Origin of the sequence: Bacillus sp. AFS017336 (assembly GCF_002555445.1) — a bacterium.
Taxonomy (GTDB): Bacteria; Bacillota; Bacilli; order Bacillales; family Bacillaceae_G; genus Gottfriedia.
The window spans coordinates 115343-173013 of the sequence record NZ_NUCO01000015.1 but is presented as its reverse complement, the minus strand read 5'-3'; the positions used below and the strand labels follow the sequence as shown (position 1 = coordinate 173013).

Below are 57671 nucleotides of genomic sequence, written 5' to 3'. Positions count from 1 at the left end.
TCGCCATTTAAAAGTAAGTTTTCAATTTCGCCTTCTAAACCTGGAGTAATTGCGATTACTCCGCTACTATATGCTGATAACCATTTTTTAGGAATTCCTTGTGGTGATTTTGTTCCGATAATACTTGTCAGTTTTAAAAGATTTTGATAACCAGTCAAATCTTTAGCTAGTAAAATCAACGGATAAGACTGCTGTTCATCCATTAAAATCGAAAGCTTCACCCCAACAATAGGTTTAATTCCTGCTTTTTGACACGCATGATAAAAAGGAATTACACCGTACATGACATTTTCATCTGCAATTGCAAGCGCAGGATGTCCTTCTTTTACAGCAGCGTTTATTAATTCATCTATTTTACATGCGCTTTGTAATAAGCTATAAGAACTTTGAACTTGCAAATGAACAAAACTCATCTACATCCTCCTTACCATCTTTAGTTAGATTCTTACTTATACTTATTTAGCAACGATTTATTCGAAACCAACAGTTTAATATAATCTATTCTATCACAAAATGCGAACTTACATTCTATTTTCGTTCGTAAAAATTAAAACAAATCTTTTCTTAATAAACTTACTTTAATACTCATCATACACATCACACTTTGTCCATATATATTATTGAAGGAGTGAGGACAAGTGGAGCTTAAGTTGCCTTTTATACCGGCGTTAATTTCAATGTACTTTATTTCACTAGGAATAATAATCGGTGGATCCATAATTGGTTCAATTGGATACTATGTGATCGGTCAGCCACCGCTTAGTAGCATGTATGACTTATCAATGAAACTACGAATTTGGGCAATTGTTGGGGCGATTGGTGGAACATTTGACACTTTTTATAGTTTTGAAAAAGGACTATTTGAGGGTGAAACAATTGAATTCATTAAACAAATTTTCATGATTATCGCTGCTATGGGAGGCACTCATACTGGTACAATTCTTATCCAATGGTTTACTGGAGAACATGTTTAATGAAAGCTCCTCCAGAACGACTTTCACATGCTTGGGCAAAGTTTTTTGTAGGCATATTTTTCGGATTTATTATTAGTTGGCTTGTCTTTATCTATATGTATGGTGTTACAGAAGAAGAGCAGGTTAAACAAATATCTGAATTGAAAATGCTCAATAATGAATATTTAAGAGATAAAAATATATTAATTGAAAATACGGAACGGTTGAACAAAGAAAACAAACGAAATTTAACAGTACAAGAAATCAAAGTTACAATATTAAATTCCAAACAATACAATTTAAATTTATTCACACAAAATCAGATTATTAGTGATGTAAAAAATGACCTAAGTCATTTACTCACACAAGACATAAAAAGTGTTTCTCAAAATCGAGAATTATTAAGGCGAGCAATCGAAAACAAAGTTTATATTAAAGACGATCGGCGATTTAAACTTGAAATCGATACGATATACTTTGATACTGTGTTAGAAATTACATTAAAAATAAAAAGTACAAAATAAATGAGAGGCTATTCATTACGATAAGCCTCTCATTTTATTTTTTAATCTTACTTCTCTTCTTTACAAACCTTTTTAAGTTCTTCAACAACTTTTTCTGTTTCTTCCCACGAGAAGACTTTTGCTCCAGATGCAAGCGGGTGCCCACCACCATTAAACATAGCAGCTACTCCATTTATAACTGGACCTTTAGAACGAAGACGTACTCGAATTAAATCATCTTCCTCTAAAAATATTACCCAAGCTTTTACGCCCTTTATATGGCCAAGCGAACTTACTGCTAATGAAGCTTGCTCAGAGGTTACATTATATTCTTCCATTAGAGCCTTCGTCATATTTATATGACCGACACCTTCTTCTGTAAGTTTGAAATTTTGAAGAACATATCCATTTAAATGAGCCATCTCAATTGATGTTTCGTACATATTGTCATAAATTTCGTTTATTGAGAAATCCTTCTTAATTAAATTGCTAGCGGCATGAAAAGTTCTTTCTGTCGTACTTGGAAATAGAAATCTGCCTGTATCTCCAATGATTCCTGCATAAATTAATCTTGCAACTTGGTCTGTAATGACTAATTGCTCATTACTACTCTCAGCAAGTTCAAATATCAACTCACTTGTTGAGCTAGCAGTTGTATCAACATGCATAATATCACCATATGGATCCACATTCGGATGATGATCAATTTTAATAAGTTTCTTTCCATTAGTATACCTAGCATCATCTACTCGCTCAGTATTCGCTGTGTCGCACACAATAACAAGAGCATCATCATATACTTCGTCTGCAATTACATCCATTTTATGTAAATACTCTAGCGATTGTGGTAATTCTCCTACTACATATACTTTTTTTGCAGGATAACTTGCTTTAATCATCTCTGCTAAACCGCACTGTGAACCAATTGCATCTGGGTCTGGACGAACATGACGATGGATAATGATCGTATCAAATGAATGTATATCTTTTAATATTTGTTCTTTCAATGTTAAACTCTCCTTTATATGAAAACTTTTGAAATATAGTTTCTATGACTGTAAAATAGAATTATGTATTAGTTATTGAAAGGTGGAAGCTAAGTGGATAGCATCGCAACAGTCTTAATTATATCTTTTCTATTCTTCTTATTTTACGTTACCAAATTTTTCTTTACAAGCGAACTACTTACAAAAAAAATTGCTGGCTCGCGTGCAAGAATTACTTTTGGTTTATTCCTATTACTTTATGGTGTAAATCAAATGGTTAACAAGCTTGAGTTATTAACAATTTGCATTGGAATTGTGTTCATCATATTTGGTGCGGCAAATCTATATCGTGGATATTTACAAAATAAGCACTATAAAGCAATTGAAAATAAACAAACTGCTTAAAATTAAGTGCAATCAAACGACCAAGAGTGTAAACAATTACACGGGAAATCACAAGAAATACAAAGACTTTAAGATAATAAAAGAAATCTAGAAGGTGCGAAAACAACATGATGACAGAAGAACTATTTTCATCGAAATTTGATGAACTTGTAGAATTATCACATTCTAGTACCAAGCTTCAAAAGCTACTTTCTTTTGCGGAAGAATTAGAAAACCAAGAGGAATGGGGCTATCTATATTATGTCAATATGGAATTAGCAGAAACCGCTTTCTCTATCGGTGAAATAGATTTGTTTATTGATACCTTTTTGTGGTGCTTAGATTTATATGATCAAAATGAAGAACGCATAGAGCAAGAACAAATCTTATGGTATTACAAATGGCTATTAGAAATTTTACCACATTCTCTCAGATTCTCTTTAGAAGATATTCAACAGTATTTCGAGGACTTTAAGAATCGTTTAGTGATTGCAAACTATTCTTTAAGACCTTATTTTCAGGCTTTATATGTAATGAACTTATATTTAAATAAAATTGATCTTGCAGAGCAAAACTATCAACTATTTAAAAAATCTCCAAGAGATGATTTAAGTAATTGTGAAAAATGTGAATTGTATGGTGATATGATTTATTTTCTAAAAACTAAAAATCTTCAAGAAGCGTTAACGATCCAAAATCAAATAATGAATAGCACAGTTGATTGTGACGAAGCAATTCATAAATCCTACTCAAAATTACTTCTGCCATTATTAGAAGTAAACAAAAAAGAAGAAGCACTACTCATTCAACAAAAAGCTTATTTTGTAACCTATAATCGTTCAAAGTACATCCCTGAATTAAGTGAGCAAATTATCTTTTTAACTCATTGTGATCCTGACAGAGCGATCGAAATGTTCTATAAACATGTAGATTTATGTGACAATCTTTCAAATCTAGCATATAAATTTGAATTTTGGCTTGCAGCATTATTTATGGCGAAAAAATTAAAATTAAATGAGCAAGATTTTATTTATGATTTAGAAAAGCTAGAAAAAATTGTCTATGACCTAGCAAAGGATTTTGATACTAGAAACGAAAACAATGAATTTGTTAATAGAGTTAACAAACTACTTTCAAACTTAAAATAAAAGATGATTAGGCAGGGGCCAGTTAGTTCCCTGCCTTTTTCTAGTTTAGAAATACGAACAAAATGTGTACTTTGTTTATAGAGTTGTGAACTTTGTTCATAAAAGGACGGGTTTTGTGCATAAAGCTCAGACTTTTGTGCGTATTGTGCGTGGTTTTGTTCATAAACCTCCGACTTTTGTGCGTATTTTCCCTGGTTTTGTTCATATACTCCGACTTTCATGCGTATTGTGTGTGCGTTGCTATGTTCATATGCTCAGTTTTATCGTGCGTATTGAGGTTTCGTTCATAAAAGGATGATTTCCCAAAAAAAACACTAGGAAACCTTACTTCCTAGTGTTTTTCAAATCTATTTAAAACAGCCTCGATATTATCGATCTAATAATTGCATCATCATTAATGCTTTGCCTACTAATATTCCTTGTTGAAATACTTCAACGTCTACCTTTCCAAATTTACGACCTAGTTCTAGAACTTTTGGTTTTATTTCAATTACGTCATCAATTTGAACTGGCTGAACGAAGTAAATTGTAATATTTTCAACGATTAAGTCCCCTTTTTTCATATCGCGAACAGCACGTTTGCCCGCCTCGGTTACAATCGTCGTAAATACGCCATGTGACAGTGTTCCGATTACATTTGTCATTTGCGGAGTTACATTACATCTTATAGTGAAGTCGTCATTTTTTTGTTCTTTATTATTATGGAATTGACTAGTAACAATATCATCAATTGTTTCGCCAACTTGAGGCTGACGTTGTAATTGTTGAAGTGCTTCAAGTACATCTTGACGACTTATTATACCGATTAAGTTATTCGATGAATTGACAACTGGCAGAAGCTCGATTCCTTCCCAAACCATCATTCTAGCTGCTGCTGCTACTGACATCTTTTCGTTAACACTAATCGGTTGTCTAGTCATTACTTTATCAATTCTTTGGGTACGTTGTTCGTTAATGATATCTTTTGAGGTTACGATTCCAATTAATTTACCTCGATCATCGACTACAGGATATCTTCCATGCCCAGTATCTCTATTATGCTCATACCATTTTTCTACTTCATCTGTTGGAGATAATGTAGCTGTTTTTTCAGTTGGAATCAAAATATCCTCTACTAATACTATATCCTTTTTAATTAATTGATCATAAATTGCTCTATTTATTAATGTCGCGACAGTAAAAGTGTCATAACTTGAAGAAATGATTGGCATTTTCATTTCATCTGCCAGACGCTTAACACTTTCATCCGTATCAAATCCACCTGTCACTAAAACCGCTGACCCTTCTTTTAGTGCTAGTTCATGCGCTTTCACTCGGTTTCCGACGATCAATAAATTATTTGCACTAATATATCGCATCATTGCATCAAGTTGCATAGCACCAATAACAAACTTATTCAGTGTTTTATGTAAGCCTTCTTTACCACCTAAAACTTGTCCATCAACAATATTAACAACTTCGGCAAAAGTTAATTTTTCAATATTTTCTTTTCGTTTCGTTTCAATTCGAATCGTACCTACGCGTTCGATCGTACTAACAAATCCTTTGTTTTCCGCATCTTTAATTGCTCTATACGCAGTACCTTCGCTTACACTTAAATCTTTCGCAATTTGTCTTACTGATATTTTATGACCGACTGGCAGTTGTTCAATATGTTCTAGTATTTGATCGTGCTTTGTAGTCAATTACCTCACCAAGCTTTCAATGGTTGTATTAATATTTTTATTAACTATTATATAACAATTCATACCATGAAAAAAAGCACGTTTCAACGTGCTTTAAAAACTGTACTATAAATTTCTATATAATTTGTATTACACTATTGAAATTTTTGTATTTGCCTCGTGAATGAAACCATTTTTCTTCGGTAATTTTTCTAGGAATTCATTTGGATCTACTTGGATTGGTGGGAACGTATTATAATGCATTGGAATTACTTGCTCTGCGTTAATCCACTCTGCAGCAATTACTGCATCGTCGATTCCCATTGTAAAGTGATTTCCTATTGGTAAATATGCTAGATCAATCTTTTCATATTCACCTAAAGTTTTCATACCTCTATAAAGCGCAGTATCTCCTGCATGATAAATCGTTTTTCCAGCAATTTTTAGTAAAACGCCAGATGGCGGACCAACATTAATGATTTGTTTATTTTCTTCATCAACTATGCTTGAACCATGAATTGCTTCAACTAATTTTAATTTTCCAAAAGAAAATTCTTTTTCTCCACCAATATGCATAGGAACAACTTTCACTCCTTGCCAAGAGATCCAAGTTGCTAATTCAACTGGAGCAATAACAGTCGCATCATTTTGTTTAGCGAGTTCAACCGTATCACCTAAATGATCACCGTGACCATGTGTTACATAGATATAATTCACTTTAAGCTCGTTTACTTTCACATTAGTATGTGGATTTCCGTTAATAAATGGGTCAATAATAATTGAATCTTGACCTTGCTCTACTAAAATAACACTGTGCCCAAAATATGTAATTTTCAAATTAAGTCGCTCCTTTATAAAAAATTAGTCTCTACCACATTTTAACAGATTATTTTCCATTACAAAAATAAGAAAAAAGTTAACTATTTTACGAAATTCGATAAAAAATGGTAAAATACTACTGATAAGAACTGTAAAGACTTTTTTTGTTTATTGCAGTAATTTTTGTTTTTTTAAGAAAGGATGTTACAAATGGAACACCGTATACAAAATCTATCAACTTGGTTAAAAGAGCAAGATATTCAACTAGGATTTATTACATCTACTGAGAACGTATTTTATTTAACAAATTTCCATTGTAATCCACATGAGCGTCTTTTAGCTTGTCTAGTATTTCCAAATCATGAGCCTATCCTTGTTTGTCCACAAATGGAAGTTGGACATGTACAAAATGCTGGTTGGAAATATGATGTAATCGGCTTTAATGACAGCCAAGATCCTTGGGCTATGATTCAAGAATCATTAGCCAAACGTAACATTACAGTAAATCGTATGGCAATCGAAAAAGAACATCTTCTTGTTGGTCGCTATGAAAGATTAGTACAACTTTTCCCTGGAGTTCAATTCCTTGCGGCTGAAGAAAAATTACATGACTTACGCTTAATTAAAGATAGTGAAGAAATTCGTCGTATGCAAGTTGCAGCTGAAGCAGCAGACATGGCTTGCCAAATTATTGTTGATCGTATTGCTGAAGGCAAAACAGAAATGGATCTAATTGCTGAAATGGAATACGAAATGAAGAAAAATGGTATTTCTAAAACTTCATTTAGTACGTTAATTTTAACTGGTGCAAACTCAGCGCTACCTCACGGAAATCCTGGTACTAACCCTATTAAAAAAGGTGATTTCGTACTAATGGACTTAGGCTTTATCGTTGATGGTTATTGCTCTGATATTACTCGTACAGTAATGTTTGGTCAACCAAATGATCAACAACGTGAAATATATGAGACTGTATTAAAGGGTCAACTTGCTGCAATTGAAGCAAGTAAACCAGGTGAAGTATTAGGTAATGTTGACCGTGCTGCTCGCCAAATTATCTCTGACGCTGGTTATGGTGAATATTTCGTGCACCGAATTGGACATGGTTTAGGAATTGGTATCCACGATTATCCATCAGTAAATGACTCAAATACTGATATTATTAAACCTGGCATGTCTTATACAATTGAACCAGGAATTTATGTTCCAAATGTTGGTGGAGTACGTATTGAGGATGATATCGTTATTACAGAAACAGGTGCAATTACGTTAACGAAGTTCCCTAAAGAATTAATCATTCTATAATATGAATCAAAACCAATTAATAAAAATTAGGCAAGTCCTTCCTTCTGACGTTCCTATTATGCATAAGTGGGAATGTGATGATGAGCTTGGTAAGCTTGTAGGTATCGAAAAACCTCGTTCTTTAGAGGAAGTAGTAAAAGGTTACGAAAAGTACTTTAACGGACTTAAACCAAATCTTCATTTGTTTACAATCGAATACAATGGGGTTTGCGTTGGAAGAATTGAGTTAGGAAATCTAGATCAAGAGAATAATCACGCTGCTTTTGGAATTGTAATTGGCGATCAATCAATGCATAACAAAGGACTTGGATCATTCGCTTTAAATTACCTACTACATTATTCTTTTAATGAACTAAAACTCGTAAAAGTATATGGTGAAGTATATGACTTTAATATTGCTTCACAAAACTTCCTTACAAAATTAGGCTTTCATTTAGATGGTATATTGCGTAAGCATGAGTATTTTAAAGGTGCTCATCGTGATATGTATCAATATAGCATTTTGAAGGAAGAATTTAATTCTTGTACAGAATAAATACAATCAGAAAACCCCATCTTCATTTTATTGAAAATGGGGTTTTCTTTACCTCTTTTGCTCATTAAAAAATCCCTTTACCAAAATTGATAAAGGGATTTAACGATTTATTAGTTTGTAGAAACAGACGTACCTTGTAATAAAGTAGTTGCTTCTTTATATTCTAAACCATGTGCTTCAGCTACTGCTTCGTAAGTTACATACCCATCAAGAGTATTAATACCTTTGAATAAAGCAGAGTTATCTAAGCAAGCTTTTTGGTAGCCTTTATTAGCAATTTGCACTGCATAAGGAACAGTAACATTTGTTAACGCCATAGTTGAAGTACGAGGTACAGCACCAGGCATATTTGCTACAGCATAGTGTACTACTCCGTGTTTCTCATATGTTGGGAAATCATGAGTTGTAATGCGATCTGTCGTTTCGAAAATACCACCTTGGTCAATTGCAATATCAACTACAACTGAACCTGGTTCCATTGATTCGATCATTTCTTTTGTTACAAGTTTTGGAGCTTTTGCACCTGGAATTAATACTGCACCGATTACAAGATCCGATTCTTTAACCGCTTCAGCAATATTGTAAGGGTTTGACATTAAAGTCGTAATTTGATGACCAAAAATATCATCTAATTGACGTAAACGATCTGGGTTTAAGTCAATCATCGTTACGTGAGCACCAAGACCAACAGCTACTTTAGCAGCATTTGTTCCAGCTACACCTCCACCGATGATTGTAACTTTTCCACGACGTACTCCCGGTACTCCACCTAATAAAATACCTTTTCCGCCTTTGTTTTTTTCTAAGAATTGAGCACCGATTTGAGCAGACATACGTCCAGCTACTTCGCTCATTGGAGTTAATAATGGTAATGTGTTACCAACTTGTACAGTTTCGTATGCAATACCAACTACTTTATTATCAATTAAAGCCTTCGTTAATTCAGGCTCTGGAGCTAAGTGTAAATATGTGAATAAAATTAATCCTTCACGGAAATATCCATACTCACTTGGAATTGGTTCTTTAACTTTCATAACCATTTCATTATTCCAAGCCTCTTGCGCTGTTTCAACAATTGTTGCGCCAGCTTTTACGTATTCTTCATCAGTAAAACCTGAACCAAGTCCAGCACTTGTTTCAATGAAAACTGTGTGACCATGTCCAACTAAGTTCATTACTCCAGCTGGTGTCATTGCTACACGATTTTCGTTATTTTTTATTTCTTTTGGTACACCAATACGCATGTTATTTCCCCCTGAAATATAATTGATTCGTGCCTCTTTGATGAGCTCTATTTATTAAATAAATAATACATTTTTATATTAACACAAAACATAAAGACAGAAAATGAAAACGCTTAATTTCTTATAATAAATATTAATTCAGAATCTTTCTTACTATAAATTATGCTTAAATTATGGAATTGTCCCATCAAACTCATCATAATGGATTATGTCTATATTTGTTAATTACATCTAAACCACCTGTAATTTCAAATATATCTCCTGTTATAAAATCAGATTCTTCCTTACATAAAAACTGCACCATTCTAGCAATGTCTTCTCCAGTACCAGACCTACCTACCGGTGCTAGCCCTTTTCCATCTCTACTTGCTTCATCTCGATTTACTTCTTTCATATCGCCAAAAATATCACCTGGACAGATCATATTAGATGTTATTCCGTTTTCTGCTTCTTCATAAGCAACAGTTTTAGTTAATGAAACTAGCCCTACTTTTGCTGCGCTGAAAGCAGATCGATAAATCCATCCCGAAGCCGAATTAGCACCTTGAAAACCATAGTTAATAATTCGCCCATATTTTTGGTTTCTCATTATTGGAATAATTTGCTTTAAAAGATAAAACACACTGTGCAAATTTCCATACATCAAGTATTCCCACTCTTCATCTGTGTAGTCAGCCAGTTTTTTACGGTTAAATAAATATGGTCCAGCATTATTAATTAAACAATCAACCCTACCGAATTTCTCCATCGTTTTTGAGACAATCTCTTTAATAAATACTTTATCGGAAATATCACCTTTTATAAAAAGAATGTTATTTAAATAGTCCTTCCATTCTTCTTTACGTTGTATGACGGCCTGCTCATCCGAAAAGTATGTAACAGTGACTGAATATCCTTCTTTTAAAAATGATTCAGTTACTTTCTTCCCTAACCCCTTCGTTCCTGCCGTTATAACAGCATGTCTCATAAAACTCTTCCTTTCAAATCTAAATAATTTTATATATGTGAAAATCATCTAGATAACTCAATCAATTGTATGTATAAGCAAGGTCATAAACTTTCATTCTAAATTTTAGTAAAACCTTTAACACAAAGTCGTTCCTTAAAAATCCTGTCATTATCTTATACAAAAAAACTGTAATTTAGTAAGATTATTTTATTAAATGATAACTATGATTTCTATTATTTTGAATTATTTTCCTTTTATTTTAATTATTTTTATTTTTAGTTTTTTGCTCTTTTCACTAAATCCGAAATCTAAATTATAAAATTTTACAATTCAATTTGTTTCACTTATTTTTTTCAATGTATAATATACTCGAGGGGAGGAGTAAAAAATGTTACAAGATTATTTTTCATACGATGAACGATTAGGTATTTTTCTACCCAGCTTAAAGTTAGATTGGGAAGATTACTCTTTCGATCAACAACAAATGATTCTTACAGAATGGGAATATATCCGTGGTGAAATACCTGATCTAATTAAACGCTTAGAGTTTTCAATTAATGATAAGCAAGAAAAATTAAATCATGAGTCTGATTTTGTTTTGAGCTGTAAACTAAATTCTGACATTGCAGATTTAGCTTCTATCATTAATGATCTTTGGATTTGGTTTAGAAGTAACCAACAAATGTCGAATGATACAAAAATACATGGTTAAAAAGCCAACATCTAGTTTGTTGGCTTTTTTCACGTGTTGAAAAAAGCACTTTTCAATCAATCAACAATATCTTCAATGTAAAGGAAGTTGTACGTGGTTGATTTCCACTCTAACAAGAGCCATTACTAAAAATTTGATGTATTACACAAACAAATAATCTAAAAAACAAAGAAATAATATCATCAAAAGAAATTCATTAAATAGTTAATTTAATAACATTTTAACTATGGACTATGGATTTTTTTATTCTTCTAAAGCAATTCGTTTTGATAATATTCGATATTGATAAAATTGTTTCGTATACTCTAATACATTTTTGGTAAACGATTCATTCCATTTAGATCCTACCGTGACGCCTAATAATGGAATACCACCAAATAGCTTTTTCCTCAATGAATGTATGACGAATAACTTACTCATTTGTAATAGGAGCGTATAGTAGAAACCTTCTCCTTTAAATTCATTTTCCCAAGTCGCAAATACATCATCATCTTCATGCTTTTGAATATCTGTCATTAAATGATTCCATATAACATATTTCTCAGGTGACGGGAGAATTGCACCTTGAAGTACTTTTAAGCTACACTCCATCTCTTTTGGAATACTAACATCATATCCATAACAAAGTGCTATTTCTTGTACCGATTTCAGATTAATTAATAATATTGCAGGCAGGTCTCCAAATAAGGCTAGTTTTGAACTCGTTCCGCTGATCCCACCTTGAACACATGAAATGATTAATGCTTTTGATATTTCTTGCTCAGCTAAAAAATTTAGTTGTCTTAATGGTAATTTTCTTAAATCACTAATTATCTTAATATCACTTTTCAAAATTTGAGCTCGATTTAGAATATCTAGTTTCTTTTCTTGAAAATGTTTTGATGATTGTAATAATGACTGTGTGTGGAAAAAAGCAGTTGAAAAAAAATCATTAAAGGCATTCGAATAGTCTTGAGGAATTTTCTGAAGGAGAAGATTAGAAGCTTTTTGATAGATCTGCTCAAATTTATTTAAATTTTGATGCTGTTGTTTCTTTTCAATTAAATCGTTCAGTTCAATCCATAATTTAATTTCCGTCAACTGATCCATATTATCACCTCGAATATAAAAAAACGTAGAGCAAAAATGTGATCTCATTTAAAGAATATGAGGTCAACTATTTTTGTATGCTCTACGTTCATTATTCAAATGGAATTATTACATTCCAACACGCATTACGTCTCTTGCGATCATAACTTCTTCATTTGTAGGAATAACGATAACTTTAACTGGTGAGTGATCAAAGCTAATGAAAGCTTCTTTTCCTCTAAAGTTGTTTTTACTTGGGTCAAAATAAACTCCCATAAATTCAAGACCTTCTAAAACGGCTTGACGAATTTCCGGACCATTTTCACCAATACCAGCAGTGAAAATAATTGCATCTACGCCCTTCATACGAGCAGCGTATGAACCTAAATATTTGTGGATACGGTTTACGAAAACACTTTGAGCGATTTTCGCACGTTTATTACCTTCTTCAGCAGCAGTCTCAATATCACGAAGGTCACTTGAGAATCCAGAGATTCCAAGCATTCCGCTTTGTTTGTTTAATACATCAAGTACTTCCTCAGCTGTTTTGCCTGTTTTCTCCATAATAAATGGAATTAAAGCAGGGTCTAAGTTACCTGAACGAGTCCCCATAGTTACACCTGCAAGTGGAGTGAATCCCATTGAAGTATCAATTGATTTTCCACCATCAACTGCAGCAATACTTGCACCATTTCCTAAGTGACATGAAATGAATCTTAACTCTTCAAGAGGTTTACCAATCATTTCAGCCGCTCTCTCAGTTACATACTTATGAGATGTACCGTGGAATCCGTATTTACGAATACCAAATTGTTTATAGTACTCGTAAGGTAAGCTATAAAGATAAGATTCTTCAGGCATTGTTTGATGGAATGCAGTATCAAACACTGCTACTGCAGGAACATTCGGTAATAGTTCTTTAAACGCACGAATACCAACTAAGTTAGCTGGATTATGAAGTGGAGCTAAATCAGAAAGTTCGTCAATTTGCTTCTCAACTTCTTCAGTAATTACTACAGAATCAGTAAATAATTCTCCACCATGAACTACACGATGTCCAACACCATTAATTTCATCATATGAAGAAATTACGCCTAAACCTGTTAGCTTTTCAAGAAGCATTTTAACTGCTACAGAATGATCTGCGATATCAGTAACTTCTTTAATTTTTTCACCATTTACTGTAATTACAAATACGCTATCCTTTAAACCGATACGCTCTACTAAACCAATTGTAAGTACTTTTTCACTAGGCATTTCAATTAACTGGAACTTTAGTGACGATGAGCCTGCATTAATCGCAAGAATATTTGCCATTCTTCTACATCTCCTTTAAACATGAAACTGTTATATTTTATTTATCGAAATCATTATAACACAAATTAGTTTACGTGTTTAAAAGTTCAATTATTGTAAATTTTCTTTAAACCATTCATTCATTTGAATCATGATATTTTCAATTGCCTTCATATTAGTTAACTTAGGGAAATCAACTAATAAAGCCTGTTTTGGCTTGTTCATATTTTCTGCATTTTTTCGGATTATTAATATACTTTTTTGATGTCTTTCATCTTTAAAGGCAGATACTGGCAACTGTATCAATCCTTGAATGACGCCTGTTTCATTAATATAGCTCTGTAACTGTGCTGATTGTTCAGACGTAAATAGATGATTTGGAACTAATGAAATGAAAAATCCACCAGATTTTAAGTAGTTCATACTTTGCTCAATAAATAAATGATGAGCAAACGACATACCTTCTTTTGCTTTTAGAGCAAAATCTTTTGAACGCTCAGCGTTTGGATAAAAACCAATAGGCAAGTCACAAACAACAAGATCAACTGGATCAACAAATAACGGTGCCAAACTATCTTGATTAAATAATTCAACTTCGTGTCCTAACAAATTGCCAATAACAAACGCGATCTTAACTAAAACGTCATCCACATCAATCCCAACAGAAGCAGTAAATTTATCCTTTAAAGAATTTAAAATTGTTAATAAAAGATTACCCGTACCAATTGCCGGATCTAATATCGTTAAATTTTGTTTTCCTTCTGTCAGCTTTCCAACTAAGTAAGACATAATAAAAGCAATGCCATCAGGAGTCATTTCATGGTTTGTTTGCACCCCTTGTTTCATACCTTTTAAAATTGCTAATTGAAAAGCTCTTCGAATGCTTTCATTATCCTTTGATGCTGACGAAAATTCATTAATTGTTTTCATAAGCTTTTCTTTTTGTAAGTCATTAATCTCTTCTTGTAACACTTCGCGCTCAAAGAAATTTTCCCCAGTTTCAATTAATGCCTCTAAATAGGATATTTCTAAATTATCTTTTAAACATTCTGTCGATTCATCTATGTAATTAAATAAAAACTCTACTGAATTCTCTTTTACCATTTTGTATTCCTCACCTTCATAATTGAACAGTCATTGTTTCTCATTATACTTATGCATTTAAAGCGTGTCCACTTTATAGAAATGGCAGACCTATTATGATGTAACTCTCAAGTAGAAGGGATGAAAAAATATTCTATAGATTAATCTTAATACAAAATTAACGTTGGATATATTTAACATTGTGAATATTTAATGACTTTCAAAGTATTTTTTAATTTTTCTAATATAATAAACAAGAATTATTATGAATTGAAAGGAGGAGTGAGAGCAAATCAATATTAGATCAGTAATGCATTTATATAGGAAAACGGGGTTATTATATGTCGAATTACTATAAATTAGCTCTTTTTTGGATTTTACAGGTTATTTGTTGCTTACTTTATTTACATTTTTCACCAAGTATTCAACAAGCCATTTTTTTAACAATAGCTTTTATTATTAGCGCTATTGTATTTACTTTCACTTCTACAATACTTTCATTTACTTATTATGTAGCAATAACACTTCTATCCTCTTTTTTTTATATGTATTTGGCATTATCACAATCGTGGACACCTATTGATCAAAGAGATCATATTATAGCTCACTTTATCTCGATCGCTTCTTTATTTATTTTATTTATTTCTAGCTATCATTTTAAAAAGATCGCTAAAGAAAATATTGCCTTATCAAAAAAACTAAAGGAACTTGAAGGGTATATCTTAAATACGAAAGTATTGTCACAAAGAGAATTTGAAAATCGTGCAGAAATTGTTATGAATGCAATGAAACGTAGAAATGAAAATGGTTATTTAATAACGATTAATTTAGCTAAATTGAAAAAGAATATAAGAAAAAGTATATTTTATGATTTGTCGGATGCCGCTTTAATTTCTGTCAGAAATCAATTTGATTTAGTAGGTCAGTTTGAAACTGGAGAGGTTAAAATACTTGTTCAAAATACAAATAAAGATGGAGTCGACATTGTATTAAATAGACTATTTGCTAATTTTAATAAAAAGATTGACTCAAATATAAATAATCAACTAATTATTAATACAACTTTGATTTAATTGAGGTGAAATGAAGTGCGTGTTTTTTTTGTTATATTTAGTTTCATTTTACTATGTATAGGTATAATTGCTGTTTCTTTCTTTTATGGCATTAAAGTGATTTTACTTTTTTCAACTTTTTTATTTATCACACTATTATTATATTATTCCCTTTTAACTGTAGCTGGCCTTTATTTCCGTTCAAAATCGCATAAGGAATATCAGGTTAAAGAACCAATTACTAATTATCCAAGTGTAGATATATTAATCCCCGCTCATAATGAAGGGGTTGTTATAAAAAATACTTTGGCTGCTATGGCAAAAATTAAATATCCTGGATTGCTGACAATTTATTTACTAGATGATAATTCGCAAGACGAGACTGGTGAAATTGCAAAGGAATTTGCTGATGCATATAGTCATATTCAACATATTAAAGTTCCTTCTGGAGAACCAAAAGGCAAATCACGAGTTCTAAATTATGGATTAAGCATCTCAAAAGGAGAATACTTTTGTGTTTATGATGCAGACAATCAGCCTGAACCAACTGCATTAAAAAAATTAGTTGAAGCAGCACTTGTTACAAAAAATTCAGCAGGAGCGGTCGGTTACGTTAAAACAATAAACGAATCAACGAATTGGTTAACCCGAATGATCTCGATTGAATTTCAAGTTTTTCAATTATTGATGCAATCTGGTAGGTGGCAATTGTTTAAAACTGGTTCTCTTACCGGAACAAATATGTTAGTTAAAAGAGCTGTCATAAATGAACTCGGCGGATACGACCCATATGCGATCGCGGAGGATGCTGAATTAACTTTAAGGATCACACAAGCAGGATACTTTCTTCCAATCGTTCCAAATTCAGTTACATGGGAGCAAGAGCCTGAGACAATTAAAGTATATATAAAACAAAGAACTAGATGGTTACAAGGAAATTTATATATTCTTGAGAGAGTTTTTACTACACCAGGCTATTGGAATGGTCGATTAATTATTCACTCATTACACCAGTTATTAGTCTATGTAGTATTTTGGATATTTTTAGTCATATCCTATAGTTGGTTTATACTAGGTGTACTTGGTTTATTTTCAATTCACTATACAATCCCACTACTCTTTATTTGGTATCTTTCATATTTAGTTTATACGGCCCAATTGTTCAGTGCACAAATTGCAGAAAAAACGTTAAGTCCAATTAATATTTTCTGTTCATTTATCATGTACTTTACCTATGCGCAGCTATTTACGTATTTATTTATAAGAAGTCTTGTATTGTATATTAAAGCAAAAATAAATAAAAAAACAATCGGTTGGGATAAAACTACTCGTTTTACACATCAAAAAAACTTATTTTAAACTAGATAAACAAAAAACCTCTATTTTAGAGGTTTTTTAACTTATTTTCACCTTTTTGAGGATTGGTTTTTTTAATCTAGTTATATAATTTAAGTTTTTTTGTCCGTGGACAAGAAGGTACAAAGATGTAATGACCGACATTAAAGTATACGGCTTATAAGCTAAGTACTTTGACTCCCATTTGTTCGCAAATTTACTTTTAAACGTCAATAATCCTTTAAAGTTATAAATTGAGTTACCATACTTAAAAATGATCTTTGCGAATTTTTCAATATAAGATGCACCTGAATCTAATCCGACATTCGCTAGCGGAGCCATTCCAAGGCTGCAGCTTTTAAACCCATTTTCTTTAGCCCAAAACATAATAGAAACAAAAAGCATATCCATCGTTCCATATGGTAATTCTTTTAAATATCTCATTAAATCAATCGTTATATTATCACCTTGTATCGGCAATGTTGTAAAAGCAATGACTTGACCATTTATATTTCTTAAAATTCCTACAGGAAAATTTGAAACATAATCAAAATGGAATGATCCTACTGAAAAAGACAATTCTTCCCTACCATTTAACCATTCATCCGAAACCTCTTTTAATTCTTGAAGTAGTTCAATCGAATGACCAGGCATATTTACTTCAAATTGATAGCCTTGTCGAATAAATTTATTCCTTTTTGTTCTTAGTTTTGCTCCTTTTTTGCCTGTAATTTCAAACTGTTCAAGTTCAACAATTGCTTCTTCACCTAATTTTAACAACCGATAACCGGCTTTTTCATATAATATTTTTGATTTTTCATCTATTTGATAAAAGCTTGGAATACATTTAATACTTTTACAATAATTTTCAAACTCCATTAACTTTTCAAAAGAAACCTCTCCAATTGGATCGCATAAAACAACTAATTTGTTACTTTGTTTACGATAAATAAATGCAGACTTTTGATCTTCTGAAAGAAATACTTTTTTATCACCAAGTAATCCCAGATGAGTTAATGATGTCCCACCATATGTATCAATAAGTTGTTGAATGATCTCAATTGTAGTTTTATGATTTGATTCTTTTAAAATTGCTTTCATAATACCCCCTAAATATAGAGTCATATTTCTCAATCTTTATTTTACAAAAAATAATTCTAAGTGTGTATCCAATTCATCGAAATATTTTAATAATGTATTATTTGGTAATATTAAACCCCTCCTGTATAATTCAATTTATTAAACTTATTGGATGTGAAAATGTATGAATAAGAAGATTGGTTTTATTGGATGCGGAAAAATGGCCCAAGCCATGATTGGTGGGTTGATCGATTCAAATGTGATTGGAAAAAATCAGATTTATGTAAGTGCAAGGTCAAATGAGACGCTTGAAAAAGTTAAAAATTTATACGGGGTTTTAACTTTAAAAAGTAATATCGAGTTAGCTCAACAAGTTGATTATTTGTTTTTAGCTGTGAAACCTGATTTATATCCAACAATCATTGAAGAAATTAAAGAAGTAGTTTCACATAACACTGTCATCATTACAATTGCTGCTGGCATTACTTTAGAAGGTGTAGAAAAGTCATTTGGTAAAGAAGTTAAAATTGTAAGAACAATGCCAAATACACCATCTTTAGTTAGGGAAGGTATGAGCGCTCTTTGTCATAATCATATTGTTACTGAAAATGAACTAAATGAAGTTATGGAGATTTTTAATAGCTTTGGAAAATGCGAAATAGTTAATGAGAAATTAATGGATGCAATTCCTGCTATAAGCGGCTCGTCACCTGCATATGTTTACTTAATGATAGAAGCATTAGCGGATGGGGCTGTTTTACAAGGAATTCAAAGAAACCAAGCATATAAGCTAGCTGCTCAAGCAGTTTTAGGAGCTGCAAAAATGGTACTTGAAACTGAATTACATCCTGGCGAATTAAAAGACCAAGTATGTACACCAGGTGGTGCAACAATCGAAGCAATTGCTGAATTAGAAAAGCAAGGCTTCCGTTCATCAATTATTTCGGCAATGGAGCGTTGCACTGAGAAATCAAAGTCATTAGGAAATTAAATTATCAAAGCGTTGGCTAACCGTAATAATTAGTTTTAATCAGATTCACACTCACATTTAAATGTGGGTGTTTTTTTATCACGAAATATAAAAAAACTGCCGAGATTTACTCGACAGCCTTTTAACTCTTAATTGAGTTATTTTAAATTATTTAGCAGCTTTTACAGCTTCGATTGCTGCTTCATAGTTTGGATGTGTTGTACCTTCAGCTACGTACTCAACGTAAGTAACAACATCATTTGAGTCTACTACGAATACTGCACGAGCTAATAAACGTAATTCTTGCATTAATACACCAAATGCTTCACCAAAAGATGCATCACGGTGATCAGATAAAGTATGTACATTTTCTAAACCACTAGCAGCACACCATCTTTTTTGTGCGAATGGTAAGTCCATAGAAATTGTTAAAACTTCTACGTTTTCTACGTTTGATAATTCTTCGTTAAAACGACGAGTTTGTGCATCACAAATACCAGTGTCTACAGAAGGTACTGCGCTAATTAAGCGAACTTTACCAGCTGAAGCTTCTAAAGTTACTGGGCTTAAATCATTTGCTAAAACAGTAAAGCTTGGAGCTTTTTCTCCTACTTTTACTTCTTGTCCAACAAGAGTTACTGGATTGTTTTTAAATGTTACAGATGCCATGTTATTTCCTCCCAAAATTACAAAATGTTCACAACATTTATCTTACTGGAAGGACACCTTGATTGCAATTAACTTTACTTAAATTTTATATTTAATCTAAATCTGTATCAAAATCTTCTTCAGGTTTATCTGAATCATCTTTTTTCTTCATGTATTTTTTTACTTTTTCTAAAGCTTGTGGTGTTAAGTCCATTAGCTTTTCAATTAAATGCGTATTTTGATCTAAGTGAAGTAATTTAACTCCATCTTTGCTTACAATTAAAAAGGCAATTGGAGTGATTGATGCTCCACCACCAGTACCACCTCCAAATGGATGTGGACTTCTTACTTCAGCCTGCTTTACACCATCTACAAGATGATAATTTCGAAATTCACTTCCACCTGCTGCGAAGCCAACTCCCACTTTTGATACAGTTAAAATTAAGCTTCCATCAGGTGTTGAAATAGGATCACCAATAATCGTATTAACATTAATCATTGCTGATAAGTTTTCCATTGCTGCGTGCATTAAGTCTCCAATAGGATGTTGACTCATTGTTAATCACCTCTAATTAGTTTCGATTGGATGTGTTGCTTTAAATTCTTTTCTAGTTTTCAAATATGCTTTTAAAAATAATAATCCCGCAAATACTGCCTTTCGTACCGAAAATGAAAACCTGATTTTACCAGTCGTTTCCATTATATTTGTATAATAGTTCGGTGTAATATCGATCGTTGGAGGATGATGTAAAACCGTAAATTTGCTCAATAAGTTTTCTAAAATACCGATTGCACTATAAGCCGTTCCGATCGATATCCCTGTTAAAGCAGAGTTTCCAACACCAAAATGAATATGGTAAGTTAAATTGTAAATTTGTACAGACCTTAGAAATTTCGTAATGATAGTATGTCCATTCGAATATAGATTTATGAAAAAATCAATTTGTTGAAAGACAGAGATATCCCTTTTCTTCTCTAAATCCGACACATCTTCCTTAACTTCTTTTGGTCTTTTTAAAGGAACTGTAAAGTTAAAATGTATTAAGTTTTTCAAAATAGAAAGTTTAACATTCATAAACCGTTCTTCTTTTGTATAGACACTGTTAATAACTACTTTCATATTAATAAAAAGTACAAAGAGTATTAACAGAAACACTATGAATGCAATAAAAATTAGAATAGAGTATATATAAAGCAAAAAACCACCCTTTTTTGTAACAGTATAGGCAAACCAGTAACTGGATAAACAAAAAAAGAACGGTAAATTTAAATACCATTCTTTTAGAGTGTTGAACTATTGAGTTGTATTCGAACGATTTGTGAAATTTGTTGATAAAAACAATTTTTATTGATAAATTATTTGCTTAAGTTGATGTAGTTACGATGTTTAATGATTGATCATCCAGCCTTTACTATCGCTCCTCTGTCTTTCTATAAACAGTATTTCCTCGGCAAATAGTTTCACTACATTTTACAGATAGTAGACTGTCTGGATCTAACTCAAAGGGATCTTCATCAAACAGAATAAAATCAGCGAAATACCCTTCTTTTATTAATCCTCTTTTGTCATCTTGACCGAATGATGCCGCACTATCAACTGTATAAAGTTTAATTGCTTCGTACAAGCTAATTGCTTCTTGAATATTATAGACTTCTCCGTTTTTTGCTTTTCGAGTAACCGCTGTATAAATTCCTTGCCATGGATTAACTGTATCAATCGGTGTATCTGACCCGTTCGCTAAAGCAATTGATTCATTTAGTAAAGATTTCATCAAGAATGCATAGTGGTTTCTACTATTTCCGATTCGATCTACTAACCATGGGTAATCAGCATATAAAAATGACGTTTGTACATCAACTACGATATTTAGTTTTTTCATTTCCTCAATTAGCTTAGGTGATAAAAGAGCACAATGAATAAATCGATCTGGTAGTTTACCTTCATTAAGATACTTTTTAACTGCATCAATACCCTGCTTTACAGCTAAGTCACCAATCATATGAAATGCAATTGGCAAATTATTTTCTCGTGCTTTTTTCGTAATTACTTCTAATTTTTCTGGGGAAGTCACCTGTAATCCAGTTATCCTATTGTCGTCTTCGTAAGGTTTTTCAAGCAGGGCTGTTCTACCACCAAATGAACCATCAATAAATGCTTTTACGCCTCCGAAAGATACATTTTTATTTCCGCTATGTAATCTATCTTTAACCTCATCTAAAGTTGTGTGATGAATTAAGACATGAGTATGGAATGGAACTTCATTTAAAAGTTGTTCATATAAATCAATGACTAAATTGGCATTACCATAGTAAGATAAATCCTCCGTAACGGCACCAACAATACCATGTTGATAACAATCTTTTATTGCGGAAATAATTGCTTTTGACAAATATAGATCATCAGGTGCCGGCATTGCTTTAAGGACTAAATTGACAGCTTCATCATACAATAAACCGTTTAACTGCCCATCCTCGGAGAATCCAATTTGTCCACCTTCAATCTGCATATCGTCATTTATACTTGCTTTATTAAGTGCAAGAGAATTGACAAAATAGACATGTCGACAAGTCCTTTTTAACACAATCGGATTTGTATTCGATAATCGATTTAAATCGTCGATACTAAAAGTTGGTATTGAATCCCATTCATTTTCGTTCCATCCCTCACCTATAATCCATTCATTAGAACCTGATTCACTAACTGCTTTTTTCATACGCTCTAGCATTTCACTATATGTACTACATTTAGTCAAGTCGACGCGATTTTTCGCTTCACCATGTCCAATTAAATGTAAATGACTATCAATAAATCCAGGAAAACCAGTTTTCCCATTACAATCAATCTTCTCAAATTGTTCGCCATCTAAATAAGATAATAGCGAATTATATGTCCCAGTTTTTACAATTCGGTCATCTTCCGTAATAATTGACTCTACCTTTTCCCCTTCACTTTCCATCGTATAAAATAAACCATTATACCAAAGCTTTTTCATCTAAAAACCACCATCCCTTTGCTAATTCGTTATTTTTTCCAAACAAAAATAAAGAAAACTCGCCGGTTAGCGAGCCCTTAGGCGTATAAACTTAAACTTTCCCTCACCTTTGTACTTTCTTAATATGAAAAAATGAGGGAATTCCCCCTCATTTTAACATAAGTATTTACTCAATTCGATTCACGTAATTGTTCCATTGCACGCAGCTCTATTCTTCGGATTTTACCAGAAGTTGTTTTCGGTAGCTCTTGAACAAATTCAATTTTACGTGGATATTTATATGGTGCAGTAATTTTTTTAACGTGCTCTTGTAGTTCTGAAATTAAATCTTCTTGATTTTGGGTATTCTCTGTCAATACAACAAATGCCTTTACAATATTTCCACGTAAAGGATCAGGACTTGCAACGACTGCACATTCCTTTACAAGCTTGTGTTGTACAAGAGCATCTTCTATTTCAAAAGGACCAATTGTATAACCTGAGCTAATGATAATATCGTCACTACGTCCATCGAACCAATAGTAACCATCTTCATCTTTTTTAGCTCGATCGCCAGTTAAGTAATACTCACCTTTTTTTTGTGCATTTGTTCGCTCCATATCATTATAATAGTGTTTAAAAAGAGCAGGAGAGCTTAAATGCACTGCAATATGTCCTACTTCATTAAATCCGACCGGATTTCCTTCATCATCCACGATTTCAACTAGGTTACCAGGTGTAGGAATTCCCATTGAACCTACCTTTGCTTTAATGTCCTTCATCGTTCCAATTAATAAAGTATTTTCAGTTTGTCCATACCCATCTCTTACATCAACATTAAAATGTTTTTTAAATGTACGGATTACCTCTTGATTTAATGGTTCACCCGCTGAAACAGCACTTCTTAATGCTGGTAATTGATATTGATCTAAATTATCAACCTTAGCCATAAATCGATATTCGGTTGGCGTACTGCAAAATACTGTTATATTTTGTTCTTTAAGTAATGTTAAGAAAGTATTTGCATCAAATTTCCCTTCATAAAAGAACCCTGTTGCCCCACTTCCTAACGTTGCTAAAAACGGGCTCCAGATCCACTTTTGCCATCCTGGACCTGCAGTCGCCCATACAGTGTCCTCCTCAGTAACATCTAACCAATTTGAAGCAACAGTTCGAATATGCGCATATCCCCAACTGTGAGTATGTACAACTCCTTTTGGATTGCCAGTCGTTCCAGATGTATACGAAATAAATGCTAAGTCATCACTTTTTGTTTCTACAGTTAATACGTGGGCTCCGCTAATCGCTTGATCATTTAATGAAGTCCACACAGTTTGTTGATTATGGATTGTAAATAATTTATATTTTCCACTTTTAGCAATTTCACTAAATGTACCTATATATTCATCATGCGATACAATCGCTTTAACATCACTATGTTCTAGACGATATTGAATATCCTTAACAGTTAACATTTCAGAACCTGGGATGACAACACATCCGATTTTTAAGATTGCTAAATAAACTACATAAGTCTCTATACATCTAGGCATCATTACAAAAAGTTTGTCCCCTTTTTCAATGCCACTATTTTTAAATGTAAAAGCATATTGATGAACTTTATTATAAAGTTCCTTATATGTTATCTGATTGGATTCACCGTTTGAATCAACCCATTTCAACGCTACTTTATCCGTTGTTGCAAATTTTTCAATTTCCCATACTAGATTATATACTTTTGGAGCTATTAAACTTGTTCCGTTCATCTTAGTTAGTCCTCCTTTTGATCATTACTAAAATTATATTTCGAATTTTGCAAAATAGAATAATAATGGTTTCGTTAATTATATCGTCAATTCCTGCTAATTATCGACTATTTTTCAGAAAATTTAAACAAAAATGCACAAAAAAAATAAACCACCTAGATAGATGGTTTCACTTCTTATGATCTAAATCTTTCTATTCAACTACCAACTGTAATACTGTAAGTACAAGTAAACGTTTCATTAGGATTTAAATTTTGAATACCTAGTTTGTTTTTCATTTCTTTTACTGGACCAATTTCATCTGCAATTCCATACCATGGTTCGATGCATAGAAATGGCGCAGTTTGTGTTGTCCATATTCCTACGTATGGAAAACCTTCGAAATTTACTTTAATCATACTACTGTGATTTTTCGAACGAATCGTCATTACATTTTTATTCAGCTTTTCAAATATTAAAGCATCATCTTTAAACAGCTCTCGAGTTAAAGGTAAATTCTTTATATTTTGAGCGATCAGTTCTCTTTTGCCATTTCGATAAGGTCCTTCTAATTTAATTGTTTCTAATTTTTCTTCTTCTTCAAATTGTAAATAATAGTCCTCAAAAGTTTCACCTTCCTTGAGAGGAATATTAAAAGCTGGATGAGCACCTATTGAAAACGGCATTGATTTCTGATCATTATTCGTTACGACATTCTTAATAAAAACAGTATTATCCTTTACTTTATAATTAATATTTAACGTAAATTGAAATGGATACTTTAAAAGGGTTTGTTCACTACTTTTTAACTCATAATTGATTTCATCTTCTTTTAGATCAGTTAATTTAAAATCCATATCTCTTGCAAAGCCATGCTGAGAAAGCTCATAAATATGATTGTCCACTTTATATTGATTATCAATTAATTTACCTACATTCGGAAATAAAACAGGTGCATGTCTCCCCCAATAAGCAGGATTAGCGTTCCATAAATAATTTAGCCCATCCTTTTTATGATAGATACCTGTTAACTCTGCTCCCCCGGATTTAGTTGTAATTCTAATAATTTCATTTTCAATGTATGACATGAACAGGTCTCTCCTTCAATTTATTCTCTCTATTATAGCAAAGATTGATCTCGATACTAAATCATCGAGAAAGAGAAAGACAAAGACAAATAGAAAAGGGGTAGGTTTGACCCTACCCCTTAATCCATAATTATTTAAATTTATTATTTTGAATATCCACCAAGGCTTTGTTCAGCCATTTGTACTAAACGTTTTGTGATTTCACCACCAACAGAACCATTCGCGCGAGAAGTAGAATCAGGGCCAAGTTGTACGCCAAACTCTGTAGCAATCTCATACTTCATTGCGTCTAATGCTGCTTGCGCACCAGGTGCTACTAATGAATTACTTGAATTATTTCTATTTGTCATGTGTTGTCACCTCCTTGTGAGTATAGAGTGTGATAAAACACATGACTTCATTCATAATTTTACTGGTAATTTTTAGTAATTATTATAAAAGTGCGTCGATATCGATTTCTTCTTCTTTCGTTGAAGATTGAGTTCGAATCATTTCGTTTTCAAAAATGATTGATTCTCTATTGCTAACGGCTTCATTAATTAGTTCTGTAAAGTCAAAACGACTTTCAAAACGAGCCACTTTGTCACGTTTTGGTTTTGTAGTTGGATTAGATGGAGTGAAGATTGTACAGCAATCCTCGTATGGTCTAATACTAATATCATACGTATCAATTTTCTTAGCGATTTCCATAATCTCTAATTTATCCATCGCTAATAGCGGTCTTAGAACTGGATAATTCGTTACTTCATTGATCGTATGCATACTTTCCAACGTCTGACTTGCTACTTGACCTAAGCTTTCACCAGTAGCTAAAGCTAGTGCTTTTCGATTCACAGAAACTTGCTCAGCAATTCGAAGCATAACTCGTCTCATGATCGTCATAGTGTAGCTTGCTGGCATTTCCTTATGAATCGCTTTTTGAATTTCAGTAAAAGGAATAACATGTAAAGTTACACGTCTACAATATCTAGTTAGTTTACTTGATAAATCCATTACTTTTTGTTTCGCACGATCACTCGTAAATGGAGGACTTTCAAAATGAATCGCTTCAATTGATACGCCTCGTTTTAACAACATATATGCTGCTACAGGACTGTCAATTCCTCCTGAAAGTAATAACATAACTTTTCCGCCAACTCCAACTGGATATCCACCTGCACCATATTCTTCTCCACAAGTAATATACGTAGCATCATCACGTACTTCTACACGAACAGCTACATCTGGATTATGTACATCAACAGTTAAATGATCTGTATTTTGAAGTATATACCCACCAAGCTCACGATTAAGCTGTGGTGTATTTAGTGGAAATTGTTTATAACTACGCTGTACATTCACTTTAAACGTTTTAACACTATCACCAAGCTCATTAACCGCTTCAAGAGCACCTACTTTAATGGCATCTAATTCAGTATCAACTTTCCTAGCAAAACTAAACGTATGAATTCCAAAAACTTCTTTTAAATTTGCAGCAACTTTTTCATGGTCTTCACCATTTAATTTTATATACATACGATCACGTGTCGTAGTAATTTTTAGTTTTTCAAAAGCTTTTAAACGTTTACTAACATTTTCTCTTAATATACTTGTAAATCTACCTCGGTTTTTCCCTTTTGTAGTCATTTCTCCATAACGAATTAAAATATATTCTACATTCATGCTGTTACCTCATTACTTTATATAAATTTTTTATTACTTCTTTAATTATGTTATTAAATTGCTCTACTTCATTCATCGTATTTTCATAAGAAAGACTAATTCTGACAGCACTACTCGCAACTTTCTCGCTTTTACCCATACTCTGTAAAACACGGCTGATTTCAAAAGTTTTCGAAGAACATGCTGATTTTGTAGAAATAAAAACATTTTCTTCAGATAGAGCATGGACAATTACTTCAGGCTTTAATCCTACAAATGAAATATTTATTATATGAGGGGCAAAATTTGATTCTGGTGAATTCATTACGGCTCCGTCAATTACCTCTAACTGTTGAATTAGCCCATTTCTCATCTTAATTAAGTGATTTTTCATCGTTTTTTGTTTTTCTAGCGTAATTCTTAAAGCTTTTGCCATCGCAACTATTCCAGCTAGATTTTCCGTCCCTGAACGAATCTCTCTTTCCTGTGAACCACCTGTCATTAAAGAAGATAATGTTACACCCTCTCTAATATATAAAATTCCCGTCCCTTTTACACTATGAAATTTATGGCCAGAAATCGTTAACAAATCGATTGCAGACTGCTTTATCGTTAACGGAACTTTTCCAATACCTTGTACAGCATCAACATGGAAAAATACTTTTGGATAATCCTTTAATAATTGTCCGATTTCATTTATGGGCTGAATTGCTCCTGTTTCATTATTTACATGAATGACAGAAACAAGTATAGTATCATCTCTTAAAGCTTCTTTTAGTTCCTCGACAGAAATAAACCCATCCTCATTTGGAGTTAAATAAGTTACTTCAAATCCAAGTTCCTCTAACTGTTTATATGCTTCATAGATTGATGGATGTTCAATTTCAGTTGTAATGAGATGTTTCCCTCTTGAACGGTGCATCATGGCAGTACCTTTAATAGCTAAATTATTACCTTCTGTTCCACCTGATGTAAAGATGATCTCTGATGGCTGAACCGATAAAAGCTCTGCAATTTGATTTCTAGCTTTTGACAGTAATTGCTCAGACCGCCCACCAAGTTTATGAATCGAAGAAGGATTTCCAAAAAACTGGTCCGAAACTGTAATATATGTATCTAACACCTCTTTATAAGGTTTAGTAGTAGCACTATTATCAAAATAAATCATAATTCTTCCGTAACCTCCATATTGCTTGAGTCCATTTTTCATTATATCTGAAAACAGACGAAACCCCTAAGATTTGCATCTATAGGGGTAGTGTGTACTTTTGTTCATTTAGTATTTCTTGTAATTTATCAATTGCACCTGGCTCAACATTTTCAATTGAGACAGCAGCTTCTTCTAGAGCTTCATTATATTGGAATTCTCTAAATAACTGTTCTGCTTTGTCCATTGACGTTGCCATTTGTACATTATTACTTCTATAGCGATTTCCATATTGTATTACTTTTTCAACGAAATATCCTTGTTCAATCATATATTTCGTTTCTTTATAACAATCATTTACAGCTGTTGCAGCTTGTTCTAATAAAGACGAAACAGTTGTCATTTTTAATGGTTTTTTCTCTAATTCTAAATAAACCCTTTGCATACTGTCATGAGCGTCTTGAATTTGTTTCATAGAAGAAACTGGCATTCCAGGCAGATTAGAAATTTGAACAAGACGTTTGACCTCTAACATTAGGCGCTTCATATCAATCAGCTGATCGCGTGCTTGCAGTTCATCTTTTCGAAGTGCTTTCAACATTTCAACATACGCTAAATGAGATTCCTTCACTTCTTCCATCTGATTTTTCAATAGATCTAACTCATTTCTTATAACTGAAAATGCAAGATCTTGTTCAGCTACTCGAATTTGTAATAGCTCGAATCGCTTTGTAATGATACTTACCTGCTTTTCAACTAATTTTTGAGCTTTAGTATCTTCATCACTTAGCTCATAAATTTGTTGAACTAATTGAGTCTCTTCTTTTGTTTTCAAATTATTTTCTCTAATTTCTAGAATTTCTTCCTGCGAAGTCCAAATTTCTTTTTCTACTACGTATTTACTCTCAACTTCTTTTTCTAATAAATCGTAGATTGCATCAACTTTTGCTTTTACTAATTCAAGCTTGTCGTTTGCTTCAGTGATTTCAAGCTTTTTAATTAGCTCAACACAGTCGATACAGATTTTTGAACATTCAATTGTTTCATTTTCTAATAACTCAAAGTCAAGCGCATATCCATCTGCTTTCATTTGCTTTAAACCATCTGAAAGATTATGTATTTGAGACGGCATTGTCGTAGTGGATTCAATATATAAATCTGGTATGATTTGCATATTTACTTTTAAAGTATTCACTTCATCACTTATATGCTTCACTAATTCTCTTGCTTCTAAATAATTACCGTTTTCAGTCGTTTCATTAAATAATTGAACTTGTTGCTTTATTTCGTCCATTTTTTCTTCTAACTGAGTTTCAGAGATAGAATATAGATGACGATGTGTTAGTAAAAGTTTTCTTTGCTCAAGATATTCTTGATTTAACTTTTCAATATCTGAATTATTTTGTTCCTCACTACCAACTAAGTCACTAACTTCATTTAGAATTAATTCTACACTTGTCTCAGCTTCATTCAAGCGCGCTTCAAGTTCCGTAATTCCAGCTTTTGCTTTCATGAAATGATACTTGTTAATTGCTTCATCAATTTCTTGGAGTGAATCAGTTACTTTCGGTATAAAAGCTGTAACTATTTCATCCCAATCAGTTCTCCATTTTTCAAAAAGCTCTTCTGTTTGTCCAGTCATATTTAATGCCTTAAGTTTTGAAAGTTCATCCGTTACGGGCTTACTCATTAACTGCATTTTCCATGCCTCTAGTTCATCGAGTCTCTTGTATAAACGTTGTCGAATTGTTAAGGCTACAATCATCAATGCGATAACAATACTAATTACGACTAAAATTACATAGAATGTCATTTCCCTGATGTACCTCCTCTACTTGCCATCTAGATCTATTTATATGTACGTCATTATTTCACTCTTTATTAAGGTCATAGTTAATAATAACATGAGACAGTTGATTTTTGGCCTAATTTTTTCAATTTTTTCATATTTTTATCAAACTATAATATACCCTGTAAAAACTTGTAGAAAATTCAAAATTTCAATCAACGAAAAACGCCTTTCCATTGTGATTGCTCATAATGAAAAAGGCGATCTATTAGGATGAAAGCTCAACATGGCTAATGATATTCTCATCCGTTTCTAGTAGTGATTCAATCCATTTCTCTACATACTCTTTATATCTTTCAAAAAAATACAAGTTATTTTGCTGAATATACAAAACTTCATTTAAATAGCCTGGAAATAAGTATGGTGTAGATAAAAATGATTTTAATTGCACAAAAAAAACTGAAAATGGCATCGTAACTTTTGAATTTGAATAACGAATTGCATCATAAATTTGAGAAAAAATATAACGCTCCCGCGTTAAATAAGTAATCATGATTTCTCGAATAAATACAGAGTCTAATGTTAATTCCCTATAAAAAATCGACGTAGATTCTTTCTTTATATAATAATAATTCAGTACATCTTCAACTAAATCTTTTAAAATTTTTTTTGCATTTTTATCATACAATAATAAACAATGTTGATCTAAAATCTTTACGTAGCCTTCTAAAAATTCTACTATGATATGTTCAAGTAATCCTTGTTTACCTTTAAAATAATATGAAATCGTTGCGATATTAACATTAGCCTTTTTAGAAATATCTCTCACTGAAGTGCCATGATATCCATTAACTTTAAATAAAGTAAGCGCTGTCTCGATGACTTTTCTTTTAGTTGCAAGTTTATCTTGCTCCACACTCGTCACCCTCTTCTACAACATCAATAGCTTAATTAATTAGAGAAATTTTGATAAATTCCTCTACAAATCGGTCGACAAAATTACCAGTATTATTTCGAAATATGCTATGATATTTCACATGAAATAGGGAAAGGGGTCTACAAATGTTTCAAAAAGTCGAATATTCAGGAACGAAAGAACAACAATACAATACTCTTACATCTCAAGTTAAAGCTCTAATCTACGATGAGCATAACTTAATTGCTAATTTAGCAAATACATCAGCTTTATTAAATCAATTTTTAGATAGAATAAATTGGGTTGGATTTTATTTAAAAGATGGCGATCGCGATGAATTAGTTTTAGGTCCATTTGTAGGACTTCCTGCATGCGTACGTATACCATACGGTAAAGGAGTTTGCGGTACATCTGCTCAAACTAAAACAGTTCAAAGAATCGATAATGTACACGATTTCCCTGGACACATTGCTTGTGATGCTGCTTCAAATTCGGAGATTGTTATTCCTGTAATGCACAACGGAGAAGTAATTGGTGTACTAGATATCGATAGCCCAGAATTCAATCGTTTTGATGAAGTTGATCAACAATATCTTCAAGCAATTGTTAATTTAATTGAGGAAACAATTCAATAAGAGCTTCAAAAAGAAATCCTGAAAATGGATTTCTTTTTTTATGTTGTTGGAAAGAGAGTTTGTCAAACAGACAGCAATATTTTCAATGTAAAAGAAGTTGTATGATGTTGATTTCCACTACAGGATTCTCGCTTTCCATAGGGAGAGACCTTAGCCTCCTCGGCAAGCCTGCGGGGTCTCAGCCTTCCCGCATCTCCCAAAGGAGTCGAGAACCCTTCCGTTCGAATCAACAACTTCAATAAAAAAAGCATATGATAAAGCAACTTATCAACCCCCTTCACTTAGAGAAAAGCTACGACCTGATATAAGTATTCTGTTTTCAGATTTGTGCTTTTTTCTTATTCATGAAAACCTTATAAGTAACATTTATTTGGATTTGTGCTTTTTTACTTACTCATGAACCCTTTATGAGTAACTATTTTTCTTTTTTCTGCCTTTTTACTTACTCATGAACCTTCTATGAGTAACTGTTTTTCGTATTTTTGCCTTTTTACTTACTCATGGACCCTCTATGAGTAACTATTTTTCTTATTTCTGCCTTTTTACTTACTTATGAACCTTCTATGAGTAACATTTTTGTAGATTTCTGACCTTTTACTTACTCATGAACCCTTTATGAGTTAATATATTTCATATTTCCTCTCTCTTTTTTAACTCATGAACCCTTTACGAGTATGTTATTACAAGATTCAACCTTATTTACTTACTCATATCCTTACATGAGTAAGTATTTTCATATTGCGGTATTATACGATTCCTCTCCCTTTCATTCGACCTTGTTTTTAAAACTGCTCTTGACTATTTTATACTATTTGGTTATAATATTTTTTGTGTAAAATAACGCAGCGTTGTAAGCACAGGCTTGATCTTTATTTTGTTCCTCTACTATTTTAGAGGTGTCATCGCGTAACTCTGGCTGCTGGAGCGAGGATACATGAAAGCAAAATAAACTGACTGGAGCTACACGAACGTTTTTATTTTACTCCAAAATAAAAACTCAAAGGAGGAGACAATCAATGTCTCGTTATACAGGATCTACTTGGAAATTATCTCGCCGTTTAGGCATTTCATTAAGCGGAACGGGTAAAGAATTAGAAAAACGCCCTTACGCTCCAGGTCAACACGGACCAAACCAACGTAAAAAATTATCAGAATACGGTTTACAATTACAAGAAAAGCAAAAACTTCGTCACATGTTCGGTGTTAATGAGCGCCAATTCCGTCGCACATTTGATATCGCTGGTAAATTAACTGGTAAACATGGTGAAAACTTCATGATCTTATTAGAAACTCGTTTAGACAACGTAGTTTACCGTATGGGTCTTGCTCGTACTCGTCGTGCTGCTCGTCAATTAGTTAACCACGGTCACATCATGGTTGATGGCAAACGTGTAGATATCCCATCTTTCCGCGTTAAAATTGGCCAAACTATCAGCTTACGTGAAAAATCACAAAACTTAGCTGTAGTTAAAGAAGCTGTTGAAGTTAACAACTTTGTACCTGAGTACATCACTTTCAACGCTGACAAATTAGAAGGTACTTTCAACCGCTTACCAGAGCGTTCTGAATTACCAGCTGAAATCAACGAAGCTCTTATCGTTGAATTCTACAACCGTTAATAATATCGCTTCTTAGAAAGCGATCAAAACTCCCTATCAATTTTGATAGGGAGTTTTATTTATATAAAAAAAGCCCCCGACTTTACTCGGAAGGGCTACTTATGCGGAAATGAGAGGTGTATTAAAATAACTTTTTTATATTATTTTAATTTCACTACCGCTAGATCATGTTGCAGTGCATTATTACCTTCTTGAGGATCAAATGCAATGTCACTAAGTCCAAATACATTTACGATAACATCACGATCTTTCGGATGAAGAATTCTTACTTCATAAGCAAATAAGTTTGGTGGAAGTTGGAAAGATCTAAATGTTCTGTATTGATTTGGCGGAATTGTTATTGTAGTTGGATCAACCATCGGAAGAATAACTGGTGAACCACTTGACCAATCAAACATAAAAACACTCACTGAACGAGAGTCATCCGGGTCAAGATTAAGAGCTTCTACTGTCAAGAACTGAGTATCAGAATGTCTTCTTAATACCCCTGTTGATAAAAATTTTGACATCAACGTCACTCCTTTCATATTATTTGGACAAGCAAATCCATATAATATAAAATGTTTCATTTAAAAAAATGAAATGGACATTGGTACAATTACTTAATAGTTTTTTTAAAAATGATAGATTGCCTATTTTTAACTCATATTTGTTTATAGTATATTGCTTTTAAAATGGATAAACATTCTCTAAAATACGCTGTTGGAATAATCACTCTTGGTGTTTTTGCCGGAAGACCAATCACATTTAAACCTTGTTTTTTAGCTAATTTTAGAGATCTAAATAAGTGATAATCATTTGATACAACGATCCCTTTTGCGTTTGCATTATTTATAAGCTTTTTGGAGTATTTCATATTTTCATAAGTATTAGTGGATAAATCTTCTTTAATAATTCGATCTTCTCCAATACCCAATTTGATTAATTCACCCTTCATACACTCTGCTTCTGATATTAATTCATCTTTTCCTTTTCCACCTGAAACAATAATTTTTGCACTAGTATTTTCTTTTGCATACTTTGCCGCTGTTTCAATCCGATAGCGTAGCGCTCTAGTAGGCTTATCTTTTTTCAAACCAGCCCCTAGTACAATAACATACTCAGCATCTTTTGGAACCTTATGCTTATATTGCAGAAAACTATTTGCACCAATGAATACGATACAAAATAAATAACCTAATATTCCAATTAATATTGTATATGTAATTAATTTAAAAAAACCCATTATATTTATCCCCTCAAATCAATTTAATATAAATTCTATTTTATCGAAAAATTAGGCGAATTTCATTAATATTTGATATGTGACATAAATCTTTAACATTCAGCTTCTAAAGAACTAGGTATATGTAACATAGAAAAATCCCTTTTAAATGAGTATCAACTCACTATAAAAGGGATTAGACTTAAATATTCTTTATAAATTATCTTGGGTACTTTAAGTCCATTGGATTTTGTTGATCCTTAGAAAGTCTCTTTTGGTGAGCTTTCGTTTTAGCATCTACATGATTTGCATCACTTGGACGATTTTTCTTTGAACCACCAGCTGCATGACTCATTCTTTTCCCTCCATTAACCAGTTCGTACAAAAACTAGTTTACGTAGAATGAATTTGTTTATGCGGCATTTCTTGAATTTTCACCTTTAATTTCTGTCTTTAAACCTTTACCCAATAGAGCAGCTACTATACTAAACAATGGAGTAATAAACAACACGAACGAAAATGGTAAATAATCAATAACCGGTACTCCTAATGTTGAAGCAAAGAATGCTCCACTTACACTCCAAGGTACGATTGGGTTAAAAAGTGTACCCCCATCTTCTAATGCACGAGATAAATTTTTAAGTGGAATATTTTTATTGATAAAAACATCTTTTAATAATTGCCCAGGAAGTAGAATTGAAAGGTATTGTTCACCTGTTAATAGGTTCACACTCATTGCAGACAATGTACTAGCAACAATAACATTTCCACTACGTTTTAAGTTAGACAACGATTGGATTAATGTTTCGAATACTCGTAACTCCTGTAATAATCCACCTAAAGCTAGAGCAATAAAAATCAATGAAACAGACCACATCATTGATTGTAATCCTCCACGGTTAACAATTGAATTAAGCATGTCATTCCCTGTATCTAATTGGAAACCATTTTGTAATGTTGAGAACACTTTAGTAAGTGTAATATCTTTTTGAATGAAAAATGATAGAACTAATGAGCTAACAATACCAGCTGTCATAGTCGGTAAAGTTGAAAAGCCTTTAAATGCCATGATAAAAACAATTAAACATGGAATTAATAATAAAGGATTAACTTCAAAGCTAGAAGAAATTGCTTTTTTCATTTCAGTTACTTGCGCCATATCTGTATTTCCATGCCCCATACCAATGATTAAAAATAAAATAACAGTAACAAATAAGGCTGGAATTGTTGTATATGCCATGTGGCGAATATGTTCATTGACCTTTATGCCTAAAATACTTGGAACGAAATTCGTTGTATCGGAAATGGGTGACATTTTATCCCCAAAACATGCTCCACTTATAATTGCACCTGCTGCAATTGCAGGAGGAATTCCCATAATATGAGCGATTCCCATTAAAGCTACCCCAACTGTAGCAATTGTTGTAAATGTGCTCCCCGTAAAACTAGCAACAATAATAGTAATAAATATGGCGCTAATCGCAAACCACTTAGCTGAAAGTACAGAAATTCCGTAAAATAATAATGTAGGAACTGTGCCACTAAGCATCCAAGAGCCAATTAATAAACCAATCATCATTAAGATTAAAGTTGGTGACAATCCATTTTGAATTCCTTTTTTCATACCACTTTCAATCTGTTCCCACTTGAATCCTTTAAATAATCCAAATATAGCTAAACTAACTACACATAATAGAAGTGGAATTTGCGGATCGGTTTTTAAAAAGACTAGACAACTAGACATAATAACGGTAAACAGTGCGATTAACGCACCTAATTCTATGTTTTTCATTTTATATACTCTCCCTACTTATACATCCATATATACGTGTTCACGAAACTTTACAAACCCTAATTTCTCATAAAAACTTCTTGCATTTTTATTATCGATCCAGTAATCTAATTCAATTCTTGATAGATTATGATCCCGTGCAAACGAGGCAATTTTATGAATTAAAAATGAACCGTAACCTTTATTTCTTTTTTCTTCGTTTATACTTATTTGATGAACATACCCTAGCCTAAAAGCTTTTTTAATAGGTCCTTCAGGAATATCTTTTACTTCAATCCAAGCATAACCAATTAGTTCTTCAACATCTTTAACGATGAAAAAATGATGCTCCGGTTTATCTACTACACTCTTAAAAAACTCAGTCATTTCAGCTAAATTGTGAACCTTAAAAAATTCTGGAAACAATTCAGCATGTAGATTTTGAACACCTTCATTGAGTTTTGCCAATATTCCGTAATCTTTTGTTGCAAATATCTCCATGATTCCTCACCTCTTAAAAAATATACAAAAAAAAAGAGGCCTCCCTATTAAATATAGGGACGACCTCAATCGCGTTACCACCCTAGTTATAAGAAATACATACTTAAAACTAGTACTTTTCCTTATCACTCGAATCTGTAACGTAGACTTACGTTCTTTCCTTCATTAGATGAACTAACTACGAAAAGAAAACTCCCGAAATGTAATTCATTTGATTGTGCAGACGAGTTTTCACCAACCACTCGCTCTCTGAACTGCTCCCAATCAAATTACTGCTTTTTCGTTCACTGTTTGTTCGATATTATAATGTCACCAAGTGGTATTTCTTTTTACCACGACGGATAATGATAAATTGTTCTTCAATTGCATCTGATTTAGATAACACTTTTGCAACGTCCTGAATACGATCTCCATTTACATAAACAGCACCGTTTTGAACATCTTCACGTGCTTGACGTTTTGACGGAGAAATTTTTGCTTCAACTAGTAAATCTACTAAGCCTTTTTCTGCATCACTTAAATTAAATGAAGGTACATCTTTAAAACCTTGTTTAATTTCAGCAGCAGTTAATTCTTTTACAGTTCCACTAAATAGTGCTTCTGTAATTTTAATTGCCTGATCAAGAGCTTCTTCTCCATGAACTAATTTAGTTACTTCAGCCGCTAATGCTTTTTGAGCAACACGTTGTTCAGGTGCTTCATTAAATTGTTTCTCAAGCTCTAAAATTTCCTCTTTTGAAAGGAAAGTAAAGTATTTCAAGTATTTAACTACATCACGGTCATCTGTATTAATCCAGAATTGGTAGAATTCGTATGGAGTTGTTTTTTCAGGATCTAACCAAACTGCTCCACCTTCAGTTTTACCAAATTTAGAACCATCAGCTTTTGTAACTAAAGGTACTGTAAGTCCAAATGCTTTTGAATCCTCTTCTGTTTTACGAATTAATTCCATACCTGCTGTAATATTACCCCATTGATCACTACCACCAATTTGTAATTTACAGTTATGGTCTTGGTATAATTTTAAGAAGTCATATGATTGTAAAATCATGTAACTAAATTCAGTAAACGAAATACCTGCTTCTAAACGAGATGCAACTGAATCCTTCGCAAGCATGTAATTTAATCCGAAGTTTTTACCGATGTCACGTAAGAAAGTAATAACATCTAGTTCGCCAGTCCAATCATAGTTATTAACTACTTTAGCAGCGTTTTCACCCTCAAAGCTTAAGAATGGTAATAGTTGTGTACGAATTCTTTCACTGAACAATTTTACTGTATCAGCAGTATTTAACGTACGCTCTGCCTTTTTACCACTTGGGTCACCGATCATCCCTGTTGCGCCACCTACTACCCCAATCGGTTTATGACCTGCAACTTGAAATCTTTTTAACATTAAAACTGGTAATAAGTGTCCAATGTGTAAGCTATCACCAGTTGGGTCAAAACCACAATATAATGAAACAGACTCTTCGCTTAATAATTTTTGTAGACCTTCTTCATCTGTCATTTGATTAATTAATCCACGAAATTCTAAATCTTGTAAGATATTTTCCATTTTTAGTCCACCCCTTCGATCATCTATACGTCGTCTAAACAAAATAAAAAGTCCCTACTGTTAAACAGTAGGGACGAATAATTAAAATCGCGGTACCACCCTAGTTGTAGCTAAAAATTAAGCTACCTCTCAAACAATTAACGGCTGTTAACCGTTCTAATCCTAATTTGTAATCGATACAAATTTCGAAAAAGAATGCTCCAGGGTGTAATTCATGTCAATGTTTGTGCTAATTCTCACCAACCATTAGCTCTCTGATCCAATACATTCACACTACTAAGCCTTTCAACGCTCAATATTAAAATGTTATGAAACATTTATAACATAAATAAAACGTTTTAGTCAAATAGATAATTAATTATTTATTAATTTTATATAAATTGTCATGCAATTTTTGAATAAAAATGCTTTAAATCAAATAATATGGTTAAATATTAATATTAACATCTTTAAAAATACATATTTTGGAAATGGAGTGTTTTTACTTGAAAAATAAAGGTATGTGGATTGCTTTAATAATTGTAGTAGTTCTAGTCCTTATGGGTGTTGGTAGCTATAATGGCTTTGTTACAAAAGAAGAGACTGTAACAAATAAAATGTCTCAAGTCGATAATCAACTTAAACGTCGTTCAGATTTAATACCAAACTTAGTAAATACAGTAAAAGGATATGCAACACAAGAAAAAGATGTGATTGCTTCTGTAACAAATGCACGTGCAAAATTAGCTGGCGCACAAACAACAGCTGAAAAAAGTAAAGCTGACCAAGAATTGTCTGGAGCCCTTAGTAGATTATTAGTAGTTGTAGAAAACTATCCTGATTTAAAATCAAATCAAAATTTCCAAGCTTTAATGGATAGCTTAGAAGGAACAGAAAATCGATTAGCTGTTGCTCGTAAAGACTATAATGACGCTGTAACTGATTACAATCAAAAAATTAAAAAATTCCCAGGTGTACTTGTAGCTGGAATGTTTGGTTTTGAGAAGAAGGATTACTTTGCAGTATCTGAAAAAGATAAAGCTACACCAGAAGTTGATTTTAGTGGCGATGGTAATAAATGAGAAAATTTCTCTCATTAATCTTCCTAATAGGATTTCTTTTTTCCTTTGCAACTGGAGCGAGTGCTGAAATTAAAGTACCCTCTCAAGTAGGTGACATTTATGTACAAGATTATGCAAATGTTCTTAACAGAGAAGATACACAAACGCTCATTCAATTAGGAAGAAAATTAGAAGATACTACTTCCGCTCAACTGGCAGTTTTAACAATTCCAAGTTTAGAGGGAAATGATATTAAAGAATATGCTAATACAGCATTTCGAAAATACGGATTAGGTAATAAAAAGAAAAACAATGGTGTTCTTCTGCTTTATGCCAAAAAAGACAGAGAAATAAGAATTGAAGTAGGGTATGGTTTAGAAGGCGTTGTAACAGATATCCGCACTGGAAAAATACTCGACCAAAGTGCCATTCCATATTTAAAAAAAGGTGAGGAGTCTCTAGCAATAACGAACACATACAAATCATTGTATAACGTTATTTTAAAAGGCTCTGATCAAACAGGTCATTCTAAAACTAGTACTTTATGGGATAATTTAAAAGTTTTCATTATCATTGCGGTTGTGATCGTAATCATCATCATTGATATGATGTTCTTCAATGGAGTACTTACTTACTTCATCATAAATTTATTACCGGCTCTTTTAAATTCATCAGGCGGTGGCGGCAACAGAGGCGGTGGCGGCGGAAGTTCCGGTGGCGGTGGCTCCGACCGAAAATTTTAAGCAACAAAAAACCATTGGAAAATTTTCCAATGGTTTTTTTTATTAATCTTCCATAGTCGATAAGTCACCTGTTGGAAGGTCTAACTCCCAAGCTTTTAATACTCTTCGCATAATTTTTCCGCTTCGAGTTTTTGGTAATTTATCTCGGAATTCTATTTGTCTAGGTGCTGCATGAGCTGCTAAACCTAATTTAACGAAATTACGAATTTCTTCCTTCAACTCATCTGAAGCAACATATCCATCTCTTAAAGCAACAAATGCTTTAATAATTTCACCGCGTACTGGATCTGGAATGCCGATTACACCTGCTTCTGCAATCGCCGGATGCTCGACAAGCTTACTTTCAACTTCAAATGGCCCTACTCGCTCACCAGAAGTCATAATTACATCATCTACTCGTCCTTGGAACCAGAAATATCCATCCTCATCCATATAAGCTGAATCACCTGAAACATACCACTCTTCATTTAAGAAATATGATTGGAATTTTGCTTCATTATTCCAAATTGTATTCATCATCGATGGCCAACCCTTTTTAATTGCTAGATTTCCCATCGTATATGGAGCAACTTCATTACCATAATTATCCACAATTGCTGCTTCAATGCCAGGGAATGGTTTACCCATTGAACCTGGGCGAATTGGCATACATGGATAGTTACAGATTAGTGAAGCTCCAGTTTCTGTCATCCACCAGTTATCATGAATTCGTAAATTAAATACTTTCGCACCCCAACGTACTACCTCAGGATTTAAAGGCTCACCAACACTTAAAATATGACGAAGAGAGCTTAAATCATATTTCTTAATAGAATCTTCTCCAGCACCCATAAGCATGCGGAATGCTGTAGGAGCACTGTACCAAACCGTTACACCAAATTCTTGGATTGTTTCATACCAAGCATCTGGACTGAAGCGTCCACCTAAGATTACGTTAGAAGCACCATTTAACCACGGTCCAAAAATACCGTATGATGTACCAGTTACCCAACCTGGATCCGCTGTGCACCAATAAACATCATCATTTTGTAGATCCGTCACCCATTTACCAGTTTGATAGTGTTGGATCATTGCTTGTTGAACATGAAGAACTCCTTTTGGTTTGCCAGTTGAACCAGAAGAATAATGTAAAATTAAACCATCATGACGATTTAACCAAGTAATCTCAAAATCCGTTTTTGCCTCTTTATAACGAGTTTTGAAATCTACAAATTTACCACCTTCTTCAATATCATCACCGATAAGGAAGATTGTTTTTAAAGCAGGTAAATCATTAACTGGTACACGTGATAATAATTCAGGCGTTGTTACTAATACCTTAGCTTCACTATCTTCTAAACGATCCTTCACTGCACCTTCCATAAATGCTTCAAATAAAGGTCCAACAATAGCACCTAATTTTAAAGCTCCTAAAAGAGCATAATATAATTCAGGTTGACGAGGCATAAAGATAAATACTCGGTCACCTTTTTCAACATCACCGAATTGCTTTAACACATTAGCAGCTTTGTTTGAATTATTTTTCATTTCTTCAAAAGTATATTTTTCATTTCTCTTATCATCTTTGTAATACAATGCGACTTTATCTTTACGATCAGAATTTGCATGACGGTCAATCGCCTCGAAAGCTGCATTATATTTTTGTGTTGTATACCAAGAAAACTCTTTTTCTACATCTTCCCATTTAAAATTTTTATAAGTTTCCTCATAGTTTTTTAAATTAAATTGCCCGTTTTTTACAGGAAGCGCTTCCACTTTCATATAAATCCCTCCTTGATATTCTCTACTATCATTATACATTGATAAGATTAAATTTTCAGTATTTTTAATAAATTAGACATTATTTACTATTAGACATCCACTGATTTTTTTCCTGTATGTCTTTTCTGCATTTTTTAGTATGATATAAAAAAAGGTGTATTCTACAGGGAGTGAGATACATTGGATCACCCAAAAAAATATTTTTCAAAAACGATTCAAACTGAGCATGGTGAGTTAATTATAGAAGGACCAGTCGAGTCTGCCTTACTTGAAACATACCGTTTTCATGAAAACTTAACTTCTTTTAGACAACCCGAACAACAACATAAAGCAGTTGTTGAAATTGCTAGTTTACCTGAAGCAAGAATAATCATTGCTAGACTTAATCAAACAATCGTAGGATACGTAACATATTTATATCCAGACCCACTAGAAAGATGGTCGAAAACTACATTAAAAAATTTAATTGAGCTTGGAGCAATTGAGGTAATACCTGAATTCCGAGGTTTTTCGGTTGCCAAAAACATGCTTATTCTATCAATGCTAGATGATGCAATGGAAGATTATATTATTATCACAACTGAGTACTATTGGCATTGGGATTTAAAAGGCACAGGATTAAATGTATGGGAATATCGAAAAATGATGGAAAAAATGATGAATGCGGGTGGACTGATTCAATTTGCAACTGATGATCCTGAAATCTGTTCACATCCAGCAAACTGTTTAATGGTTAGGATTGGAAAACGAGTAACAACTGAACAAATTCAAGCGTTTGACGCTTTACGCTTTTTACAAAGATATATGTACTAATTGAACTTTAATCTCGAAAGGTAGGATTTAATCGAATGCTTATTCAAGATATCATGCGCAGTTCAAACATTACGTTAAAAAAGGAAAATACAATCGGTGATGCAGTTACGATTTTTCGGACAGGAGAAGTTCGTCATATTCCAATTATTAATGACGACAAACAAGTAATTGGAATCATTTCTGATCGTGATGTCCGAGATGCTTTACCTTCGACATTATTTCAACAAGCCAGTTCGACTGTTCTTGAAGTACAAGTTGAAAAAATTATGACGACTAATGTCATAAATTGCAGTCCAATAGACTTTGTAGAAGAAGTAGCAACCTATTTCTATCAATATAAAATAGGCTGTTTACCAGTAGTATCTAGCGGAAAATTAATAGGAGTCGTTACTGAAATCGATGTATTACATACATTAGTAACTTTAACAGGAGCATATCAGCCTAGCTCCCAAATCGAGATCTTAGTCCACGACCATCCAGGTATTTTAAGTGATGTAGTAAAGGTATTTTCAAAAGAAAATATTAATATCGTAAGTGTCCTAGTCTATCCTGCAAAGGAAACTAATCATAAAGTTCTTGTATTTAGAATACAGACAATGAATCCCATCACAATCATTCAAACTTTAAAAACTGAAGGATATAAAATCCTTTGGCCAAATGAAGCGAGTGAATCATGATGAAAAAGGATGCCTATTTAGTTTATAGCGAAGAATACCATGCATATCAGTTCAACGAAAAACATCCATTTAACCCGATTCGCTCTCAATTAGTTTATGAATTATTAAAATCTAGTAATCTATTAAATGAACACGATATTATTCCACCCAGATTAGCAACAGATGAAGAACTTCTTCTTTTTCATGATTTACAGTTTATTGAACAAGTAAAAAAAGCAAGCCGCGAACCGGTTAGTGCTAATATCGCTGAACAATTTGGATTAGGCACTGAAGATACACCAATTTTTAAAAATATGCACGAAGCTAGCTCACTAATTGTTGGTGGAACACTAACTGCCGTTGACGCAGTTTTAGAAGGTAAATCTAATCATGCTTTTAATTTGGGTGGCGGGCTCCATCACGGTTTTAAACGAAAAGCCTCTGGTTTTTGCGTTTATAACGATTGTGCCATCGCGATTAAATACATACAAAAAAAGTACGGCTTAAAAGTTCTATATGTAGATACAGACGCACACCATGGCGATGGAGTTCAATGGGCATTTTACGATGATCCAACTGTTTGCACATTGTCCATCCATGAAACAGGTAGATATTTGTTCCCTGGGACAGGTGCTGTAACCGAAAGAGGACAAGGCCAAGGGTTTGGTTACTCATTTAATCTCCCAATTGACGCATTCACTGAAGACGATTCATTCCTATCAAGCTATAAAAAAGCTTTATCTGATATAGCACAATACTTTAAACCAGATGTTATTCTCACACAAAATGGCTCTGATTCACACTGTTACGATCCATTAACACATCTCTGTACAACAATGAAAACATTTGAAGAAATCCCAAAAATAGCGCACGAAATCGCCCATAAATATTGCAACGGAAGATGGATCGCAGTTACCGGCGGAGGATACGATTACTGGAGAGTAGTACCAAGAGCCTGGTCACAAGTATGGCTAGCCATGACAAATCAGCAACCAACTTCCGAACTAATACCGGGTAATTGGCTTGAAAAATGGCAGAAAATTGCTAATGTTAAGTTACCCACAACATGGTCAGACGACCCATCAATCGTAAAACCCATTCCAAGAAAAAAGGAAATCGAAGAATATAACGAACAAATATTGTACCGTGCACTTGAGCCATTACACATTCAACAAAAGAAACCATTTATTTAAATATAACGCGCTGTCGGAGGGGATATCTCGACAGCGTATTTTGTTTTAAGGAGAAGTTTCTTCCTTCATTACTAGATTTCAGCGCAGATTTGGAGCAATTTTAGATAGAATAAGAGCAAATTTGCTAGTTTTAATTTAAAAATGACCTTCTTTTAGGAAGAAATACCCTAACCGGTATAATTCTATTTACAACATACTAATTTATGGACATTGCTCCAGAGGGTATATCATTAGTATTCTTAATTTGCTTTACCTATTTTTCATAGAAATTAAGTAGTTTTAACTTATATCCGTCTCATTTTAGATCGAACTAGAATAAATTTGCTAGTTTCATACAAAGAATGCTCTATTTAAGTTAAAATTGGCGTGAAATACCCCTATCGGTATATGTATTTTATTAACTTATTTGCGATTCTCGGATTTTAATTGCGATTCCTCATTTTTATTTGCGATTCCCAGATTTTAATTGCGATTCTTCTTTTTTATTTGCGATTCCCAGATTTTAATTGCGATTCTTCTTTTTTATTTGCGATTACCATCAAGTTGATTCGACGATACAATTCTTTCATTTCCACTGATTCAATATTTCCATCTATTTAACTCCAAATAAAAACAAAAAAAGCCCAGGACCATTTAATCCTAAGCTTTTCAATATTTTACTTTGTTGATTGGCGAATTTGAAGATGATGAGGAAGGATAACTGTATTGTCTTCCACCGTCTCTTTATTCATGTACTTCGTCAATAATCTCATTGCAACTGCACCAATATCATACATTGGTTGTGCAACAGATGATAGTTTCGGTCGAACCATTAGTGCAAGTCTTGTGTTATCAAAACCGATCACCTCTAGGTTATTTGGAACTAGAATACCGTGGTCTTGAGCACTGTGGATTACACCAATTGCCATTTCATCAGATGCGACGAAAATTGCACTCGGAATTATGTTACGTTCATGGAATGATTCAAATGCTTCACTTCCAGATTCATATGAGTTATCACCATATGTAACTAAATCCTCATCGAATTCAATTCCATTTTCTTGTAAGGCACGTTTGTATCCTTCTAACTTACTTTGTCCGATAATATTTGTTTCTGTTGGACCGTTTACGAATGCTACTTTTTGATGACCTTTTTTAATTAAGTAATCTACTGCATCAAAAGCACCTTGTGCATAGTCAATATTTACTGATGGAATTTTATTCGTTTCATCAAATGTAGTTGCTAATACGATTGGAACGCCAGCTTTTTCGTACTCTTCATTATGAATATCGGTAATTGTACCACCAATAAATAAAATTCCGTCAACTTGCTTTGCTAGCATATTATTGATTAATGTAATTTCTTTTTCTATATTCTCATCTGAATTACTTAAAATAATATTGTATTTGTACATTGTTGCGATATCTTCAATACCTCGAGCAAGTTCTGCATAAAACGTATTTGAAATATCTGGAATAATTACTCCTACTGTTGTTGTTTTTTTACTTGCTAGCCCTCTTGCTACTGCATTTGGTCTATATCCTAAACGACTGATCGCTTCATTTACTTTTTTGCGTGTTGTAGGCTTAACATTTGGATTGCCATTAACTACTCGTGAAACTGTAGCCATGGAAACGTTTGCCTCACGTGCCACGTCATAAATGGTAACCGTCATTTTCATCACTCCTCTATTTTATTCTATCTATTATGTAGTTTGTTTTTATTTAAGTAAAATAGTCATAAAACGTAATATTCCACAAAAATAGTGCTTCTTTCTATCTTATAGTGAAACGAATATTCGTTCAATAGACCTATTAGTAAAAAATGTAAATTATTCGTAGTTTATCACTATATACTGCTAATTTAAAACAAACGTTCACAAATTATTCAAAAAGCGCCGACTGATTTTGTTCAGCCAGCGCTTTTATGATGATTATCGATTTATGAATGAATTAACTTCAGACATAAATTGGTCAAATTGATCAAAATTCATTTGCTGTGATGAGTCACTTAAAGCAGTAGCAGGATCAGGATGAACCTCTGCCATAATACCATCAGCACCAATCGCTAGTCCCGCTTTCGCTGCAGGTATTAGTAGGTCTCTTCTTCCAGTTGAATGAGTTACATCCACTAATACTGGTAGATGAGTTTCTTGTTTTAAAATTGGAACAGCTGTTATATCTAATGTATTTCTAGTAGCTTTTTCATAAGTTCTTATGCCACGTTCGCATAGAATTATTTCTTGATTGCCTTCTGACATTATATATTCAGCCGCATAAATGAATTCTTCTATTGTCGCTGATAAACCTCTTTTTAATAAAATTGGTTTATTTACAGAACCTGCTGCTTTTAATAGTTCAAAGTTCTGCATATTTCTTGCGCCGATTTGAATGATATCAACATAATCTAATGCCATTTCAATATGCTCTGGGCTTACTATTTCACTAATAATTGCCAAACCATGGTTTTGGCCAACCTCTTTTAAAATCTTCAAGCCCTCTTCTCCGAGTCCTTGGAAATCATAAGGTGAAGTTCGCGGTTTGAATGCTCCACCGCGCATAATTTTTATTCCTTGCTCTTTTAACACTTTAGCAACAGAATCAACTTGTTCATAGCTTTCAACTGCGCATGGACCTGCAATAATAATTGGGCTTCCATCACCAATATTGACACCATTTACATTTACAATAGTGTTTTCAGATTTTCTTTTTCTTGAAACAAGTAGTACTTTTTTGTCATCTTCTTCTTGAAGCTCCAAACTACTTTTAAAAATTTCTTTAAATATGTGTTGGAGTGTTGCGGTACTAAAAGGGCCTTCATTAATTTCTGCTATATGATCAAGCATTTTTCGTTCTCTGACTGGGTCATAACGCTTAACGCCTTGATCTATTTTAGCAACTCCAATTTTTTTAGCGATTTCGCCTCTTCTATTTAATAACTCAAATATTTGATGATTAATCTCGTCGATTTCACTTCTTAATTGTTCTAAATCATTTTTAGTCAATTTAAATCCTCCTTGCAAATACCATTATCTCTTTTGTTATTATGACACTTTATTGAAAGCTAATCAAAGCATGAGCATTATTTTAGTAAAATGTTTTTTTAATGAATATTTTGTATCTTAGTTGAGAATACTAGCAATCCAAATAAAAAAGGAAGAGTTATTTACGTAGCTCTTCCTAAAAGTATGTTCACATTAATCCTTTGTAATAATAACCCCTTCTATGTTTAGCACTCTATCTAGCCATTCATTGATCAAAGAGTTAAATAAATTTTCTTGTTCGATTTGAAGATTATGGCCAGCTTTATCTAAAATCGCAAATGTTGCTCTAGGATAATTTTCTAGTACACTCAATGCGTCTTTAAATCCAACAACTGAATCTTGTAGCCCTATTAAAAATAAACTAGGAGCATTGAACTTATACTTATCTATCTCGAAAGAAAAACCGTAATGATTCTTTATTTTAGATAAGAATTCCTGATCAGCAATTGAACACCCACTTGCAATCTCGTTTTTATAACGCTCCCAAGTTTTTTCATCTAAAACAACATTGTTTGAACGAAATTCCTCTACTTCATATTCATTTAATTGCTTTATAAAATTTTTGTCTTCCACTATGATTGCGTGGCTAGGAAGCAACCTTTTTTCAAATTCTGGAATAATCACCGGACAAATAAATGCAGCACCTACTACTTTTTCTGCTCTATTTGCAATAATTCCTCGTGCTAAATAACCCCCGTAAGATTCTCCGGCTAATAAAAAAGATTGACCCGGTATTATTGTGTCAATAAACTCTAATACAATGTTCAGCATATCATCTGTCGTATTAACGTTTACTCCGCCCTTTGTTTTCCCCATGCCTGGAAGATCAAAGTAAATCCTTTTATAACCATTTCTTTTCTTAAAAATAGGTTCCATACAACCTTGCATTAACCTTAGGTCTGGTGTAAACCCATGAATCATTACTATTGGTTTACCTTCTCCTTTAATTTCATAGTTAATGTCTATATTATTAATAGTACAAAAAGGCATTTTACTTACCTCCAATTTAACTATTCATTTTTGTTTATTTCACTGATTTTAATAGTATGAGGTAATACGGCATGAACACCCTTCATATGGTTAACAATTTGAGTAATTCTCAAATCAACACATACGCTAGCTAATGCAACTGCCTCGGTTTTTTCGATTCCATAAAGCTCTTGAATTAACGCGACCATCCCATTTAATGCTGTTACGGTTGCTTTATTTAAATCTTCATCAAATCCAAATGTAATCCACCCTGCTGGAGTATTAGCGCGTGGCATCGTAATGTCCAAATCTTCTCTAACTGTAAGGGTAAGATTTACTTTTTCAAAAGGTGCTTCGATCGCCTGACCTGATACTTCTCCATCACCCTGTGCAGCGTGACCATCACCTGCGGAAAAAAGTGCACCTTCTACAGCGATTGGTAAGTAAAGTATACTTCCTTCTACCAACTCCTTGCAGTCAATATTTCCACCACAATACCTCGGTGGAATTGTTGAATGAACTCCAGTTTCAGAAGGTGCAGTGCCAAGAACACCTAAAAATGGAACTAAAGGCACTGAAACTTCTAGGTCTTTAATTTTTGTCTTTGCTATATTGTTTTCATTATTAATTAACCAATTAAGTGTTACTTCGGGATCTCCAGAGATACCTAATGCATCGTTTTGCCAATTTCCTTTTCCACCAGCACAATTCCATCCGTACCAATCAGCTTTTAATTCATTTATTCTAATTTCAAGTGTCATCCCTGGCTTTGCACCCTCTACATAAAAAGGCCCAATCATAGGGTGACCCCAGTCTTTCTCATTCTCCCGTGACTCGAAACTTACTCTTTCACCATTTTGATTCGTAAAACCCCATCCGATATCAATAGTGTCAAACTCGATTGAATCACCAGAACGAATGATTTGTATAGCCTCATACTCGTTACTATAAGAAGCATGCAAAAGCTGATTAGATGTTTTAAATTTATATGTTTCTGGCATCAATATCCCTTCTTTCAACTTTCTAATTAAATATGTAAAAATAATTTAACTATAACTATTTCTGCAAATAACTTAATTTCCCTTGTTTTGAATTACCTTTCTCTTTTCAATCTCATCTTTGGAATTCGTATAATCCGCTCCCCCAATTTGAATTACACATCCTTTTCATTGTATTGTATAGTTGAGATTTCCAATTTTAGGAATATCCAATTTATTATACTGGAGGAATAAAAATGGCAATTACTTTTAAACAAATGGTTACAGAAGCACGTGAGAATGTACAAGGAATTAGTTCAGCTGATGCTCGTGAAAAAATTAATTCGAATCCAGAGACATTTGTCATTGATGTACAAGATGCTACCGATGCAGGTGCATGTGGTTTAATTCCAAGTAGCATGAATATCTCACTTGGTATGTTACCAATCCGTGCAGACCTAGAGTTACCAGAACACTTACGCGAACCTAAATTAGCAGATCGAAATCGCCCAGTTCTTGTAACATGTGGTGCAGGAGGTCAAGCAGCATTAGGAGCATATTTACTTAAAAAAATGGGTTTCACTGATGTAGCTTATATCGATGGTGGAACTGCAGCGTGGAAAGCTGCTGGATTTGATGTAGAGTAATTTCAAGTTATCCATTCGGTAAAAGTACTGGAGAATTTGTCTAAACTACATATTAAGAGTTCTATTTATAAATAAAAACTGCACCTTAAATTTAAATTTAGGTGCAGTTTTTTGTTATTTTTTTAATAATGCTTTTTCAATTTCATCCTTCTTAATCGAAAAATGAGATGTATTGTAAACTACATTTCCATTTTCAAAAATAAATAATTGAGGTGACTCATGTTTTAAAGCAGTCTTCTCAGATATATAATTTGATAGCTCTCTGTCATCTTGAACTTGTAAATAGTATAGCGGTACACTTTCATACGCTGAAGCAAATGCTAAAAATTCAGTATAAGCTGCATGACTAATCGGGCAAGTTGTACTATGCTTTAAAAACACAAATTTTTCTTCGTTGTTCACTAGCTCATCAAATTGTTGAATCGTTGATATTCGATTTACCATTTTTCTTTTTTCCCTCACGCTTCGTTTTATACTTTTCCCATAAATCCAATGCTGTTGTTCCCCAGTTCATAACTTGGGACATTTTTTCTGTACTAACTTTTACAGTATTTGATACATTATTAGCAGTATCTCGTACTCTTTCGTTCATTTCTGAAATTGTAACTCCAACTTCTTCAACTGACTTAGCTAATACATCAAGGGATTTTGCACGTTCACGCATATCTTTCGTAAGTTCATTAGAATTATTCACAAAAATTTTCGCTTCATTTGCTAAATGATTTGAAGTATGTACTAATTGAACGGCTTCTACACATACATTATGTAAATCTTTTTGTGTCTCAGAAATAGTTGATTCTACTCCTCTAAACACTTTTTCAAGTCGGAATAAAGTACGACTAATAAAAACAACTAAGATCACAAATGCAATCGCTGCAATTAATGCACTAACTGAAATTATACTCATTCGAAAAACCCCTTTCCATCATGGACTTCCATAAATTTCATCACTTATTTCGTATTATACTACAAATTTTACCAAACACTAAACTAGTCGTTAAACAAGTTTTCAAATTCTTTTGTAAAAAAAGAATACTATAGTAAACAAAACTGACTAAATAGTTTACAATAGGTATATAGTTATAATTATTGGAGGGAATTTTCAATGAAAGATCCACGTATTTCAAAATTAGCTAAAAATTTAATCAATTACTCAGTAAAATTACAACCAGGAGAAAAAATCTTAATTGAAAACTTTAAGCTTGAAACTGAATTAGTTACAGCTTTAGTTAAAGAAGCATATGCTGCTGGCGGCTTTCCTTTCGTATCAATTAAAGATCATAAAGTAGATCGCGCATTATTAATGGGTGCTACTGAAGAACACTTTAATAAAGTAGCAGAATACGAAGCAAATGTAATGAAGGATATGGATGCTTATATCGGATTACGTTCAGGTGTTAATATTAACGAACTTTCTGATGTGCCTAGTGAAAAAACGAAAATCCATGGTAAAACTGTAGGTCAAAAAGTACATAGAGAAATTCGAGTTCCAAAAACGAAATGGGTAGTATTACGTTTCCCAACTGATTCAATGGCTCAATCAGCAAAAATGAGTACTGAAGCATTTGAAGATTTCTATTTCAACGTATGTAATTTAGATTACGGTAAAATGGACAAAGCAATGGATGCTTTAGTTGATTTAATGAACCGTACTGATAAAGTACAACTTAAAGGTCCTGGAACTGACCTTACATTCTCAATTAAAGATATCCCAGCCATTAAATGTGCTGGTGAAATGAATATTCCTGATGGTGAAGTATTTACAGCACCAGTTCGTGATTCAGTAAATGGTACACTTTCTTATAACACGCCATCTCCTCAAAATGGTTTTACATTTGAAAATGTTCAACTTAAATTCAAAGATGGTAAAATTGTTGAAGCAACTGCTAATGATACTGAGCGTATCAACAAAATCTTTGATACAGACGAAGGTGCACGCTTTATCGGTGAATTCGCAATTGGTGTAAACCCTTACATCTTACACCCAATGGGAGACATTTTATTCGATGAAAAAATCGATGGAAGCTTCCACTTTACGCCAGGTCAAGCTTATGATGAAGCATACAATGGCAACAACTCAAATATCCACTGGGATATGGTTTGTATCCAACGTCCTGAATACGGCGGAGGAGAAATCTATTTCGACGACGTATTAATCCGTAAAGACGGTCTATTCGTAATCGATGAATTACAAGGATTAAACCCTGAAAATTTAAAATAAGAATTAGTGGCAATCTTAAAAGCCTCTTAATATGCAGAAAATCCACAAGGTTATTTACTTCCCTTGTGGATTTTTTGTATTTTTACTTGAATCAAATTCCTTCTAACTTATCGAAACATACACTAGACGAATAAGCTTAGTAATAAAGTAAAGCCTAATCCGCAGACCGATATGATTGTTTCTAATAATGTCCACGTTGCGAACGTTTCTTTCATACTTAATCCGAAATATTCTTTAAACATCCAGAAACCTGCATCGTTAACATGTGATGCAATTAAGCTACCTGCTCCTGTAGCAAGTACAACTAATGCAAGATTTACATCAGTTGTACCTAGCATTGGAATCACTAATCCAGAAGTAGTTAATGCCGCAACAGTTGCCGATCCTAATGATATTCGTAAAATTGCTGCAATAAGCCAAGCTAGGATAATTGGTGACAAAGATGTTCCTTTGAATAATTCAGCTACATAGTCACCTACGCCACCACTAATTAGAACTTGTTTGAAGGCACCGCCGCCTCCAATAATTAAAAGCATCATACCAATATGTGAAATTGCTGTAGAACAAGAATCCATCACTTCTTTAATAGGTATTTTCCTTGCTAATCCCATTGTATAAATTGCCACTAATAATGAAATCACCATTGCAGGAGATGCATTACCAATAAAGCGAATAATTGCTAGTGCTTTATTATCTTCAAATCCAATTGTTTTTTGAAGTAAAGTAATAATTGTAGCAATTGACATTAAAATTACTGGAAGCATTGCAGTAAATACACTAATTCCAAATCCTGGAGTTTCTTCAAGTTTAAAGACTTTTTGTTCACCTAAAGAAGCAATATTCCCAGTTTTCTCAAATGATGCTGGAACCAATTTTTTAGCAATCTTTGTGAATAAAGGACCAGCGATAAAAACAGTTGGAATGGAAATGATTATTCCGTAAAGTAATACTTCACCAATATTTGCTTTATATTCGCCAGCAATTACAGTCGGACCCGGGTGTGGCGGTAAAAAACCGTGCGTAACTGATAGAGCTGCAGCCATCGGTATTCCAAGATACAATATAGAAACTTTTAATTGTTTTGAAATTGCAAATACGATCGGAATTAATAGTACTAACCCTACTTCGAAAAATAAAGCGATACCAATTATGAATGAAGCAGCAACTACTGCCCACTGAATATTTTTTTCTCCAAATTTATCTACAAGAGTCATTGCAATACGTTGGGCTCCCCCAGAATCTGCAATCAACTTACCAAGCATCGCTCCTAGTCCGAAGATTAATGCTAAATGTCCAAGTGTTCCACCTAATCCAGTTTCAATTGTCGTAACAACATCATCTAACTTCATCCCAAGGGCTAGAGCTACGCCAAATGAAACAATGATTAATGAAACAAATGTATTTAATCTTAAACCCATGATTAAGATCAGTAATGCTACAATTCCTATCCCTACTATAACTAGTGGCATTGTTATTCCCCCAATTAGTCTAATTTTTTTTATTAATTAATCCTCTTTGATAATTAGCAATTTTGCTATAATCTTTTTCTAATACTCTCGATAAGCTAATGAAAATTGGCAATAACTCTCTATATTCTTTTACTGCATCTTCATTAGGTGTGTGTCTGTGGGTATTACCAACCATCTCAGAAACGATTTCAAATGATTCGATTTTGCCAGTTGCATATAAACCTAAAATACAAGCTCCTAGACATGAACTTTCATAGCTTTCTGGTACAAGTACTTCTAAGTCAAAAATATCGGACATCATTTGACGCCATTCATTGGACCTTGCGAATCCACCAGTTGCTTGGATTCGTGACACTGGTCCATCCATACATTCAATTAAAGCTAAAAATACTGTGTATAAATTGTATATAACACCTTCAAGTGCCGCTCGAATCATGTGTTCCTTCTTATGTGCCATCGTTAATCCGAAAAATGAGCCCCGAACGTCAGGATTCCATAATGGTGCACGTTCACCCGCTAAGTATGGATGAAATAACAAACCATCTGCTCCTGGCCTTACACCTTCAGCAATCTTTGTTAATACTTCATATGGATCAATGCCTAGTCTTTTCGCTGTTTCAACCTCTGAAGCCGCAAACTCATCACGAATCCAGCGTAAAACCATTCCACCATTGTTAACTGGTCCACCAATTACCCAATGTTTTTCCGTTAATGCGTAGCAAAATATTCGACCTTTTTCATCAGTTTGTGGACGATCAATAATCGTTCGAATCGCCCCACTTGTCCCAATTGTGACTGCAATTTCTCCTTTTCGAATCGCATTCACCCCAAGATTCGAAAGAACTCCATCACTTGCCCCAATGACAAATGGAGTTTGTGGATCAATCCCCATTTGTTTAGCTAGATTAGGATTACAGTTTGTAAAGATCTCTGTAGTAGGTACTAGTCTAGATAATTGGTCAGGTGTGATTCCTGCGATTTGTAACGCTTCATTATCCCAATCCAGCGTTTTAAGATTCATCATTCCCATAGCTGAGGCAAGAGAATGATCTACAACATATTGGTCAAAGAATTTTTTAAATATATATTCTTTAATCCCAATATATTTTTTCGCTTTGTTAGCGATCTCTGGTCGATCATTTACAATCCACGTAATCTTGCTTAAAGGGGACATCGGGTGAATTGGAGTACCTGTTCGTTTATAAACTTCTAAACCATTTAATTCTTCATTAATTTTCCGTGTCCAAGACTCACTTCGATTATCAGCCCATGTAATACAAGCCGTTAATGGTTGATCATTTTCATCCATAGCAATTAAGCTATGCATTGCACTACTAAAAGAAATAAATAAAATCTCTTTTTGAGGCTGTTGCTTCACTATTCTTGTAATCCCCTGCACCACAGCCGCAAAAATTTCTTCCGGGTCTTGTTCTGCTGTTGAAATATCAGGTGTGTAGAGTGGGTATCCTATATTCTCTTGCTGTATAACTTCGCCAGTTTCACTAAATAAAACGGCTTTTGTGCTTGTGGTACCAATATCTAAACCTAACATATAGCTTGTCATTATTCTTGTACTCCTTTTGAAAGCATTTCTTGAGATTTCCATAAATCCTCTACTTTTCCTTGAACATCATCAAAGTTTTGATGTAAGGATTGAATCATAAGCTCTCTATTCTTTGTATCAATCGCATCGATATATAGCTGATGATTTTCAACGATTCGTGGAAAGTCTTCGTACTGTTCCTTGAAACGTACTCTCATCGATAATAGAATAAACGCTTCCATTACCGGTTTTGCATTATTCCAAATCATCATGATATATGAATGATTAATTGCTCGAATGATTGTTTCATGGAATATTACATCTTGAAGTGAAAACTCATCAGCATCTTGAAATTTAATGGCGATTTTCATCATTTCAAGAATTTTCCTCAGTTCCTTAACCAATTCTTTCGTATCTATTTTTACTAACCGTTCAAATACAAATGTTTCAATAAGTAAACGGACATCATAAATTTCTTCTATTTCTTTTTCAGTTAATCCAACAACAACTGCACCCATTCTCTCTAATCGAATCAAGTTTTCTGTTGCTAGTGTTTTTAAAGCTTCTCTAATTGGAGAACGGCTCACATTAAAATCAGCAGCCAATTTATTTTCCGATAACTTGGTACCGCTTTCAATCAGTCCAGAAATTATCTGCATTCTTAATTCATACGTTACACGATCACCAGCTGAAGCTTTTGATAGCCATTTTGTAGGATATAAACTTTGCTCTAAATCTTTCATTTTTTACCCTCATTCCATACTAGTGTACTTGTATACAAGTATTATATTTTTTTTGAAATAAAAATGCAAGCGCTTTATATTATCTTGAATCTTGTTAAGACTATTTTTACCAAACTTTGGTAAAAGCTGAATAGATGCTATTGGAAAAGCAAACTGCTTTAAAAGGTCACTTGCACTAATTTTTATCTTATCCAAAATAGGAATTTTGTTATGTGAAACGAAAAAAAGCAACTCACTATATTCAGTGAGTTGCCAAAAATAAGTTGCAACTTTTACTTCTCTTACATCCTTTGTAAATAAAGGTACGCCCGTTGTTTTTCTAATCTGATAAAAAGAAAAAAAAGATAATAAGGACATTAACCTTACTATCTTTTCATTGAAACATTATGCGGCTTTTTTGCCATTAGTCAATCTCTCAATTAACATACTAACAGATAAATCGCCTGTTGCATTTAACATAGTTGCAGGTGGATCAATTAGCGCACTAATTGCGGCAAGAATTGGTAAAGATTCGATTGGCAATCCAAATAATGAAAGAATTAACATTTCTCCAATCATTCCACCATTCGGGATTGCTCCCATTACCATACCAACTAATAATGCAATACCGATCGTTACAAGATAAATATTTAATCCTGAAAAATTCATGCCAAATACTCCAAAGGCAAAGGCAATTTTTACTACGCCACCCATAACTGAGCCATCCTTGTGAAGTGCACTAGCTATCGGAATGACAGCTTCACTTACATTTTTAGATACACCCATTTTTTCAGCATTTTCAAAATTTGTTGGAATCGTTGCTGCACTACTACAAGTTCCTAGCGACGTAAATGTTGATGGCCATACATTTTTCCAATAAATTTTAAATCCCTTACTACCACCGGCCATATAAGCAACAATACTATAAAAAATAAAAAAGAATAGAATAGCAGTTACATAATATAAAATAAACACTCTCTTATATGAACCTAGTAATTGCTCGCCATATGTTGGAACAAGATATGCAAAATATGCCCCAAGTCCTAAAGGTGCAAGATACATAATGTAGTTAACCATATTCATGATCACTGTATTACCGCTTGATAATAATTTCTTTACAATATCAGCTTTATCGCCAGCTTTATTTGTAGCTAGTCCAACTAATACAGCAAAAACAATAATTGCTAACATATTACTTCTTGAAAATAAACCAGAGAAATCATTAACTGTAAATGTATTTACAATTTGCTCTGCTACTGATACTTTATCAGCTGCATCTGGCTTAACTAATGGAATATGAACACCATGTGCAGGTGGATAAATTTTCAGTACAACAAGCATGATGATCGCAGCAACAATACCAGTAAATAAAAATACCCCTGACATATTACGAATAATCTTACCGAATCTTTCTCCTCCACCATTTGCAAAACTTGATGCAACTGAGAAAAATACAAGCGGTACAACGACTACGAATAGTAAGTTTAAAAAGAAATCGCCTATTGGTTTAAGGGCAACTCCTGCGCTTGGAAATTTATAACCGATGACTGAACCAATGATGATACAACTTAGTA

58 protein-coding genes and 2 other annotated features (2 of these 60 running past the window's edge) are annotated in these 57671 nt (G+C 33.2%); of the genes, 19 read left to right on the top strand and 39 right to left on the bottom strand.

Annotated elements, in window-relative coordinates; translation table 11 throughout:
* On the bottom strand, nt 1-413 hold the 5' portion of the coding sequence (gene dnaE, locus CN601_RS07945; protein ID WP_098170719.1) for a DNA polymerase III subunit alpha. 2932 nt of this gene lie to the left of the window's left edge; 413 of the gene's 3345 nt are visible here — the first part of the coding sequence; the start codon lies at nt 411-413; the stop codon falls past the left edge of the window.
* 225 nt (nt 414-638) lie between these two features.
* Between dnaE and ytrH the strand changes: the two genes are divergently transcribed.
* Both ytrH and ytrI read left to right on the top strand, forming a co-directional pair.
* Nucleotides 639-974, top strand: a complete 336-nt coding sequence (ytrH, locus tag CN601_RS07940; RefSeq protein ID WP_306659816.1) for a sporulation membrane protein YtrH — start codon at nt 639-641, stop codon at nt 972-974.
* Nucleotides 974-1477 carry a sporulation membrane protein YtrI gene (gene ytrI / locus CN601_RS07935; protein WP_098119233.1) on the top strand — a complete coding sequence of 168 codons (504 nt, stop codon included), beginning with the start codon at nt 974-976 and terminating at the stop codon, nt 1475-1477. Before ytrH ends, ytrI begins: the two co-directional genes overlap by 1 nt.
* A gap of 47 nt (nt 1478-1524) precedes the next feature.
* Here the strand turns inward: ytrI and CN601_RS07930 are convergent, their stop codons facing one another.
* Nucleotides 1525-2463, bottom strand: coding sequence for a DHH family phosphoesterase (locus CN601_RS07930; protein WP_098170718.1), 939 nt, complete (start codon nt 2461-2463; stop codon nt 1525-1527).
* Nucleotides 2464-2556: 93 nt separating this feature from the next.
* On the opposite strand from CN601_RS07930, the gene CN601_RS07925 reads away from it, so the two are divergent.
* Both CN601_RS07925 and CN601_RS07920 read left to right on the top strand, forming a co-directional pair.
* Complete coding sequence (locus CN601_RS07925) at nt 2557-2847, top strand: YtpI family protein (RefSeq protein ID WP_098119235.1); 291 nt, start codon at nt 2557-2559, stop codon at nt 2845-2847.
* A gap of 107 nt (nt 2848-2954) precedes the next feature.
* Nucleotides 2955-3974: a hypothetical protein gene (locus CN601_RS07920; RefSeq protein ID WP_098170717.1), complete on the top strand. Its 1020-nt coding sequence runs from the start codon at nt 2955-2957 to the stop codon at nt 3972-3974.
* A 368-nt stretch (nt 3975-4342) separates the two neighbouring features.
* Here CN601_RS07920 and CN601_RS07915 read toward each other — a convergent pair whose 3' ends face one another.
* Nucleotides 4343-5659 carry a DRTGG domain-containing protein gene (locus tag CN601_RS07915; protein WP_098119237.1) on the bottom strand — a complete coding sequence of 439 codons (1317 nt, stop codon included), beginning with the start codon at nt 5657-5659 and terminating at the stop codon, nt 4343-4345.
* Between the two features lie 129 nt (nt 5660-5788).
* Nucleotides 5789-6475: a metal-dependent hydrolase gene (locus tag CN601_RS07910; RefSeq protein ID WP_098170716.1), complete on the bottom strand. Its 687-nt coding sequence runs from the start codon at nt 6473-6475 to the stop codon at nt 5789-5791.
* Nucleotides 6476-6667: 192 nt separating this feature from the next.
* On the opposite strand from CN601_RS07910, the gene CN601_RS07905 reads away from it, so the two are divergent.
* Nucleotides 6668-7762, top strand: coding sequence for a M24 family metallopeptidase (locus tag CN601_RS07905; RefSeq protein WP_098170715.1), 1095 nt, complete (start codon nt 6668-6670; stop codon nt 7760-7762).
* A gap of 1 nt (nt 7763) precedes the next feature.
* The gene (locus tag CN601_RS07900; RefSeq protein WP_098170714.1) at nt 7764-8297 is read left to right on the top strand and encodes a GNAT family N-acetyltransferase; all 534 of its coding nucleotides are present in this window, start codon (nt 7764-7766) and stop codon (nt 8295-8297) included.
* Between the two features lie 110 nt (nt 8298-8407).
* Here CN601_RS07900 and ald read toward each other — a convergent pair whose 3' ends face one another.
* Both ald and CN601_RS07890 read right to left on the bottom strand, forming a co-directional pair.
* On the bottom strand, nt 8408-9541 hold the full coding sequence (gene ald, locus CN601_RS07895; RefSeq protein ID WP_098119241.1) for an alanine dehydrogenase: 1134 nt from the start codon (nt 9539-9541) through the stop codon (nt 8408-8410).
* A gap of 196 nt (nt 9542-9737) precedes the next feature.
* Nucleotides 9738-10508 carry an SDR family oxidoreductase gene (locus CN601_RS07890; protein WP_098119242.1) on the bottom strand — a complete coding sequence of 257 codons (771 nt, stop codon included), beginning with the start codon at nt 10506-10508 and terminating at the stop codon, nt 9738-9740.
* A 370-nt stretch (nt 10509-10878) separates the two neighbouring features.
* Here CN601_RS07890 and CN601_RS07885 point away from each other — a divergent pair, with 370 nt between their 5' ends.
* Nucleotides 10879-11202: a hypothetical protein gene (locus CN601_RS07885; protein ID WP_098170713.1), complete on the top strand. Its 324-nt coding sequence runs from the start codon at nt 10879-10881 to the stop codon at nt 11200-11202.
* A 243-nt stretch (nt 11203-11445) separates the two neighbouring features.
* Here CN601_RS07885 and CN601_RS07880 read toward each other — a convergent pair whose 3' ends face one another.
* From CN601_RS07880 to CN601_RS07870, 3 genes are all read right to left on the bottom strand, one after another.
* Nucleotides 11446-12291: an EcsC family protein gene (locus tag CN601_RS07880; RefSeq protein WP_179865485.1), complete on the bottom strand. Its 846-nt coding sequence runs from the start codon at nt 12289-12291 to the stop codon at nt 11446-11448.
* 108 nt (nt 12292-12399) lie between these two features.
* Nucleotides 12400-13587 (bottom strand): acetate kinase, encoded by a 1188-nt coding sequence (locus CN601_RS07875; protein WP_098170711.1) that lies wholly within the window; start codon nt 13585-13587, stop codon nt 12400-12402.
* A gap of 90 nt (nt 13588-13677) precedes the next feature.
* Complete coding sequence (locus CN601_RS07870) at nt 13678-14670, bottom strand: class I SAM-dependent methyltransferase (protein ID WP_098119246.1); 993 nt, start codon at nt 14668-14670, stop codon at nt 13678-13680.
* 320 nt (nt 14671-14990) lie between these two features.
* Between CN601_RS07870 and CN601_RS07865 the strand changes: the two genes are divergently transcribed.
* Both CN601_RS07865 and CN601_RS07860 read left to right on the top strand, forming a co-directional pair.
* Nucleotides 14991-15722 (top strand): hypothetical protein, encoded by a 732-nt coding sequence (locus tag CN601_RS07865; RefSeq protein ID WP_098170710.1) that lies wholly within the window; start codon nt 14991-14993, stop codon nt 15720-15722.
* A 15-nt stretch (nt 15723-15737) separates the two neighbouring features.
* The gene (locus CN601_RS07860) at nt 15738-17060 is read left to right on the top strand and encodes a glycosyltransferase family 2 protein (protein WP_098170709.1); all 1323 of its coding nucleotides are present in this window, start codon (nt 15738-15740) and stop codon (nt 17058-17060) included.
* 36 nt (nt 17061-17096) lie between these two features.
* Here CN601_RS07860 and CN601_RS07855 read toward each other — a convergent pair whose 3' ends face one another.
* On the bottom strand, nt 17097-18137 hold the full coding sequence (locus CN601_RS07855; protein ID WP_179865484.1) for a phosphatidylglycerol lysyltransferase domain-containing protein: 1041 nt from the start codon (nt 18135-18137) through the stop codon (nt 17097-17099).
* Between the two features lie 163 nt (nt 18138-18300).
* Here CN601_RS07855 and proC point away from each other — a divergent pair, with 163 nt between their 5' ends.
* Nucleotides 18301-19107 carry a pyrroline-5-carboxylate reductase gene (gene proC / locus CN601_RS07850; protein WP_098170707.1) on the top strand — a complete coding sequence of 269 codons (807 nt, stop codon included), beginning with the start codon at nt 18301-18303 and terminating at the stop codon, nt 19105-19107.
* Between the two features lie 147 nt (nt 19108-19254).
* Here the strand turns inward: proC and tpx are convergent, their stop codons facing one another.
* The 11 genes from tpx to refZ form a co-directional block, all read right to left on the bottom strand.
* On the bottom strand, nt 19255-19755 hold the full coding sequence (gene tpx / locus CN601_RS07845; protein ID WP_098119251.1) for a thiol peroxidase: 501 nt from the start codon (nt 19753-19755) through the stop codon (nt 19255-19257).
* Between the two features lie 91 nt (nt 19756-19846).
* On the bottom strand, nt 19847-20290 hold the full coding sequence (gene ytfJ, locus CN601_RS07840) for a GerW family sporulation protein (RefSeq protein ID WP_098119252.1): 444 nt from the start codon (nt 20288-20290) through the stop codon (nt 19847-19849).
* 12 nt (nt 20291-20302) lie between these two features.
* Nucleotides 20303-20809 (bottom strand): DUF2953 domain-containing protein, encoded by a 507-nt coding sequence (locus CN601_RS07835; protein WP_179865483.1) that lies wholly within the window; start codon nt 20807-20809, stop codon nt 20303-20305.
* Nucleotides 20810-21146: 337 nt separating this feature from the next.
* Nucleotides 21147-22727, bottom strand: coding sequence for an amidohydrolase (locus CN601_RS07830; protein WP_098170705.1), 1581 nt, complete (start codon nt 22725-22727; stop codon nt 21147-21149).
* Between the two features lie 170 nt (nt 22728-22897).
* Complete coding sequence (mbcS, locus tag CN601_RS07825; protein WP_098119255.1) at nt 22898-24472, bottom strand: acyl-CoA synthetase MbcS; 1575 nt, start codon at nt 24470-24472, stop codon at nt 22898-22900.
* 197 nt (nt 24473-24669) lie between these two features.
* On the bottom strand, nt 24670-25539 hold the full coding sequence (locus CN601_RS07820; RefSeq protein ID WP_098170704.1) for an aldose 1-epimerase family protein: 870 nt from the start codon (nt 25537-25539) through the stop codon (nt 24670-24672).
* 143 nt (nt 25540-25682) lie between these two features.
* Nucleotides 25683-25889, bottom strand: coding sequence for an alpha/beta-type small acid-soluble spore protein (locus CN601_RS07815; protein WP_098119257.1), 207 nt, complete (start codon nt 25887-25889; stop codon nt 25683-25685).
* 82 nt (nt 25890-25971) lie between these two features.
* The gene (gene thiI, locus CN601_RS07810) at nt 25972-27201 is read right to left on the bottom strand and encodes a tRNA uracil 4-sulfurtransferase ThiI (RefSeq protein ID WP_098170703.1); all 1230 of its coding nucleotides are present in this window, start codon (nt 27199-27201) and stop codon (nt 25972-25974) included.
* 4 nt (nt 27202-27205) lie between these two features.
* Nucleotides 27206-28348: a cysteine desulfurase family protein gene (locus CN601_RS07805; protein ID WP_098170723.1), complete on the bottom strand. Its 1143-nt coding sequence runs from the start codon at nt 28346-28348 to the stop codon at nt 27206-27208.
* Between the two features lie 79 nt (nt 28349-28427).
* Nucleotides 28428-30140 (bottom strand): septation ring formation regulator EzrA, encoded by a 1713-nt coding sequence (gene ezrA / locus CN601_RS07800; RefSeq protein WP_098119260.1) that lies wholly within the window; start codon nt 30138-30140, stop codon nt 28428-28430.
* A 244-nt stretch (nt 30141-30384) separates the two neighbouring features.
* Nucleotides 30385-31032, bottom strand: coding sequence for a forespore capture DNA-binding protein RefZ (gene refZ / locus CN601_RS07795; protein WP_179865482.1), 648 nt, complete (start codon nt 31030-31032; stop codon nt 30385-30387).
* A 146-nt stretch (nt 31033-31178) separates the two neighbouring features.
* On the opposite strand from refZ, the gene CN601_RS07790 reads away from it, so the two are divergent.
* Both CN601_RS07790 and rpsD read left to right on the top strand, forming a co-directional pair.
* Nucleotides 31179-31667 carry a GAF domain-containing protein gene (locus tag CN601_RS07790; protein ID WP_098170701.1) on the top strand — a complete coding sequence of 163 codons (489 nt, stop codon included), beginning with the start codon at nt 31179-31181 and terminating at the stop codon, nt 31665-31667.
* A 1016-nt stretch (nt 31668-32683) separates the two neighbouring features.
* Nucleotides 32684-33286: a 30S ribosomal protein S4 gene (rpsD, locus tag CN601_RS07780; RefSeq protein WP_098119263.1), complete on the top strand. Its 603-nt coding sequence runs from the start codon at nt 32684-32686 to the stop codon at nt 33284-33286.
* Nucleotides 33287-33426: 140 nt separating this feature from the next.
* Here the strand turns inward: rpsD and CN601_RS07775 are convergent, their stop codons facing one another.
* The 6 genes from CN601_RS07775 to tyrS form a co-directional block, all read right to left on the bottom strand.
* Nucleotides 33427-33795, bottom strand: coding sequence for a hypothetical protein (locus tag CN601_RS07775; protein WP_257131643.1), 369 nt, complete (start codon nt 33793-33795; stop codon nt 33427-33429).
* A 134-nt stretch (nt 33796-33929) separates the two neighbouring features.
* Complete coding sequence (locus tag CN601_RS07770; protein WP_098119265.1) at nt 33930-34511, bottom strand: YdcF family protein; 582 nt, start codon at nt 34509-34511, stop codon at nt 33930-33932.
* A gap of 199 nt (nt 34512-34710) precedes the next feature.
* On the bottom strand, nt 34711-34845 hold the full coding sequence (locus CN601_RS27495) for a hypothetical protein (protein WP_098119266.1): 135 nt from the start codon (nt 34843-34845) through the stop codon (nt 34711-34713).
* Nucleotides 34846-34902: 57 nt separating this feature from the next.
* A complete protein-coding gene (nhaC, locus tag CN601_RS07760; protein ID WP_098170699.1) occupies nt 34903-36282 on the bottom strand; it encodes a Na+/H+ antiporter NhaC in 1380 nt (459 codons plus the stop codon).
* Between the two features lie 18 nt (nt 36283-36300).
* A complete protein-coding gene (locus tag CN601_RS07755) occupies nt 36301-36762 on the bottom strand; it encodes a GNAT family N-acetyltransferase (protein ID WP_098119268.1) in 462 nt (153 codons plus the stop codon).
* 52 nt (nt 36763-36814) lie between these two features.
* Nucleotides 36815-37059: a binding site (T-box leader), on the bottom strand.
* Between the two features lie 4 nt (nt 37060-37063).
* Nucleotides 37064-38320, bottom strand: a complete 1257-nt coding sequence (tyrS, locus tag CN601_RS07750) for a tyrosine--tRNA ligase (RefSeq protein ID WP_098119269.1) — start codon at nt 38318-38320, stop codon at nt 37064-37066.
* A 66-nt stretch (nt 38321-38386) separates the two neighbouring features.
* Nucleotides 38387-38618, bottom strand: a binding site (T-box leader).
* A 187-nt stretch (nt 38619-38805) separates the two neighbouring features.
* On the opposite strand from tyrS, the gene CN601_RS07745 reads away from it, so the two are divergent.
* Both CN601_RS07745 and CN601_RS07740 read left to right on the top strand, forming a co-directional pair.
* Nucleotides 38806-39381: a LemA family protein gene (locus CN601_RS07745; protein WP_098170698.1), complete on the top strand. Its 576-nt coding sequence runs from the start codon at nt 38806-38808 to the stop codon at nt 39379-39381.
* Nucleotides 39378-40103: a TPM domain-containing protein gene (locus CN601_RS07740; protein ID WP_098170697.1), complete on the top strand. Its 726-nt coding sequence runs from the start codon at nt 39378-39380 to the stop codon at nt 40101-40103. The genes CN601_RS07745 and CN601_RS07740 overlap by 4 nt, the downstream gene beginning before the upstream one ends.
* Nucleotides 40104-40145: 42 nt before the next feature.
* Here CN601_RS07740 and acsA read toward each other — a convergent pair whose 3' ends face one another.
* Nucleotides 40146-41864, bottom strand: a complete 1719-nt coding sequence (gene acsA / locus CN601_RS07735) for an acetate--CoA ligase (protein WP_098170696.1) — start codon at nt 41862-41864, stop codon at nt 40146-40148.
* Between the two features lie 180 nt (nt 41865-42044).
* On the opposite strand from acsA, the gene CN601_RS07730 reads away from it, so the two are divergent.
* From CN601_RS07730 to CN601_RS07720, 3 genes are read left to right on the top strand one after another with little or no spacing between them, the layout of a single operon-like run.
* Nucleotides 42045-42677 (top strand): GNAT family N-acetyltransferase, encoded by a 633-nt coding sequence (locus CN601_RS07730; RefSeq protein WP_098119273.1) that lies wholly within the window; start codon nt 42045-42047, stop codon nt 42675-42677.
* A 35-nt stretch (nt 42678-42712) separates the two neighbouring features.
* Nucleotides 42713-43354 carry an acetoin utilization AcuB family protein gene (locus tag CN601_RS07725; RefSeq protein ID WP_098170695.1) on the top strand — a complete coding sequence of 214 codons (642 nt, stop codon included), beginning with the start codon at nt 42713-42715 and terminating at the stop codon, nt 43352-43354.
* The gene (locus CN601_RS07720) at nt 43354-44526 is read left to right on the top strand and encodes an acetoin utilization protein AcuC (RefSeq protein WP_098119275.1); all 1173 of its coding nucleotides are present in this window, start codon (nt 43354-43356) and stop codon (nt 44524-44526) included. The genes CN601_RS07725 and CN601_RS07720 overlap by 1 nt, the downstream gene beginning before the upstream one ends.
* A gap of 656 nt (nt 44527-45182) precedes the next feature.
* Here CN601_RS07720 and ccpA read toward each other — a convergent pair.
* The 4 genes from ccpA to CN601_RS07700 all read right to left on the bottom strand — a co-directional run bounded on the left by ccpA (nt 45183) and on the right by CN601_RS07700 (nt 49519).
* Nucleotides 45183-46181, bottom strand: a complete 999-nt coding sequence (gene ccpA, locus CN601_RS07715) for a catabolite control protein A (RefSeq protein WP_098119449.1) — start codon at nt 46179-46181, stop codon at nt 45183-45185.
* A 258-nt stretch (nt 46182-46439) separates the two neighbouring features.
* Nucleotides 46440-47510 (bottom strand): bifunctional 3-deoxy-7-phosphoheptulonate synthase/chorismate mutase, encoded by a 1071-nt coding sequence (locus CN601_RS07710; protein ID WP_098119450.1) that lies wholly within the window; start codon nt 47508-47510, stop codon nt 46440-46442.
* A gap of 192 nt (nt 47511-47702) precedes the next feature.
* Nucleotides 47703-48539 (bottom strand): alpha/beta fold hydrolase, encoded by an 837-nt coding sequence (locus CN601_RS07705; RefSeq protein ID WP_098170694.1) that lies wholly within the window; start codon nt 48537-48539, stop codon nt 47703-47705.
* A gap of 20 nt (nt 48540-48559) precedes the next feature.
* Nucleotides 48560-49519 (bottom strand): acetamidase/formamidase family protein, encoded by a 960-nt coding sequence (locus tag CN601_RS07700; protein ID WP_098170693.1) that lies wholly within the window; start codon nt 49517-49519, stop codon nt 48560-48562.
* A gap of 233 nt (nt 49520-49752) precedes the next feature.
* Here CN601_RS07700 and CN601_RS07695 point away from each other — a divergent pair, with 233 nt between their 5' ends.
* Nucleotides 49753-50142, top strand: a complete 390-nt coding sequence (locus tag CN601_RS07695; RefSeq protein WP_098119453.1) for a rhodanese-like domain-containing protein — start codon at nt 49753-49755, stop codon at nt 50140-50142.
* A 114-nt stretch (nt 50143-50256) separates the two neighbouring features.
* Here CN601_RS07695 and ytxJ read toward each other — a convergent pair whose 3' ends face one another.
* Both ytxJ and CN601_RS07685 read right to left on the bottom strand, forming a co-directional pair.
* Nucleotides 50257-50586, bottom strand: coding sequence for a bacillithiol system redox-active protein YtxJ (ytxJ, locus tag CN601_RS07690; RefSeq protein ID WP_098170692.1), 330 nt, complete (start codon nt 50584-50586; stop codon nt 50257-50259).
* A complete protein-coding gene (locus CN601_RS07685) occupies nt 50552-51049 on the bottom strand; it encodes a DUF948 domain-containing protein (protein WP_098119455.1) in 498 nt (165 codons plus the stop codon). The genes ytxJ and CN601_RS07685 overlap by 35 nt, the downstream gene beginning before the upstream one ends.
* A gap of 198 nt (nt 51050-51247) precedes the next feature.
* Here CN601_RS07685 and CN601_RS07680 point away from each other — a divergent pair, with 198 nt between their 5' ends.
* Complete coding sequence (locus tag CN601_RS07680; RefSeq protein WP_098119456.1) at nt 51248-52363, top strand: aminopeptidase; 1116 nt, start codon at nt 51248-51250, stop codon at nt 52361-52363.
* A 122-nt stretch (nt 52364-52485) separates the two neighbouring features.
* On the opposite strand, the gene CN601_RS07675 is transcribed toward CN601_RS07680, so the two are convergent.
* The 5 genes in view from CN601_RS07675 to CN601_RS07655 are tightly spaced (at most 27 nt apart) and all read right to left on the bottom strand, a layout consistent with a single transcriptional unit that may run on beyond the window.
* Nucleotides 52486-53832: a GntP family permease gene (locus CN601_RS07675; RefSeq protein WP_098170691.1), complete on the bottom strand. Its 1347-nt coding sequence runs from the start codon at nt 53830-53832 to the stop codon at nt 52486-52488.
* 19 nt (nt 53833-53851) lie between these two features.
* Nucleotides 53852-55396, bottom strand: a complete 1545-nt coding sequence (gene gntK / locus CN601_RS07670; RefSeq protein WP_098119458.1) for a gluconokinase — start codon at nt 55394-55396, stop codon at nt 53852-53854.
* Nucleotides 55396-56118 carry a GntR family transcriptional regulator gene (locus CN601_RS07665; protein ID WP_098119459.1) on the bottom strand — a complete coding sequence of 241 codons (723 nt, stop codon included), beginning with the start codon at nt 56116-56118 and terminating at the stop codon, nt 55396-55398. The genes gntK and CN601_RS07665 overlap by 1 nt, the downstream gene beginning before the upstream one ends.
* Nucleotides 56119-56127: 9 nt before the next feature.
* Nucleotides 56128-56475, bottom strand: coding sequence for a hypothetical protein (locus CN601_RS07660; protein WP_098170690.1), 348 nt, complete (start codon nt 56473-56475; stop codon nt 56128-56130).
* Nucleotides 56476-56502: 27 nt separating this feature from the next.
* On the bottom strand, nt 56503-57671 hold the 3' portion of the coding sequence (locus CN601_RS07655) for a dicarboxylate/amino acid:cation symporter (RefSeq protein WP_098170689.1). 40 nt of this gene lie beyond the right edge of the window; 1169 of the gene's 1209 nt are visible here — the last part of the coding sequence; its start codon lies beyond the right edge, outside the window; it ends in the stop codon at nt 56503-56505.

What these genes read in the sequence shown, in the direction of transcription:
- gntK (WP_098119458.1), bottom strand. Translation starts at nt 55,396, where the DNA reads ATGACAAGCTATATGTTAGGTTTAGATATTGGTACCACAAGCACAAAA.
- CN601_RS07875 (WP_098170711.1), bottom strand. Translation starts at nt 13,587, where the DNA reads ATGGCAAATATTCTTGCGATTAATGCAGGCTCATCGTCACTAAAGTTC.
- CN601_RS07740 (WP_098170697.1), top strand. Translation starts at nt 39,378, where the DNA reads ATGAGAAAATTTCTCTCATTAATCTTCCTAATAGGATTTCTTTTTTCC.
- CN601_RS07705 (WP_098170694.1), bottom strand. Translation starts at nt 48,539, where the DNA reads ATGCCTTTTTGTACTATTAATAATATAGACATTAACTATGAAATTAAA.
- CN601_RS07680 (WP_098119456.1), top strand. Translation starts at nt 51,248, where the DNA reads ATGAAAGATCCACGTATTTCAAAATTAGCTAAAAATTTAATCAATTAC.
- CN601_RS07830 (WP_098170705.1), bottom strand. Translation starts at nt 22,727, where the DNA reads ATGAAAAAGCTTTGGTATAATGGTTTATTTTATACGATGGAAAGTGAA.
- CN601_RS07660 (WP_098170690.1), bottom strand. Translation starts at nt 56,475, where the DNA reads ATGTCCTTATTATCTTTTTTTTCTTTTTATCAGATTAGAAAAACAACG.
- CN601_RS07920 (WP_098170717.1), top strand. Translation starts at nt 2,955, where the DNA reads ATGATGACAGAAGAACTATTTTCATCGAAATTTGATGAACTTGTAGAA.
- CN601_RS07685 (WP_098119455.1), bottom strand. Translation starts at nt 51,049, where the DNA reads ATGAGTATAATTTCAGTTAGTGCATTAATTGCAGCGATTGCATTTGTG.
- CN601_RS07755 (WP_098119268.1), bottom strand. Translation starts at nt 36,762, where the DNA reads ATGGAGATATTTGCAACAAAAGATTACGGAATATTGGCAAAACTCAAT.
- CN601_RS07870 (WP_098119246.1), bottom strand. Translation starts at nt 14,670, where the DNA reads ATGGTAAAAGAGAATTCAGTAGAGTTTTTATTTAATTACATAGATGAA.
- CN601_RS07790 (WP_098170701.1), top strand. Translation starts at nt 31,179, where the DNA reads ATGTTTCAAAAAGTCGAATATTCAGGAACGAAAGAACAACAATACAAT.
- rpsD (WP_098119263.1), top strand. Translation starts at nt 32,684, where the DNA reads ATGTCTCGTTATACAGGATCTACTTGGAAATTATCTCGCCGTTTAGGC.
- ytxJ (WP_098170692.1), bottom strand. Translation starts at nt 50,586, where the DNA reads ATGGTAAATCGAATATCAACGATTCAACAATTTGATGAGCTAGTGAAC.
- nhaC (WP_098170699.1), bottom strand. Translation starts at nt 36,282, where the DNA reads ATGAAAAACATAGAATTAGGTGCGTTAATCGCACTGTTTACCGTTATT.
- ccpA (WP_098119449.1), bottom strand. Translation starts at nt 46,181, where the DNA reads ATGACGGTTACCATTTATGACGTGGCACGTGAGGCAAACGTTTCCATG.
- CN601_RS07880 (WP_179865485.1), bottom strand. Translation starts at nt 12,291, where the DNA reads ATGGATCAGTTGACGGAAATTAAATTATGGATTGAACTGAACGATTTA.
- CN601_RS07865 (WP_098170710.1), top strand. Translation starts at nt 14,991, where the DNA reads ATGTCGAATTACTATAAATTAGCTCTTTTTTGGATTTTACAGGTTATT.
- CN601_RS07720 (WP_098119275.1), top strand. Translation starts at nt 43,354, where the DNA reads ATGAAAAAGGATGCCTATTTAGTTTATAGCGAAGAATACCATGCATAT.
- CN601_RS07905 (WP_098170715.1), top strand. Translation starts at nt 6,668, where the DNA reads ATGGAACACCGTATACAAAATCTATCAACTTGGTTAAAAGAGCAAGAT.
- CN601_RS07890 (WP_098119242.1), bottom strand. Translation starts at nt 10,508, where the DNA reads ATGAGACATGCTGTTATAACGGCAGGAACGAAGGGGTTAGGGAAGAAA.
- tpx (WP_098119251.1), bottom strand. Translation starts at nt 19,755, where the DNA reads ATGGCATCTGTAACATTTAAAAACAATCCAGTAACTCTTGTTGGACAA.
- CN601_RS07775 (WP_257131643.1), bottom strand. Translation starts at nt 33,795, where the DNA reads ATGTCAAAATTTTTATCAACAGGGGTATTAAGAAGACATTCTGATACT.
- CN601_RS07700 (WP_098170693.1), bottom strand. Translation starts at nt 49,519, where the DNA reads ATGCCAGAAACATATAAATTTAAAACATCTAATCAGCTTTTGCATGCT.
- ytfJ (WP_098119252.1), bottom strand. Translation starts at nt 20,290, where the DNA reads ATGAGTCAACATCCTATTGGAGACTTAATGCACGCAGCAATGGAAAAC.
- CN601_RS07855 (WP_179865484.1), bottom strand. Translation starts at nt 18,137, where the DNA reads ATGAAAGCAATTTTAAAAGAATCAAATCATAAAACTACAATTGAGATC.
- tyrS (WP_098119269.1), bottom strand. Translation starts at nt 38,320, where the DNA reads ATGGAAAATATCTTACAAGATTTAGAATTTCGTGGATTAATTAATCAA.
- ezrA (WP_098119260.1), bottom strand. Translation starts at nt 30,140, where the DNA reads ATGACATTCTATGTAATTTTAGTCGTAATTAGTATTGTTATCGCATTG.
- proC (WP_098170707.1), top strand. Translation starts at nt 18,301, where the DNA reads ATGAATAAGAAGATTGGTTTTATTGGATGCGGAAAAATGGCCCAAGCC.
- CN601_RS07835 (WP_179865483.1), bottom strand. Translation starts at nt 20,809, where the DNA reads ATGAATGTTAAACTTTCTATTTTGAAAAACTTAATACATTTTAACTTT.
- CN601_RS07820 (WP_098170704.1), bottom strand. Translation starts at nt 25,539, where the DNA reads ATGTCATACATTGAAAATGAAATTATTAGAATTACAACTAAATCCGGG.
- CN601_RS07725 (WP_098170695.1), top strand. Translation starts at nt 42,713, where the DNA reads ATGCTTATTCAAGATATCATGCGCAGTTCAAACATTACGTTAAAAAAG.
- thiI (WP_098170703.1), bottom strand. Translation starts at nt 27,201, where the DNA reads ATGAATGTAGAATATATTTTAATTCGTTATGGAGAAATGACTACAAAA.
- CN601_RS07885 (WP_098170713.1), top strand. Translation starts at nt 10,879, where the DNA reads ATGTTACAAGATTATTTTTCATACGATGAACGATTAGGTATTTTTCTA.
- CN601_RS07675 (WP_098170691.1), bottom strand. Translation starts at nt 53,832, where the DNA reads ATGCCACTAGTTATAGTAGGGATAGGAATTGTAGCATTACTGATCTTA.
- CN601_RS07815 (WP_098119257.1), bottom strand. Translation starts at nt 25,889, where the DNA reads ATGACAAATAGAAATAATTCAAGTAATTCATTAGTAGCACCTGGTGCG.
- mbcS (WP_098119255.1), bottom strand. Translation starts at nt 24,472, where the DNA reads ATGAACGGAACAAGTTTAATAGCTCCAAAAGTATATAATCTAGTATGG.
- ald (WP_098119241.1), bottom strand. Translation starts at nt 9,541, where the DNA reads ATGCGTATTGGTGTACCAAAAGAAATAAAAAATAACGAAAATCGTGTA.
- CN601_RS27495 (WP_098119266.1), bottom strand. Translation starts at nt 34,845, where the DNA reads ATGAGTCATGCAGCTGGTGGTTCAAAGAAAAATCGTCCAAGTGATGCA.
- CN601_RS07665 (WP_098119459.1), bottom strand. Translation starts at nt 56,118, where the DNA reads ATGAAAGATTTAGAGCAAAGTTTATATCCTACAAAATGGCTATCAAAA.
- acsA (WP_098170696.1), bottom strand. Translation starts at nt 41,864, where the DNA reads ATGAAAGTGGAAGCGCTTCCTGTAAAAAACGGGCAATTTAATTTAAAA.
- CN601_RS07770 (WP_098119265.1), bottom strand. Translation starts at nt 34,511, where the DNA reads ATGGGTTTTTTTAAATTAATTACATATACAATATTAATTGGAATATTA.
- ytrI (WP_098119233.1), top strand. Translation starts at nt 974, where the DNA reads ATGAAAGCTCCTCCAGAACGACTTTCACATGCTTGGGCAAAGTTTTTT.
- CN601_RS07900 (WP_098170714.1), top strand. Translation starts at nt 7,764, where the DNA reads ATGAATCAAAACCAATTAATAAAAATTAGGCAAGTCCTTCCTTCTGAC.
- CN601_RS07805 (WP_098170723.1), bottom strand. Translation starts at nt 28,348, where the DNA reads ATGATTTATTTTGATAATAGTGCTACTACTAAACCTTATAAAGAGGTG.
- CN601_RS07695 (WP_098119453.1), top strand. Translation starts at nt 49,753, where the DNA reads ATGGCAATTACTTTTAAACAAATGGTTACAGAAGCACGTGAGAATGTA.